This is a genomic window from Hymenobacter sp. BT18 (assembly GCF_012273015.1).
Lineage (GTDB): Bacteria > Bacteroidota > Bacteroidia > Cytophagales > Hymenobacteraceae > Hymenobacter > Hymenobacter lutimineralis.
Map to the genome: position 1 here is coordinate 3750766 of NZ_CP050954.1, position 56971 is coordinate 3807736.

The following is a 56971-nucleotide window of genomic DNA, read 5'->3' on the forward strand; positions in this document are numbered from 1 at the left end:
TGCTGGCTTTCAGCACGGATGAACTGTTTGAGGTGCTGACCAAAGCCGATGAGTGGAGCAGCTTTGACGTGACCCTGGCCCGCCAGCTACTGCGCGAGCGGGGCCACGATGTATCGGCCGACGTGGTGAGGCTGCTGCGCCGCAACCGGCTGCAGGTGCTGGCCCGCCCCGAGGAAAGCCAGCGGGCCTGGATTCTGGCGGGCTATCTGATGGCCTTGCTGGGCGGGCTGCTGGCGGTGTTCATCGGCTGGCACCTCTATTCGCACCAGAAACAGCTGCACGATGGTTCCCAGCGGCCCGCCTTCACCGCCTCCGACCGCCAGCACGGGCGCAATATCCTGGTGCTAGGCTGCATTGGGGCATTGGTGTGGCTTGGCCTGAGCTTGTACGCCGGTTTCTAGCTGCCAACGGGGCTGTGCCGCGGCCCCCGGAAGCAGGCAGCGTACTGGTCGGACCAGTGCCGGGTTAAGAAGCAATATTGCCGGGGCAGCACCGTATAGCGGCCGGGAAGGAAAAAAGGAAACCTGAGTTGAGCCGGCGTAACCGGGGTGGCAGGTACTGTCGTTGGCGTAGCGGCGGGCGTAGCGCTGGAATCTGCTGGAGCAGTGGCGGGGGCAGCTGCTGGCGTCGTCAGCGAGTCCGTTGGGGCGGTAACCGGTGCAGAAACCGGAGCCGCCAGGGAATCGGCTGGTGCGGGCGCCGGGGAAGGAGATGCCAGGGAATCGGACGCTGCAGGGGTGCTAGTTGCCGGGGTGGCAGGCGGCGGTACCGGCTGCTTGAGGGCCGGCGCCACCTTGCTGACCTTGCTCTTGCGGGATTTAGCCGAAGGCCGCCAGTTGGCCCAGCTCAGGGGCGAAACGCCGAAATACACGTTGCTGCCCATCCGGTTTTTACCGCCCAGCAGGGAGCCCAGGTCGTTGGTGCCCAGCAGGAAGATTCCTGCCCGCGCCGATACCCCAAAAGCCGCCGTGCGGTAGTTATTGGTGAGCAGCACGGGCGTAGCCACTTCCAGCCAGCGGGTTTCCAGGCGGGGCGTGACCGAGGCATAGGAGAACGTGCGCATGCCGGGGGCAAAGCGGCCCCGCAGGTTTTGGCGCACGGCCGCGTTGAGGTAAAACTTCCAGCTTAGGTGGTAGTCCACGTCCACGTTCAGGGTGGTGGGCAAGCCCATCCGGAAGCTGGTCTGCTCCTCGTAGCGGTCGGTGCGCAGGATAGCGCGAATCCGCTCCTCCACGTTGTTTTCGTCGATGCCCTCCAGATCAGCCTGGCTGACGCCCAGGTTCGAGGCCGTCACGTCGTAAGCGGCGGCGTTGGTGCGGTAGCGGATGCCACCAATATCGGTCAGGGCCACCGATACGCGGTATTTATACTTGTTGCGCGAAGCGTCGGGCCGCCGCTCGCCCTTTTTGGTGGTGTAGTAGTACGTGGCATGGTCGGGCCGGAACTCGTACACTACCCCCAGGTCGGCGCCCCAGCCACTGCCGGGGCCGGAGCCTTTCGTGAGCCAGCGCCGGGCCGTGTTCAGGTCCAGGTTAGCCAGCTCGCTGGGGTTGGAAAAGCCCGCACCCCCCTCGAAGCGGTGCAGGCGCAGCACCGTGTCGCCGGTAGTGGCGTTATCAGGCAATATCTCGTAGTCGAGCTGGCGGCTTTGTATGTAGGCGGCCCCCAGTCCAATCAGCCGCTTCAGCGTAATTCCGGCTTTCAGAAAGTGGGCTTCGTCGTTGATGACTGTGCGCCCGTAAGTCAGGTTCCACTCCGCAAAGGCGTTCATGTTGAAATTGAACGTATTATCATCGGAGCGGCGCACGCCCTCAAACTCGTTTACGGCATCCTGCAGCAAGGAGGCCGACACGGCATTGCCCTGGAAAGCGGTGCGCACCCGGGTCTGAAACGCCAGGCCGTTGTTGGCATTCAGGCGCACCTGTAGGCCGGGGCCGCGGGCATCGAGGCCCAGCCCCACCAAATGCCGGGGCTTGTCGTTGCGCAGGGTGAGGTACTCGGGGGAAAATTCCAGGCCACTACCCGGGTTTTTCAGCGACCAGGGCCCGGTGTAGGCATACGCCGTGTTGGAGGCCGTGACATCCAGGGAAAAAAGCTGCAGCTGAAACAGGTAGCGGCTGTCGGCCACGGTGGCTGGGTTCCAGAGCACTTCGCCCAGGCCGTGGTAGTTGCCGTGGGCCGGACTGAGCGTGGGCTGACTTAGGGCCGGGGTAGAGAGGGCCAGGCCCAGGATAAGCGTCAGACGGGTAGAAAGTTGCATAGGCAGGTAATAGGAGGGAGGAGCGAAGCAAAAAGGAACAGGCGGCCGGCAAAAAGCCAACCGCCTGGTAGCGTAGTGATTTGCTAGCAGTTTAAGCTTAGCAAGATGCGAGGCCAACTCAGCAGCTACAATACCCGGATGTGGGTATTTTGGCACTGCTGTTTTCTATCAGGACCACCCAGCTTCAGACCACTGCTGGCCGAAGGCAGGCTGCCGGAAAGCAAATCCCCGTAGCCCTGGCCGCCAGCAAACCGGGGCAGAGCTACGGGGATTTACCAGTGTTTTTTGAAGGAAGTAGGTAGCCGATTGGGTTCGGTGCCTTCAGTCCTTACTTGGCTTTGGCGTCCAGCCAGGCGGCGCGGAAGGCCAACTGCTCGGGGGTGGGCTGCTGCCCGGTTTTCTCCGTAAGTACTACCTCCAGCTCCTCATCCTCTTGCAAGGTAACCGGGAGGGTGCGCACCTGTCCCCGGGAGCGTACCTCTACCTGCACCACGTCGCCGGGCTTGTGCTTGCCTAGCAGCTTCTCAAATGCTTTCTGGTCTTTCAGCGCCTTGCCGTCCAGTTTGAGCAGTTGGTCGCCCCGGTCGAGGCCCGCCACATACAGCGGGTCGCCGAGCAGGGTGCCCGAGCCAACGGTGAGCTGATTGTTGACAAACTGCAGGCGGCTGACTCCCAGGCTGGCGCGGCCGGCGTGGGCCTTGCGCACCACCATGCCCGCCGGGGCCAGCAATGCCGTGAAATTGGGCAATGTATGCCCCTGAATGTGCTGACGAAAGAACTGACCGGCAAAGGCAGTATCCCGGGCTGTTTTGCCTAAGATGCGCTGCAGATCTGCCAGGGTGTAGGGCCGGGCCGGTGCGTAGTCGCGCTGGGGCTTGCCGTGCTGCTGCCACACTTCGCGCATGAAAGCATCGAGGTCTGTCTTGAACCGCTGACGTAGCTCCAGGTCCAGGGCCAGGGCGTTGGCTCCACCAATAAGGTAGTAGCTCAAATAGGTATTCGAGCGGTTATTCGGGTCGATGGCGGCGGCGGCATCCACGAAGGGCGCCTGCTGGCTCATGTGCACCGGCGAGAACCGCTTAGCTCCCGGAGCATTCAGCATGGCATTTACCAGCCCCGACAGGTCGTTGGCAGCAAACTGCTCATTGGTGAGGGCACCCGAGCGGCGCATCAGCAGGTCGCCGTAATATTGGGTGAAGCCTTCGGCAAACCAAAGGCAGCTGCTCATGTTGGCCCGGTCGAAGCGGAAAGGCTCCAGGTCGCGCGGGCGGATGCGCTCCACGTTCCAGCCGTGGAAGAACTCGTGCGACACGGTGCTCAGGTTGCCGAGGGCGCCTTCCTTGCTCAGCGGGCGGGCATTGGTAACGGAAGTGGAGTTACGGTGTTCCATCCCGTCGCCGCTGGCTTGGGGCAGGTAGTTGGCCACAAACGTATAGCGGCCGAAGTCGTAGTCGGGCAGCCCGCCGAAGATGGCCGCGGCTTCCTTCACTATCTTCTTGGTTTGGTCGGCGTAGGCATCCAGCTCGGCATCGGTACCAGTGTGCAGCACGGCCAGCTCAATGGTTTTTCCCTGCTCCTGCCAGGAGCGCATCTTCTGCGGGCCCAGGGATGTAGGCGAGTCCATGAGGTATTGCAGGTGCGGAGCGGTGTATACGCCCGCCGTGGCCGTGGGCTGCAGCTGGGTAGCTACCTGCCAGCCGGGCGGCAGGGCAAAGCGCACTTCGGCCGGGCGCTGCTCCAGGCCGTCGGCGTAGGCCAGGGTTGCCGGGATGTTGAGGTGAGCGTGCTGGGCATCAATCCCGGCATAGGTGCCATCGGTCCGGTCGCCGTAGAGCGTGTAGCTGAACTGGACGGTGCCGCCGTGGCCCGTCACCGTCCAGCTGTACGGGTCGGGGTGGGCGAGGGGCAAGGCGCGGCCCTGGGCGTCGGTGGCCCGCACCTCGTAGATGTTCTTGGCAAACTCGTGCAGGGCATAGCGCCCGGGGGAAGAGCGGGCCATGTGCACCTGCAGGGGCTTTTCCGCCGGCAAATCGGTAAAAGTCACCTGTACCTGTGCTTCGTGGTGCACGGCATTGGGGAAGCTCAGCGCGTAGCGCACAGGAGACTGGGCCCGCGCACCCGCCCCAAAAGCCAGTGGCCAGGCAAGCGCCAGCAGAAGAGAAACGGTAGATTTTGGCATAGAGCAGGAAGATAGGGAAGAAGTCGGTAGGGTAAATGTAGCAGACGACCGGCAACCTGCCGCTTACCCGGGCGGCAATCGGGCGGGCAAGTGGGGGCGGTAGTAGCCGGTAGCGGGCCACCCGCCAGCAGGCTGCTGCTGGGGTTGGTTCGGGAAGAGTACAATCCGGCGTTCTGCCGTTCTGCCTGCGGGTTATACGAAGCTACATCGAAGCTACTACGAACCAACAACGAAGCTACTACGCCCGAAGTACGGTTGCCTTCCTTGGGAAAGTGCTATGCGTAGCCTTAGGGCCGCGGGGCCGCCGGCCGCGTACCGGCTTTATGCCGGGTGAAACACCACCGCTTCTACCATACCCCCGTAGCCAGACTGCGCCGGCCCGGCCAACAGGCCCACGCCTGCCAGGGCAGCGCGGATATCGGGGAGCTGCCGCCCGCTGATGCCGGTGGTAAAACCGAAAAACCAGTACATAGCCTTTAGCAGGGCGTGCTGCCACCAGGCGCGGGGCGGGGCAAAATCGGCGACCAGCCACGGCGCCTGCGGTCGGCGTGCCCGGTTTAGCCGCTGAACCAGCTCGTGGAGCCGGGCCGGGGCGAAGAGGTCCAGCAGGAAAAACGTCAGCACGGCATCAAACTGCTCTTGCGGGGCCAGGGCTGCCTCCGTGCCCAGCCGAAACTCTACTTGCCCCATGTGCTGGGGGGCCTGCCGGCGCAGCGTTTCCTGGGCCTGCCGCAGCATTTCGGGCGAGGCTTCCAGGTACAGCACCTGGGCCTGGGGGCGGAGGCGGAGCAGCTCGGGCAGCACCCACCCGGTGCCCCCGCCAACAAGCAAGACGTGCGGGCTCCCCGTAGGCAAGTAAGCCAGGGCCCGCTGCTGGGCCCGCTGCAGACTGCGGCCAAACACCAGCCGGGAGAGTGGGTCGTAGAAAGCCGCCACCCGGTCGAAGCCAGCGTCGTTATAGAAAGGAGAAACAGCCAAAAAATCGAAATATTAAACTGCCTGGAAGCGCCCGGGCGTGGGGCAAGCCAGCACCTCAATGCAGCTTTTCTGCCACGGGGCCGTTAAAGCTACTCACTCCTTTACGCATCCCTGCATTTCTATGACCCACCACCTGCGCCGCCTGCTAGCCGGAGCCGCCCTGTTTCTCACGGAGTTTGCCCTGGTGCTGCTGGTGGGGGTACTGGGCGTAGCCGGGTTTCTCTACATCAGCCGGGAAGTGCTGGACCAGGATGCCGCCCCGTTTGACGAAGCCGCTTTCCGCTGGACGAAGGCCTTCTTTGGGGCCGGGCGGCAGCCGTGGGTGGAGGCCATTACCTTTCTGGCCTCGCGCAACTTCATCGTGCCCGCGTCCCTGGCGCTGATTGCCTGGTTCCTGGTGCTGCGCCGGCACCGCTGGTACACGCTCATGGTGCCGGTTGTGGCGCTGGGCGGCATCTGCCTGAACCTGGTGCTCAAAAACCTCTACCAGCGCCCCCGGCCCCTGCTGCCGCTCACCTCGGCCAGCGGCCTGAGCTTCCCCAGCGGCCACGCCATGATTTCGGCCTGCTTTTACGGCTTGCTCATTTACTTGGTGTACACGCACGTACGGCAGCAGCGTTGGCTGCGCATAGCCCTGATCGGGTTTTTGAGTTTGCTGATTCTGTTGATTGGGGCCACTCGCGTGTATTTGCGGGTGCACTACGCCACCGATGTACTGGCGGGCCTGCTGGCGGGTGGCACCTGGCTGCTCATGGCTATTCCGCTGCTCCGAAGGCTGGAAAAAACGGTCAAAAAACAGTTTAAGCACAGTCCGCAATTAACTGAAAAACAGGCCTAGTAGCGCGCATTCGCAATTTATTTTACGAAAAAAGTAACGCCTGCCTTGACATTCCCGGAATTAGGCGCGTATCTTTGCAACGTCAAAAGGCCAGACCCCTCGGAGTTTAAGCCCAAGACAAAAGCTGCGCTTGTGGCGAAATTGGTAGACGCGCTGTCTTCAGGCGGCAGTTCCGCAAGGTGTGAGAGTTCGAGTCTCTCCGAGCGCACCACGAAAGCCGGCCCTTTTCAGGGCCGGCTTTTTTGTTTGGGCCTTAGTCTGCGGGGCGTCCTGACCTCCCAGGAAAAGGCTGCGTTGAGAAAATACGTATGCGAAACGTTGTTGCCCGTCTGCTGGCCCGCTTAGCTGTTTTTACCACCGAAGCCGCGGTGCTGGGGCTGGTATTTGGGGCGGCCCTGCTCCTGTTTTTCTACCTCACCCGGGTGGTGTTCGTAGAGAAGTCGGCGGCCCTGGATAGCTGGGCTTTTCAGCAGATGGATACCCTACGAGCTGCCTGGCCGGGCCTGACGCCCTTGGCTCGTGGTATCACTCTATTTGCTTCGTTGCCTTTTCTGGTAGCAGCTGGGCTGCTGATTCCTGGAGGGCTGGCCCGGGTCGGCTACCGCCGCGAGGCCTGGGAAGTGCTGCTGGCCGTAGCCGGGTCAGCCTTGTTCAACCAGCTGCTGAAGGTGCATTACCAGCGCGGGCGGCCCCTCTCGGCTCTGCTGCCCCAGCCCGGCCTGAGCTTTCCCAGCGGCCACGCCATGATCGGTATGGCTTTGTACGGGTGCCTGGCCTGGCTGCTCTGGCGCCACGCCCGACGGCCGGGGTGGGCCCTGGTGCTGCTGGGCTGGGCTTTGCTTATTGGCCTCACCCGCATCTACCTGCACGTGCACTACGCTACCGATGTGCTGGCCGGTTTTGCGGCCGGACTAATGTGGCTGGCTTTGCTCCGGTTGGTGCTAGAGTTTAACTTTCACGCGCAGGGCAAGTAAGCCCTTCACACCCTGCAGCTCCTCCAGCTCCAGTTCTTCTACCTCGGGCTCCAGCAGGTTGCGGTCCTGTAGGTAGTCGATATACTCCATGTATTCGGTGGCTTCCCGGGCCTGGCTGTACACCAGGGCCAGGAGGCCCGGCTGGGTGAGCCGCTCCCCGGTGCCCTGCACCGTGGCCTTGTCGATGCGCTTCTTGATGATTTCGTAGCGGATGTTGTAGGCGCCGTCCACGTCAAACTGCCGCTCGTCCTGCCGGAAACGGATGCTGAGCGGCTGCCCGTGCACCAGCACCAGCTGGGTGGTTTCCAGGGGCAGGGGCAGCTGCTTTTTCAGGGCCGCCGTGCGCCGGGTAATTTCCACCATGGCCAGGAGCTGCCACAAGCGCAGGTTTTTCAGGAAAATCAGATCGAAGGGCTTGTTCTCTACCAGGGAGGCCCCCACGTAAATGTTGAACTCTACGCCATCGGTTTTAAAGCGCTGGAAGTAGTGCGGAAACATCTGCTGAGCCTTCTGTTCCTCTTCGTCGAGGTAGTCGCTCACCATATCGTTGAGCATGGTCACGCTCTGCTCAAAGGCTTTGCGCCGCTTGTAGAGAATGCCCAGCTCCGGGTCGATGTTGTTCCAGTACTCGCCAATCACGGGGCGCAGCTCCGGGGTGTTCTGCGCAAGGTACTCGAACAAGGGCTCTACCTGGGTGCGCAGCGAGTCCAGGATGGTGACTTCGTCTCCCGTTACCAGTCCCTGGCGCAGGCGGCGCAGGTTTTTGTTTACGTAGAACTTCAGCTCATCCAGAATGGGCAGGGCCTGGAGTTCGGAGGCTTTTTTCAGGGCCTTGTTGGCCAGGGTAAGGTGCTCAATTAGGTCGCCCTGGATGGCTTCGTTGCGGGCCGTGCTGCTGCCCCGGATGTCGCTGGAGCCGTGCAGGGGGTACACTTCGTGAAAGACAATGTCTTCCATTTCCGCGTTCTTGTTGCCGTCTTCCAGCTGGCTGAGCAGGTTGAGGGCCGCGTCGGTAAAGCGCCACTCCATCGTAGGGTGGATGGCCGTGAATTTTTCCTTCACAATAGCCTGCACCCGCGTCTGAATTTCCTCGGCGTTGCGCTTCACGGCCACCGCAAACAGCGGCACAAACTGATTTACTTTCTCCAGGCAGAACTCGTCCAGGTCGCCCACCTGGGGCGAGCCGAGCTCCAGCAGCCCTACTGTATCGTCGCCATAGGGCAGCAGGGCCAGAATAGCCGAGCGGATGCCCAAGGCCAGAATCTGTTGGCGCAGATCTTCGGGCAGGTCGGCGGTTTCTACGTTTTCCAGCACCAGGGGCTGGCGGTCAATGAGCAGGCGGGCGTAGAGCTGGCGAAAACCGGCGCTGGCTTCCTGCTGCTTGGCCAGCTGCTTGGTAATAAAGCTATGGTTGATTTTGCGGCCAAAGTCCACGAAGGCCCGCTTCTTTTCGTCGTAGGCGGCTATGCCCAGCTGTAAAAACGGCCGCCCAAACAGCACCCGCAGCTTCTCCTGGATCTGCTCTAGCCGGTCGGAGGCTTGCAGCACGTCGCGCTCCAGCAGGTCGTATTTGAGCTCCGAGAGAATTTCCTGGTCGGTGACGTCTACTAAGTGAATGATGTTGAAGCCGCTCAGCTCAAAATGTTCCGGCGGCAGCACTTCCTTCCAGACATCCAGCCGGTGCAGGTTGTGGCTGAGGTATTCGATCTGCTCGGAGGTAAGCTCCGGGGCGGTATCTACTACCTGCACTTCCACAAACGTGGAGTTGAACTCTACTCCGTAGTGCCGGTAAAGGCCAATGCTGTAGTCGGGCACCGTGAAAATAATGGTGCTGTTCAGGGGCAGCTTCACGCCGTAGACCTTGTCCAGAATCAGCATATAGGCCATGCGCGCCATGTAAATTTCCATGGTGGCGGCGTCTACATTCAGCGGCTGCTTCACGCTATGGTTGGCGTTGAGCAGCACCTCGGCAAAACGCGGGGTCTGGTAGAAGCTGTAGCGGGTGAACGGGGGCGTCACGCCGCTGATATCGGTATCAAAGGAGGCTGGCGGAAACACGGCCAGCATCAGCGTTTCCGTCAGGTCGCAGCCGCATTCCAGGTCGCGCAGGTCGGTGATGTTGCCCCGGCTCCAGGCGGCTTGCTCTACCTGCGTCATAATGGCCTTCGCCAGCATGGCCGTGCCTTGGTTGGCATCCTGCTGCCGGCTTTCCCAGTAGCGAATCAGGGGCTCAAAGCTGAGCGAGGTTTTAAACGGAAAAAAACCGGTTGAGGCCGGGCGTTCCAGCGTGGCAGTAGTGGTCATAAACGGGAGTCGAGGCGCGGCGCCAAGGCAAACAAGCTGCGCCAATGGCCGTGCAGCCCTATACGCGAAAAGCGCCGCTTGGGTGGCCTACTTACGGACGAGCTTGATGGGAACGGCGCCGTTATTGGCCGCCGGGTCGACCACATCATAGGGTTGTCCGTCTACCCGCAGGGATTTTTTGCGGTTCTGGTAGCAGGTGCAGCAGCCATCGGCCTCAAAACCGCCGTCAATAACCACATCCGTCAGCTCGTAGCGCTGGGCCGGATTCGCTTTAGGCAGCAGGAGGCTGTAGGTATAGTCGGTCGTCTGGAGCGTGTCGCGGGCCGGGAAAGGCGTGGTACGCTCCAGCAGGAGGGGAGCGGCCAGCGCCTGGCGGCTGCGTACCACTTGCACCGTATCGGCCCGGCGCGGGACTTTCTCGCTGATGGTGCGGCGAATCAGCTGGATGGTGTCCAGCTCCGCCGCCCGAAACCCCTGACCCGTTGCCGCAGAATCGAGGCTGAACTGCAGGTAAAAAGCATCGGCGTGGGCATCCTGACAGTCGCAGGCAGTGCTGCCGCAGCAGGCTCCCAGACCCGCCAGGAGCCCAACCAATAAAGTGCCGAGAGAAAAACGTGGTGCCATCAGGCGTAAAGATAGGGCGCCGGCAGCACGGCGGGGCCCCGCCCGCTAGTTTTTCACGAAGCGCTGGGTTTCGGTGCCGGTGCGCGTAGTGATTTTGACGTAGTAGGTCCCGCGTGCCAGCTCCTGGGTGGGCAGGGGCAAGGCATGTTCCCCTTTCTCCTGCGGTTGCTGCAGCAAGGTGCGCACCACGGTGCCTTGGTTGTTGAGTAGCTCCACCAGCACATTGCCCGGCTTGGGCACGAAGTACTGTACCTTGCTAAGCGGCACTATGGGGTTGGGGAAGATGGTGATAGACCCCGTGGCTTTTGCCTGCTCGGTGACGGCGCCGGCGCGGAGCGTGGGGGCTGCTTTCGGTACCAGCAGCAGAAAGCGCACCGGGGCAAAATATACGTCGGGCTGGATGAGCTCCGGGGCGGGGCGGCCAGAGGCGGCGTGAACCAGAGAGTCGGAGGCATACTTCTGCCGGATAACCCGCAAGTCGGTAGACCACTGTGCCCGCTGAGGCTGCACATCGGAAGCCAGCTGCGCAATAAGCGTTTCGTAGGGTTGGGCCAGCTGGGCCACTTCGCGGAGCAGCAGCTGGCGGGCAGCGCGTAATTCCCGGGCCTGCTGGTGCTGGGCCTCCGTGCGCTGCTTTTCCGGTCCCGGGCGCCGCAGCAGGGTGTGCTGCTCCTGCAGGCGGCGAAGCTGGGTACGGTAATCGGCGAGGCGGGCCTGGTCGGCGGCCGTCAGGTAGGGCTCCAGCTTCAGGCGCTGCTGGCGTACCAGAGGCAGTACCTGCTGGCGCACGTAGGTTCGCGCTTCCCGGTGGCCGGGAGGCTGCGGACGGGGCGCCCCCAGAGAAAGTGAAACAGGAAATACCAACAGCACCGCAAGGCGCGCCAGGGAAGAGAAAAATGGCTTCATAAAGACAGCAACGAACAAACCGACCATGTTGCTATAGAGCCAGCGGACTTCCTGGAGTTTAATGAGGCAAAAGAAAAACCGCTCGGGCAGGTAGCCCAAGCGGTTTTTCTTTTGGTATTCAAGTGGTTTGCCGGTCTGAGGCAGGGCTACTCTTCGTTTGGTTGCGTAGTAGATGCCGCCGCGGGGGGGAGTTCGTAGCCAGCCGCCGTGCCCGATACCTCCATGGGGCCGGTGCTGATAAGCCGGGTGCGCAGGCGGGCAGAGGCACTATCGAGCTGGGGCTTGATTTGGGCCAGAGCCTGCCGCAGGGCTTCGGTATCGGCCAGGCGGGGCGCTGAGGTTTGGGAGTAGCCGTGGTACATGGCCACGCGCACATTAGAGTTGCCCGTGCCCACGTACGAGCCTACCACTTCGCCGTTGGCATCCAGCACCTGAAGCTCGGCGCGCAGGCGCGTGCGAAAATATTCTACGGGAATACCTAGCAGGCTAGGCGTGAGCATTCCCAGCATTTGAATGACGTGAAACCCCTTGCCGGCCCGCGTCAGCTTGGCCTCGGTTACTTGCAGCTTTACGTACCCGAATTTGGCGCTGCTGTCGTTCGACTCCAGCAGGTTTTGCTTGGCCTCCCGCTGAAACAGCTGGATAGGATCTGTCGTGGCCTCGTCCTCGATGCGGTTGAGGGGGCCATTTTCTACTGCTACTTCCAGGGCCGGCAGGCGGGTAGACAGAGCCGAGGGATTGGGCTTAAACATGATTCGGTCGGCCGAGCGGCAGCTGCCCAGAAACAATGCCGGAAAAGCACAAAGCACCATAACGTAGCGTAGTGTCAGCATAAGAGTAGCGGGGAGGGACAGGGTTTAAGATTTCGAAGGTAACATACTGATAGATAAATACGTGCACTCGAAAATAGAATAATAACAATTATTTTTTGTTCTATTCCTTTTTAGCCTGATATTGTTGCTTAAGTTATATTTTTAAACAGCAGCATTCTACAAAATGTAAGGTTTAGGTGGCCAAATCACCTGAATATGTTGTAAAATATAATATAACTATACAAAGAATATTTTGATAATGGCGCTAGGTGGCTTTGAGCATCCTATCAAAGCCTCAAAGTAAGCCCGACCGGTAAGCCCCGGCATGGGCTCCAGGGTTGCTGGCATGCCGGGAGTATGTGAGGCTTGCCAATAAACAAAGCCCCGGCTCTGCAGACAGAACCGGGGCCGACTAGGTGGTACAAATGCTGGATTAGGCTGGGTGCGCCAGGCTGCTGTCGGCTTCGGCCAAATCCAGCACCGGGTCGGAGGCTACGTAGTTATCCACAAACTCCCCTTCCCAACGGGCAATAACCGCCGAGGCCAGACAGTTGCCGATTACGTTTACGGCAGTGCGGGCCATATCCATCAGCGCATCAATGCCCAGGATGATGAACACCGGCCAGTCGGGCAGATTGAACGAGGCCACCGTAGCCAGCAGAATAACCAACGACGCCCGTGGCACGCCCGCTACCCCCTTGCTGGTGAGCATCAGCGTGAACACCATCACCAGCTGCTGCCCAAACGACAGCTCGATGCCGGCTGCCTGGGCCACGAATACGGCCGCCAGGGAAAGGTACAGCGTAGTGCCATCCAGGTTAAAAGAGTAACCCGTAGGCATCACGAAGGCCACCACCCGGCGCGGCACCCCAATACTTTCCATGGCTTCCATGGCCCGAGGTAGGGCAGCCTCCGAGGATGTGGTGGCGAAGGCAATGCTGACGGGCTCCGCAATGGCCTGGATGAAGCGCTTGATGGGAATGCGCGCAATAAGGGCCACCGGCAGCAGCACCAGAATCAGGAAGGCAATGAGGGCCGCGTAGAGCGTGAGCAGCAGCTGCACGGCATTCAGCAGCGGCCCGAAGCCCATTTTGCCCACGGTGTAGGCAATGGCACCACCCACGCCCAGCGGGGCAAAGAACATAACCACGTTGGTGAACTTGAACATCACCTCCGACAAGCTTTCCGACCAATCCAGCATGGCTTGGCGGTGCTTGCCGTGTACCATAGCGAGACCAATGGCGAAGATGATGGCAAATACGACCACCTGCAAAACCTGCCCCTCCGCTACCGACTTGGCAATATTTTCCGGGAAAATGTGGGTGATAATATCGGCCGCCGTTTGCTTGGGCGCCTGGGCAATGACCTCGTTTACGTTGCTATTGGCCCGGGCTGCCGCCAGCACCGCCGGCGACAAACGACCCGCCTTGGTTAGGTTAATAGCGGCCAGCCCGATGAACAAGGCAAACGTAGTGACTATTTCAAAGTAAACCAGGGACTTCACGCCCATCCGGCCTACTTTCTTAAGGTCAGCGTGGCCGGCTATGCCCACGACCAGCGTCGCAAATACCAGGGGCGCAATAATGGTTTTCACCAGCCGCAGGAACACGTCACTGAGCACCTTCAGGCTCTGGGCTTCTTTGGGAAAGTCGGCGCCTACCTCGGCCCCCACGAACATGCTAACCACAATCCAGACCGTGAGGGAGCGGCGCTGCGTGGCGTAGGCTACCATGGCGGCCAGGGCTCCCCAGCGGGCAATGAGCGGCACCACGGGGTCGAGGGCCAGCAGGTGAGCGTTGACGAGTGCGGTAAGAACGGCGGCCAGCACGAGCAGGAGCCCGGCCAACAAAGCATAACGCGAGAACTTCATGCGAAAATCAGGCAGGATAGAAGTGGGAAGTGCTAGCAAAGATAGGTTATTAGGCCGGCGCAGCTTGTGCCGGCATTATTCCTAAGCTTTGAAGCTTGGTAGTGCCGCAACCTCGCCTCCTGCTTACCTTGGCACTTTCCTGCTTATACCCGCCCTATGCTACTCTGGACTATTGAAGCTCGCCCGCTGCCCCTGCGCTATACCTGGAAAATTTCCCGCAATGCCTCGGATGCGAAAGTCAACCTGCTCATTGGAGTACGTAGCCAGGGAGAGCCGCCGCTGGCTGGCTGGGCCGAAGCGGCGCCCAATGTGCGCTACGGTGAAACCCCGGAGCGGCTGCAAGCCGAATTTGCGGCCCTGCAGGGCGCGGGGCTGAGCGAGGTAGGCAGCGAGGAGGAACTGGCAGCCCTGCTGCAGGCTCACCCCGTGGCGCAGGCATTGCGCTTTGCGGTGGAGGCCGCCTACCTCCACCACCAGGCGCTGCGGCTCGGGCAGCCAGTGTGGCAGTACCTGGGCGTGCCGGCCCCGGCAGCGGCGGTGCCCACCGCGTTTTCTTTGCCCATTATGGCGCCCGAAGACGTCGCCTCTTTTCTGCAGCAGCACCAAGCTTCCCGGTTTGCCTTGCTGAAGGTGAAGGTAAACCAGGAAAGTGGCTTGGCTTTGCTGCGGGCCGTAGCGGCCGCCTTGCCCGGCAAGCCGCTTATCGTGGACGGTAACGAAGCCTGGCCCGATGCCGACAACCTACTGCAGTTTCTGGAACAGTGCCAAACAGTAGCGGGGCTGCAGGTACAGGTGCTGGAGCAGCCTCTGCCAGCCGCCTGCGTGCCCGACTATCAGTACCTGCGCCCACGCAGCCCATACCCGCTGTTTGCTGATGAATCCGTGACGCACCACGCCGACTTTGGGGAAATTGCCGGGCAGTTTCACGGGGTAAATATGAAGCTCATGAAAGCCGGCGGCTACCGGCAGGGGGTGGAAATTCTGCGCCAAACGCACGCGCACGGCCTACAAGCTATGGTAGGCTGCATGGTCGAAACGTCGTTGGGCATCTGGTCGGCGGTGCAGGTAAGCGGCCTGGCCCAAGTGCACGACCTGGACGGCTTTCTGGTTATAAAAAAAGACCCCTTCGGCTTCGTGCAGGAAACCCAAGGGGCCGTAGTGGCACAGGCAGCAATGCCGCAAATAGGGAACGGGCTTACTTAAGCTGCTGCAGCTGCTGCTCCAGTTGTTGGATCTGCTGGTCGAGCTGGGCTGTATCGGTGGGGCGCTGGGCATTTACGCTCAGCAAAGAAATCTTTTGGTTGAGCAGCTGAATCTTCTGGGCCATCAGATCCAGGCGGGTGCTCAGCGTGGTCAGGCGGGCGTCAACGTCGGCGGGGGAGGGGGCGGCACCGCGCTCTACATAAGGGTCAAACTTGGCCCCGGGTTCGGCTTTCTGGCCCCGGGCCGCAGCCGCGCTGGCTGGGGTGGCAAACACAATTTCGCCTTTGCTGGTTACGTAGTCGCCTTCCTGAAGGGTCGTGATTTTGCCCCCGGGCAGCTCCACAATGCCGCTTTTGTAATTGACTTTGGTGCCGTTGCCCAGGCGCACGTTCTGCGTGAGCGGGGTGGGACGACCATTCTGCACTAGCACGACGCTGCCGTTTTGCATCAGGAAACGGTCGGAGGCACCCGTGGTAACGGCGCCGGCGGGTTTCGGCGTGGTTTTGGTTTGGGCAGTGGCACTTAGCGAGGCCGTGAGGGCCAGCACAACGAAAGCAGAGGACAGGAAATGGCGCATAGCGGGTTGAAATCAGGAGTATGAGCCTGATACGCAGCCGAAGGTATCAGGGATAAATGGGAACTTGCTTCCGAAAAAATAATCTTCCATTTCAGGAAACGATGTTTGTACATTAAATGTATGTACATATATTTGCAGCGTAATTCCTGGAGAGCATGTCCCAATCCATGAGAATTGAAGACGAAATCAAACAGCCCAACTTTCAAAGCGAATACCAGAAAGCTTACATCAACTTGGTGTACACGGCTGGCTGGCTGCAGCTGCGGCAGGCCGCGGCTTTCAAGGAATTCAACCTGACGCTTCCGCAGTATAACGTGCTGCGTATCCTGCGGGGCCAGCATCCCCGGCCGGCCACCGTGAACCTACTCATTGAGCGCATGCTGGATAAAACCAGCAACGCCTCGCGCATTGTAGACAAGCTGGAGGCCAAGCAGCTGGTAACGCGCCGGGTGTGCCCCAGCAACCGCCGGGCCGTGGACATCTGCATCACGGAGGCGGGGCTGGCACTGCTGGAAACCATGCAGCCCATGGTAGAGCAGCAGGCGCACGGGCTGCGGCAGCTGTCGGACCAGGAGGTTGAGCAGCTCAACTACCTGCTGGATAAACTTCGAGACTAACTTTTTTACGCGTACTTCTTTTCCCTTTTCTTTTTCATAGTCATGAAAAAAATGTTTTTCCCGGCTCTCGTGGCCGCTGTTCTGGCTGCTGCTCCCGCTTTCGCTCAAAAGCCCATGGCCCAGAAAACCACGGCGGGTACCGACAAGGCAGCTGCTACAGTATATAAAGTACAGCCCCAACTGAGCACCATGGGCTGGCTGGCCAAAAAAGTAACCGGCCAGCACAACGGCACGGTGCAGTTTAAGGAAGGCGACGTGCTGGTGCGCGGCAACAAGCTGGTAGGCGGCACGTTCACGGCCGACATGAACTCGCTGAAAGTAGAGGATATCAAAGACGAAGGCACGAACGGCAAGCTGGTAGGTCACCTGCGTTCCGATGACTTCTTCAGCATCGAGAAAAACCCCACGGCTACGTTCAAAATCACCAGCATTGCGCCCATCAAGGCCGATGCCCAGGGTAACAATGCCACCATTACCGGCGACCTGACCATCAAAGGCATTACCAAGCCCGTTACCTTCCCGGCTAAAATCGGGGTGAAAGGCGGTCTGGCTTCCGCCAGCGGCGTGGCCACCATCGACCGTACTGTATACGACATCCGCTACGGCTCCAAGTCGTTCTTCGAAAGCATCGGCGACAAAGCCATTGACAACGAGTTTACGCTGAGCTTCAACGTTATTGCCAAGAAGTAAGTGGCCTGCTGCCTGGCCCGCCCTGAATGGATGATTGGCAGATCAGGTAGTGTAAAAAGCCCCGCTGGTGCAAACCAGTGGGGCTTTTTTGTGCTGCTACTACCGTTAATCCGGCAGCACCAGTTCCCGGGGCAGCTCAAACTTAAGGCTGCGGCTTTTGCTGCGGGCGTGGAGCTGCTGCAAAAAGTCATCTAGCTCGGTCTTGTATTCCAGCCAAAGGTCTTCGTGCAGGTTCTGGAGCACAAGTTGGGTGGTGCGCGCCGCCAGGCGGGCCGTGCCGGTGTAGAAGCCCGCGTACACACTCTCAAACTGGCCGGTGTAGTTCTCGAAGATGTGGCGCAGGGTGTAGAAGTTCAGGTCGATTTCCAAGCGCTTGTCCTTGGTAATGCGGCGGGCCCGGGCTACTTCCTTGGTGGCTTTGCTCAGGGCCTTGGTGAGGCTGCGGTTAAGTAAGCGGCCGGTAGCGCCCACGGCAAACAACTCGTGAATCTGGTCGGAGGCCTGCTCGAACACAGTTTCCGTGGTTACCTCGGGCAGCAACTCGTAGCAGAGTGTGTCGTAAAGCTCGGCGTCGCGGCGCGCGGCCCGCAAAAGCAGCGCTTCTTTTTCTTTGTCCGTAAGGCGCTTGAGGGCGCGTTTGAAATCGGCGGAGGGAACGGGCATTTGCTGAAATTGAAATGCGAAGATGGGAAGTCAGAAGTTGAGTACGGCTGCGGCGCCGATAAAGAAAAGCCGCCGCCAGTTTTTTGGTTGATGCTAAAAAAATTAGTAAATTTAAATCTTTAGCAAAACAGCTTATCTATGGCCCTTCTTACCATCCAGGATGAAACCGCTACCGGCAGCATCCTCAACCAACTGGAGTTGGAAATTGCGCAGGAAACGCTCACAGTACGTGACCTGATTGCCCAGCGCGTACAGCAGGAAGTAGCAGCCTATAACCGCCGGCAGTCGGGGGTGTTCAATGGGCTGGTGCAGCCCACGCAGTCGGAGCGGGTGCTGAACGGCTTTCGGCTGCGCCAGCCTAAACCTATTGACGTCGAAGAGCAGCTCTACAAGGCCTTGGAAGGATTTCAGCAGAACGGCTACTTTGTGCTCGTCAACAACCGGCAAGTAGAAAGCCTCGACGAAGAAGTGTGGGTGGGCACCGGCGCTACGGCCAGCTTCATTAAGCTCACGCCCTTGGTTGGTGGCTGAGATGAGGCCTTTCTGGTCTGACTGGCTGAGCCGCCTACGCGTGTGGGCCAGCCCAAGCTCTTCCACCCACACTTTCTCTGCTATGACCACCAAGGAAAAAAAGTCGTTTGCCAACATTCTGCGTAGCACCAGTCCCGAGGCCTCCGAAATGCGGCCGGTGCTGGAACAGTTCCTTACCGAAATTCAGGACCGCAACCTGGGCTACTGGGAGCTGAAGCTGTCGGACCTATTGGCCTACCAAACGCTGAAAAACCAGGATCCTGCCTACAAAGGGCGACTGGTGCTGGCAACGGTGGAGGCCATGGGCAGTACGGCCAACGAATACGCAACCCGGTACCAGCTGGATGCTTTGCTGCAGGTGCTGCTTCGCTCCACGCTGGCGCTGCCCCCCACCGCCTGGATTAAGCTGTTTCACCTCTACGGGCTCGAAGACAGCTCGAAAACGCTGGGGCAAGTGCTGTCCCTGTTTCCGGTGCTTCTGACGCTGGGCCAACTGGAAAAGCAAGCGAAAAAGCAGCCGCTGGCCGAAGAGCTGCTAACTTATCTAAGCAAGCTGCTAGCAAAATCGGCGGCCTACACGGCTGATGCCGGCGTGGTGAAGCTACGGGCCAAGCTCCAGGAAATACTGCGGCTCAGCGGGGCTGAAGAACTCCCCACGGTGGTATTTGCTGCCGATGACGCCTTTGGCGAAGCCCTGAATGAGTTTGTGCGCGGTCTAAGCGCAGACCCCAACGCCGGGCCGTGGTTACGCCTGTTGCAACTCTGGCAGCAGGCCAGCGGCGGGCAGCCCACGGCTAAGTTTCAGAAGGAAGCCGAGGCTGCCATAGCAGCCATCGGCACCCCCAGCGTGGCCGAGCATTACGAGGTATGGCTGGGGGCTTTAGCCAGGCTGCCGGTGCAGGAGCTCAACCGTACCAACAACTACGCCGGCCAGACTTATACCTATACTGAGTGGCATTTTCTGAGCCAGACCAACCAGGATGCGGTAAAGGGCCTGCTCTGGACCAGCGTATCCGTGCTGAATACCGCCATGCTGCATTTCGTAGCGGATCTGACAGCCAAGTGCTACCGCAAAATTCCGGCAAAGGGTCAGCTGGCACCAAGCCTGGGCAACGCGGGCGTGTGGGTGCTAGCCCAGGGTGGCCTGCCCGGTGTGGCGCAACTTTCGCGCCTCTACGGTGCCGTAAAGCAGCCTAACACGCAGACCCTGATTGGGCGCTACCTCGAAAAGGCTTCGCTGGCGCTGGGCATGACGCCCGCCGAACTGGAAGACATGGCCGTGCCGGACTTCGGGCTGATAGACGGGCGTTCGGAACAAGCCTTCGGCGACTACCAGGTTGTGCTGGTCCTGGTAGGCGGTAAAGCCGAGCTTAACTGGAGTAAAGCCGGGAAGCCGCTGAAATCGGCTCCGGCAGCGCTTAAAAGCACCCACGCCGAAGCGCTGCGTCACCTCAAGCTCACCCAAGTGCAGGCGCAACAGGCATACACCGCCCAGCGGGACCGGCTCGACCGCAGCTACATCAGCGGCCGGCATTTGGCCTGGCCCCGCTTTCGGCGCTATTACCTCGAGCACGGCCTTATGGGCCGGCTAACCCACGCCCTAATCTGGCGCATTCATCACCCCGACGGCTCCTTTCACGATGCGTTGTGGCAAAACAACATCTGGCGCAACGCCCAAGGCCATACCCTGCCTGAACCTGCTGAGGCCGACACCGTCCAGCTCTGGCACCCGGTGCTGGCTACCACCGATGAGGTGCTGGCTTGGCGCAGCTGGCTGGACGAGCAACAGCTGCGCCAGCCCTTCAAGCAGGCGTACCGCGAAGTATACCTGCTGACGCCCCCTGAGGAGCACACCCGCACCTATTCCAACCGCATGGCTGCCCACGTGCTGCGCCAGCACCAATTCAGCGCCCTGGCGCGGGGCCGCGGCTGGACGTACCGCCTGATGGGCGCTTACGACAAAGGCTATGAGTCCGACTCAACCACCCTGGAGCTGCCGGCCCACGGCTTGCAGGCACAGTTCTGGGTGAGCGAAGTCAACGCCGACCAAGCCTGGAACGACGCCGGTATCTGGAACTACGTGAGTACCGACCAGGTGCGCTTTGTAAACCCGCACGGAGCCGTGCCGCTGCCCGAGGTGCCGCCGCTGGTGTTTTCGGAGGTGATGCGCGACGTGGATTTGTTTGTGGGCGTGGCCAGTGTGGGCAATGACCCGCTCTGGCGCGACAATGGTGGTCTGGTGCAGTACCGCAACTATTGGGAAAGCTACAGCTTTGGGGAGCTAAGCGAAGTGGCCAAAACCCGCAAGCTAGCCCTGGAACGGCTGGTGCCGCGCCTGAAAATCGGGCGGGTAAGTGAAATCAAAGACAGTTTCCTGGAAGTGCGCGGCCACCTGCGGACCTACAAAATCCACCTTGGCTCGGGCAATATTCTCATGACCCCCAACGACCAGTACCTGTGCATTGTGCCTGACCGCTCTGCCAAATCAGCTGGTACCGCCGATGTATTCCTGCCTTTTGAGGGCGACGCTGTGCTGTCTATTATTCTCAGCAAAGCCTTACTGCTCATGGACGACGACAAAATCACGGACGAAACAATAGTACGGCAGATTAAGCACCGGTAACGCAAGGCAGTAGTAGATCAGCCCCCAAGCACTAAGGACTCGGCTAAACAGCCGAGTCCTTAGTGCTTGGGGTTTTATTCAACGTTTTGAGATAAGCAGCCCCAGCAGGCGCCATAGCTGCTCATCAAAGTACTGCGTGCTTTTGTTGTAGAGGTGTACCCGGTCCTTGCTACCTATGTTGTGGGCATGACCCGGGTACACGAAATAGTCGAGCTGTATGCCTTTGTCGACGGCAGCTTTCAGGTAGTTGAGGCTGTGCTGCCATACCACCACATCGTCGATGGTACCCTGGATAAGCAGAAGCTTCCCTGTAGCTTATCCAGCCAGCCTACGAAGGCTGGGGCGCGCCAACCTACAAAGGCCGCTGGCAGTGGTTGCAGAGCCAGCTTTTTTACTTCGCCCGTCGGGAAACGATTCGGCTGCTCAAGGGGTTATATACAGTCTGGTTTACCTCCGAAACCCGGCACTATGCCCGATTTTCCGTATTTTTGCCCCATGAACAGCAAACCGCAGATTGAGTACGACGAGGACGTTCTGCTCCTGGAAGAAACCACCGATGTGCGCGACTTGGTGGTGTACAACGACGACGTAAACACCTTCGACCACGTCATCCGGACGCTCATTGACGTGTGCGGCCACGAGCCCGAGCAGGCTGAGCAATGTACGCTACTCATTCACTACAAAGGGCAGTGTACCGTCAAGCACGGCACCTTCGATGAGCTGGTGGGCATGTGCACGGCCATCCACGACCGGGGTATTTCGGCCGACGTTATTTAACTAATGTGCTGATGTGTTGGAATGTGCTGAGGAGCTAATGATTGTTCTTGATTAGCACCTCAGCACATTCCAACACATCAGCACATTATGCACACTAGCACATTCACTGAATGGAATTTCCTTCCAAATTGATAGAAAACGCCGTTGGCGAATTATCGAAGCTGCCGGGCATCGGGAAGAAAACGGCCCTGCGCCTGGCCCTACACCTGCTGAAAGCCGAAACGGACACCACCGCTTCGCTGGCGGAGGCCCTGGCGAAGATGCGCTTCGAAATCCGCTACTGCGACACCTGCCACAACATTTCCGATACGCCGGAGTGCAGCATCTGCGCCAGCAAGTTTCGGGACCAGAGCACCGTGTGCGTGGTCTCGGATATCCGCGACGTTATTGCCATCGAAAACACGGCCCAGTACCAAGGTATGTACCACGTGCTGGGCGGCGTCATCTCGCCCATTGAAGGCATCGGCCCCAGCGACCTGACCATTGACTCCCTGATGGAGCGCGTGACGAAGGAAGGCTCCGAAATCCGGGAAGTCATTCTCGCCATCAGCCCCACCATGGAAGGCGACACCACGGCCTTCTACCTCTCGCGCAAGCTCCGCGACCTGCCCGAGCTGAACGTGAGCACCATTGCCCGCGGCATTCCCATGGGTGGCGAGCTGGAATACGCCGACGAAATTACCCTGGGCCGCTCCATTGTGGAGCGCCAGCGCCAGGCCCGGTAGCTGCCGACTGGCTGCACCTAGCACAAGCCCCGGATGGTTTTACCTTCCGGGGCTTATTGTTTTCAGCCAATACGGCGGCGCAGGTTCGCAATAACAACCCGACTGCTTACCTTTCGCGGCCTATTCTCCTGCCCGTGCCCTCGCTCGTTGTGAAGCTTTCTGTTATTATCGTCAACTATAACGTCTGCTACTTTCTGGAGCAGGCGCTGTTGTCGGTGCGGCGAGCGGTGGAAAAGCTGGGCCAGCCGGTAGAAGTATTTGTGGTCGATAACAACTCCGTGGACGGCTCGGTGGCCATGGTGCGCGCCCGGTTCCCGGAGGTAATACTCATCGAAAACCACGACAACCCCGGCTTCTCGAAAGCCAACAACCAAGCCCTGCGCGTGGCCCGCGGCGAGTATGTGCTGCTGCTCAACCCCGATACGGTGGTGGAGGAGGATACTTTCCGACTGTGCTGCGCGTTTATGGATGCGCACCCACGGGCCGGTGGGCTGGGTGTGAAGATGCTCGACGGGCAGGGCAAATTTCTACCTGAAAGCAAGCGGGGCCTGCCCACGCCCTGGGTGGCTTTCTACAAGATTTTCGGGCTGGCCAAGCTGTTTCCGAAGTCGCGGCGCTTTGGGCGCTACCACCTGGGCTACCTTGATAAAGACCAGACCCACGAAATAGAAGTGCTCAGCGGAGCCTTTATGCTCATGCGCGCCGCTACCCTGGAGCAGGTAGGACTGCTGGACGAGGACTACTTCATGTACGGGGAAGACATTGACCTCTCGTACCGGATTACCCAGGGCGGTTGGCAGAACTTCTACTTCCCCGGCACGCGCATCATTCACTACAAAGGCGAAAGCACCAAGCGCACGAGCGTGAACTACGTGTTCGTGTTCTACCGCGCCATGGTCATCTTTGCCCGCAAGCACTTTGCCCCGGAGCGCGCGGGCATATTTAGCCTGCTCATCAACCTGGCCATCTGGCTGCGGGCGGGGGCGGCCGTAGCTCAGCGTCTGGCTTCTCAGGCCGCTCCCGTGCTGCTCGATGCGGGCCTGCTGTATGGAGGCATGTACTTTCTGAAAACCTACTGGGAGCACAACCACAAGTATGTGCGCGTGCCCTATCCCGAGAAGTACATGCTGGTGGCCGTGCCGGTGTACGTGGCGGTGTGGCTGGTATCCGCGTTTTTCAGTGGGGCCTACGATCAGCCGACCAAGGCCCGGCGCATCGTGCGCGGCGTGTTTCTGGGCACCTTGCTGATTTCGGCCGTCAGTAACTTTCTGGATGCCTGGCGCTTTTCCAAAGCTCTGATTGTGCTTGGGGGCGTGTGGGCGGTGGCGGCGTTGATTCTTCGGCGACTAGCCACCAACTTTCTGCGCTACCGCACCTTCAGCCTCACCACTCAGCAGCCGAAGAACGTGGGCATTGTGGGGTCATTCGAGGAAAGCCAGCGGGTACGCCAGCTGCTGGAACACGCGGCCGTGCCAGTCCGGGTTATCGGGTACATTGAGCCTAACCGGCCCGTTGGTACCGGCAAGGCTTATCGGGCTGGGGTGGAGTACGGCGCGTACGCCGCCTCAGCAGCCTCCGGTACCCGCGCTGCCGCCACGCTCACGGCCCCCGATACGCTGGATGCGCCCGTCGACGACTTGCTGGGGGAGGTGCGGCAGCTCGAAGATATTATTCGCATCTACGGCCTCAACGAGCTAATCTTCTGCGGGCGCGACCTGACGGCCAGCCAGATCATCGGGCTGATGGTGAGCGTGCCTCAGCAGCCCCCGGTGGCTTACAAAATTCTGCCCCAGGATAGCGAGTACATCATTGGCAGTTCCGGTAAAGACTCCCCCGGCGACTATTACGCCCTGGATATTACCCTCAACCTCTTTCGTCCGCAGCAGGTGCGCAACAAGCGGGTGGTAGACTTTGTCTCGAGCCTCGGGTTTCTGGTGTTGGCTCCCTTGCTACTCTGGGGGCAAAAGCACAGAGGGGGCTTTCTGCGCAACTGCCTGCGGGTGCTGAGCGGCTCCCGCACCTGGGTGGGCCTGCGCTACGCCGCGGCCCCGCGCCGCCTGGCCCGCGCCATCCTTTCGCCCGCCGATGCCGTGCAGGCTGCTGCTCCGCTTACCGGGGCCACGCGCCGCCGCCTGGAGCTGCTCTACGCCAAGGACTACGAAACCAGCACCGATATTCGCCTGCTGCTGCGGGGCTTTCGGGAACTGGGCCGGGAGGAGTGAGTGATAAAAGGACGACAAGTGACACGTGACAGAGTAGGGGCTGGCGGCAGACTCAGGCCGCAGGCCGCGTCTGCCCGCCGAAGCATAGAAGCCAGTCTCCTGACTGGCGGCCGCGCCAGCGGCCATCCGGCTCCGCACCATCCAGCCTGTCACCTGTCACCCCGAGTTAGAAACTGTAAAACCACCGAAAGCAAGTACTTGTAGTTCCGGGGGCACTCCGTACATTCCGCCTACTTTTGTGCTGATCCGCTCATTTTCTCTCAATCAACCTTCTAATGTCCGCTGACGCTACTACCCTCGCGCCCCTCGTCTTGTCTGACCGCATCAACTCCATGCAGGAGTCGCAAACCATTGCCATGGCCAAAAAGGCCCGGGCCCTGGCTGCCGAGGGTTTCGATGTTATCAACCTGAGCTTCGGTGAGCCGGATTTCCAGACGCCCCAGTACATCAAGGACGCCGCCAAGGAGGCCCTTGACCAGGGCTACACGCTCTACACGCCCGTACCCGGCTACCTGGAGCTGCGTCAGGCCATCTGCGACAAGCTGCAGCGCGAAAACCACCTCAGCTACAAGCCCGAGAACGTGGTGGTGAGCACGGGAGCCAAGCAGGCCCTGGTGAACGTGGTGATGAGCCTGGTAAATCCCGGCGACGAGGTAATCGTGTTTGCGCCCTACTGGGTGAGCTACGAGGAAATGGTGAAGCTGGCCGAAGGCGTGCCGGTGCCGCTGGTAGGCTCCCTGGAAAATGACTTTAAGGTAACGGCCGCTGAGTTGGAAGCCGCCATCACGCCCCGCACCCGCCTGATCATGTACTCCTCGCCCTGCAACCCCACGGGCTCGGTGTTCAGCCGCGAAGAGCTGGGCGCCATTGCCGAGGTAGTAGCCCGAAACCCGCACGTGCACGTGCTGGCCGACGAGATTTACGAGTACATCAACTTCGTGGGGGAGCACGTGAGCATCGCCCAGTTCGACGACATCAAGGACCGGGTGATTACCGTGAACGGCTTCTCGAAAGGCTACGCCATGACGGGCTGGCGCGTGGGCTACTTGGTGGCCCGCAAGGAAATTGCCAGTGCCTGCGAAAAAATCCAGAGCCAGATTACCTCCGGCACGTGCTCTATTGCTCAGCGGGCGGGCCTGGCGGCGTTGCAAGGCGGCCGTAGCTCCGCCGATGAAATGGTAACGGCCTACCACCGCCGCCGCGACCTGGTGCTGGAGCTGGCCAAAGACATTCCCGGCTTCCGCACGCCCACGCCCAGCGGCGCCTTCTACGTCTTCCCCGATGTGAGCGGCTGCTTCGGCAAATCCACGCCCGAAGGGCAAACTATCAGCTCGGCAGCCGACCTGGCTATGTACCTGCTCAATGACGCCCACGTGGCCGCCGTGGATGGCGGGGCGTTTGGGGCGCCCGCCTGCATCCGCTTCAGCACCGCCGCCGCCGATGACAAGCTGCGCGAAGCCTTCCAGCGTATCAAAAACAGCGTGTCCAAGTTGGCGTAGCTAGCGCAAACCCTTTTTGGAAAGAACGTCATTCCGAGCGCAGGCGAGGAATCTTGCGTGCTGATGTTGAATTACTACTCAAACATCAGCACGCAAGATTCCTCGCCTGCGCTTGACGTCTTACTGGCTGGCTTGCCGTGTACGGCGCTTTGTGGCCGGGCTTCCTACCTTTGCAGTTCTGTACCTGACTTTTCTTTGATGCCTGCTGCTGCGCTGCCCGCTTCCCTGCCCGATTTATTTACTGCATTCAATGGTCTCACGGTGCTTATCGTGGGCGACGTGATGATGGATGCCTACGTGTGGGGCAAGGCTGCGCGCCTCTCGCCCGAAGCCCCCGTGCCCGTGGTGAACGTGAGCCGGCAGGAGCAGCGCCTAGGCGGGGCAGCCAACGTGGCCCTGAATGTGCAAGCCCTGGGCGCAACGCCGCTGCTGTGCGCCGTGGTCGGCCAGGACCAGGGTGGCGACCAGTTGCTGGACCTGCTACACGCCGGTGGCCTATCGGCTGAGGGAATGGTGCGCTCCACGCATCGTCCCACCACCGTGAAGCAGCGCATTCTGGCCCAAGGTCAGCAGCTGCTGCGCATCGACTCGGAAGTGGAAACCGACCTGAACGCTGAGGAAAACGCCGACCTTACCGCCCGCTTCCAGCTGCTGCTGCCTCGTGCCGATGTGGTCATCTTCGAGGACTACGACAAGGGTGTACTCAACGCGGAAAGCATCCGGCAGTTTATTTCCCTGGCCCGTGAGCAAGGTATTCCTACGGTCGTCGACCCCAAGAAGAAAAACTTCCTGGCTTACCAGCATTGCACCTTGTTCAAGCCCAACCTCAAGGAGCTGCGCGAGGGCCTCAAGCTGGATTTCAACGACGCCGACCGGCCCAATTTTGAAGCGGCCGTAGAAAAGCTGCGCGAGGTGCTGCACCCCGAAATAGTGCTGGTCACCTTGTCGGAACGAGGGGTATTCGTGGAAAACGGCGAGCTGACCCGCACGTACATTCCCGCGCATCTGCGCACTATCTCCGATGTTTCGGGCGCCGGCGACACCGTTATTAGCATTGCGGCGCTGTGCGTGGCCCTAGGCCTGCCCGCGCCCGTTACGGCAGCGCTGGCGAACCTGGGTGGCGGCTTGGTGTGCGAGCAGGTAGGCGTAGTGCCCATCGAAAAGCAGCTGCTCCTGGCCGAAGCCCAGGAGAAAGGCCTGAAGCTGCAATAGCTGATGTAGTACTTGCGAGCCGCAATAATCTACGCCCCGAGCAACGCCCTTAGCTCCAAAATGAGCAAAGCCCTTTCCCATACGCAATGGGAAAGGGCTTTGCTGGTAAAAGGGCGTTTCGTACTGCGCAGAGGACGAGTTAAATCTGCCCTTCGCGGGCCAGGGTGCTGAACTCCTTTACAGTTTCGATGAACACCTTCACGTTGTCGGGGTTGGTGTCGGGGTACACGCCGTGGCCCAGGTTGGCAATGTGGCGCTGGGGCCCGAAGCGGCGCAGCATCTGGATGGTGGCGTGCTGCACCTGTTCCGGCGTCCCGTAGAGGGCGCAGGGGTCGAGGTTGCCTTGCAGGGTTTTGCTTTCGCCCACCACGGCACGCACGGTCTGCGGGTCCTCGTTCCAATCCAGCCCGATGGTACGGCAGGGCAGCGTGGCAAACTCGGGCACGGCAAAAAAAGCGCCCTTGGCAAATACCGTTACCGGCACGCCGGGCAGGGCCTCGCAGATTTCGCGGATGTAGCGCGTGCTGAACTCGTGGTAGTGGTGGGGAGGCAGAATACCCGCCCAGGAGTCGAACACCTGAATGAGGTTGGCACCCGCTTCCACCTGCGCCTGCAGGTAGGCAATGGTCGTGGCCGTAATCTTGCGCAGCAGCTCGTGGGCCAGAGCTGGCTCGGTGTAAAGCAGGCGGCGGGCTTTGCTGAAGGTTTTGGAGCCGTGGCCCTCCACCATGTAGGCCAGAATCGTCCAGGGGGCGCCGGCAAAACCGATGAGCGGAACGCGTCCGTTGAGGCCGCGCTTGGTTACGCGGATGGCTTCCAGCACGTAGCCCAGGTGCTCCTCAGGGTCGGCGATGCGCATGCGGGCCACGTCGTGCGCGTTCTGGATGGTTTCGGGAAACAGCGGGCCGCGGGCTTCCACCATCTCATAGGTGAGGCCCATGGCTTCGGGCACCACCAGAATATCAGAGAAGATGATGGCCGCGTCTACATCCAGGGCATCGACGGGCTGAATGGTTACTTCGGCGGCCAACTCGGGCGTTTCGACTAGTTCCTTGAAGCCGCTCAGGCGGCCCCGCAGGGCGCGGTACTGGGGCAGGATGCGGCCCGCCTGGCGCATCAGCCACACGGGGGTACGTTCGGTATCTTCGCCGCGGGCGGCACGGAGCAGGAGGTCGTTCTTCAGCATAATCGGGGCAAAGGTACAAAGGGGGAATGAGTGGGTGAAGGCGCGGTGTTGATGTTCGCGCTTTCGCCCACTCATTCTGCCTTTAATGCGTAAGCCCCGGAAACAACGCCTTGATGGCCGTAGCCAGAAAATTGACCCCAATGGCCAGCGTGATAAAGCCCATAATGCGCGCCAGGGCTGCCATACCCGGACGCCCCAGAAACCGTGTGAGCCGCAGCGACGACATAAGAATGATATAGGCCGCTAGTGCCACTAGCACAAACCCGAGGATGATAAACCCCATATCGAGGTAGGAGAGGTGCCCGGCAAACAGGCCAATGCACACGGCCATGGACCCCGGCCCCGAGAGCATAGGCATGGCCAGCGGGGTAAACGAAATATCGTTTTTATGCATGCTTTCCTCCAATGTGGCGTCCGAAACCTTGGCGCGGTTGCCACCAGGCGTGAGCAGGTCGAAGGCGGAGCGCATGAGCAGAATGCCGCCCGCAATGCGCAGGTGGTGGATGTTGATGCCAAAGAAATTGAGCACGTACTGCCCCGCGAAAAATGACACGGTAAGCACCGCAATCATGTACAGGCAGGCCTTCAGGCCGATGTTGGCGCGCTCCTGGGGCGTGTCGCCCTCCGTGAGCGTGAGGAATACCGGCATGGCCCCGAAGGGGTTCACAACGGAGAACAAGGTAGTGAAGGTGGCGAGCAGGATTTCCATGGGCGGCGCGCGGGAAGCAGGGGCAAGCCAAAGGTACGAGCCTTTGAGAATCAGCAAAGAGGAAAAATGCTATGTTTAAGGAGCCAACCACCGCGCCCACGGCGCGTAGAACCGCGCAAGCAGGTTGAGCTTTCCTATTTCCGTTCTTGTGTCCATGACTACTTTACCCCCCGCGCCCTCGGGCACTGACTCGCCCGCCACGCCCGATGCTACGCCCATTGTGGGCATTATCATGGGTTCCCAATCCGATTTGAAGGTGATGAACGGGGCATCCGAGTTGCTGCGGCAGTTTGGGGTGCCTTTCGAAATGACACTCGTGTCGGCCCACCGCACGCCCCACCGCTTAGTAGAATATGCCGAAACCGCCCGCAAGCGTGGCTTGCGGGTTATCATTGCTGGGGGAGGAGGGGCCGCCCACCTGCCGGGCATGGTAGCCGCCTTCACCACGCTGCCCGTGATTGGGGTACCTATCAACTCCACTACGTCTATTCGTGGGCTCGACTCGGTGCTGTCAATGGTGCAAATGCCGGCGGGGGTGCCCGTGGCTACGGTTTCTATTGATGGGGCCCCCAACGCCGCCGTGCTGGCCACCCAAATTCTGGGCCTGAGCAATGCCCGCCTGGCCGATGTCCTGGAAAAGTACCGAACCTCGCTCAAGGATAAGGTGATGCGCACCATCGACGAGCTGCGTAAAGGCGGGTTCAGCGACGATTGATCCGGCGAAACTCGTCTTTTTCCGGTATGCTAAACCCCGTAACGGGGCTCTAGCGTACAAAACTTCCCACCCCATTCCGCTCCCCGCAGTGCCCGATTTTAGCGCTATGCCTGTTTGGCTGATTATTCTTCACGGTCTGGCGCTGCTGCTCGCAGTGGCCGCCGTGGTGGCTACGTTGCTGCCCTTGCTGCGCCAAACGGCGTGGTGGATTCGCGTGTGCGACTTCCCCCGCCTGCAGATTGTGGGCGTTACGATGTTGGTGCTGGCTACCGGCCTCGTGCTGGGCTGGCACCAGCTGCCCGGCTATTGGGGCCTCACGCTGCTGGGCATGCTGGCCGTTGTCGTGGTCTACCAGCTGATTCGCATCATGCCCTATACCCGCCTGGTGCGCAAGCAGGTGGGCGACAGCACCGCCAAAGCCAGCCAGGGCCACCTGAGCCTGGTGATGATGAACGTATTGCAGTTTAATAAGCAAGGAGCCCGGGCCCTGGCCGTGATTCAGGAAATGGACCCCGATATTATTATGGCCGTGGAAACCGACCAGTGGTGGCTGGACCAGCTGCGGCCCCTGGAGAAAACGCACCCCTACACCTGCCACGAGCCTCTCGACAACACCTACGGCCTGTTGTTTTTCTCGCGCCTGCCCCTGGAAAACTGTCAGATCAAGTACCTGCTCGACGACGATATTCCGTCCATTCACACCTACGTGGACCTGCCCGGCACCAAAACCCGGGTGCGCATCTACGGATTGCACCCCAAACCGCCGGCGCCCCAGGAATCCAAAACCAGCACCAAGCGCGACGCTGAGCTGCTGCTGGTAGGCAAAGAAATTGACCGTCGCGACGAGCCGACCATCGTGTTCGGGGACATGAACGACGTGGCTTGGTCGCACACCTCCGAGCTGTTCCGCCGCATCAGCGGGCTGCTCGACCCGCGCGTGGGCCGCGGCCTGCTGCCCACGTTCCACGCCGACTACCGCCTCATGCGCTGGCCCCTCGACCACGTGTTTGTGTCGCCCCATTTCAAGGTAGATGATATGGAGCGTCTGCCGTACGTGGGCTCCGACCATTTCCCCATCTATATCAAGCTCAGCTACGAACCCGCGCACAAAGTCATTCAGGAAGCAAACGCGGAGGAAGCCGACGCCAGCGACCATGAAGAAGCCCTGGAGAAAATAAAGGAAGGCTTCGAAGAGGAAAACGAGGAGGAAGAAGACGAGGCTACCAATCCCCAGCCCAAGAAAGAGCTGACGACGTAGCCCGCTCGCAGCGCCTGTGCTTTGCTTAGGATGACGCGCGTTATTTCGGCTGAAACGCCCGTATTGCGTGGGCAACTTCCGCTACCTGTGCTGCTGTCATACCGGGCCAGAGCGGAAGGCTAAGGCAGGTGGCGGCCAGCTGTTCGGCAAGAGGGAACTGCCCTTTGGCAAACCCCAGGTGCTGGTAAGCCGGCTGCAGATGCGGGGGCACCGGGTAATGCACCGCCGTGCCGATTCCGTGGGCCGCGAGGTGCTGCTGCAGCGCATCCCGGTGCGGCGTGTGCACTACGAAGAGGTGGTAGACGTGGGAGGAGGTAGCCAACTGCTCGGGCAACTGCAGCCACGGAATACCCGCCAGGTGGTTATTGTACCAGGCGGCCAGCTGCTGGCGCTCCAGAGTCCAGCGGGGTAAGAGAGGGAGTTTTACGCGCAAGATGGCGGCCTGCAGCTCATCTAACCGGGCATTCTGGCCAATGACTTCGTTCTGGTATTTCTGGCGGGAACCGTAATTGCGCAACACGCGCAGCTGCCCGGCCAAGGCAGTGTCGTTGGTGGTAAGGGCGCCGGCGTCGCCGAGGGCGCCGAGGTTCTTGGTGGGGTAGAAGCTGGTGGCGTTCAGGTGCCCAAAAGACCCGGTAAGCTGGCCGTAGCTGGTAGCGCCGTGGGCCTGGGCATTGTCTTCCACCACCCACAAGCCGTGTGCCTGCGCTACCTGCATAATGGCGGCCATATCACAGGCCTGGCCATAAAGATGCACGGGCATAATGGCACGGGTCCGCGGCGTAATGGCGGCGGCCAGCCGCGCCGGGTCAAGGTTGCTGGTAGCCGCGTCGGGTTCTACCGGCACGATGGTGGCGCCCACGTACGATACGGCCAGCCAGGTAGCTACGTACGCGTTGCTGGGTACCAGCACTTCGTCGCCGGGACCGATTCCCAGGGCCAGCAGCGCCAGGTGCAGAGCCGCCAGACCGCTGCTCACGCCCACGCAGTGCGCCGTATGGGTGAAAGCGGCGTACTCTGCCTCAAAGGCCCGCACTTCCTCACCCAGCACATACCACTCCGAGTCGAAGACCCGGGCCATGGCTTCGAGCGTGGCGGCCCGGATCTGTTGGTTCTGGGTAGTGAAGGAAAAAAAAGGAACGGGCATAAGAGGCAGGACCGGGAAACTACAACCGCAAGGTAGTACGCACCGGGCCTACTCTCCGCCTTCGTACAGAAAGGCCATTTGGCGGGTGTTGAGGCTGCTGGGCAAACTCCGCATAGCCACATTGCGCAGCTTTATCAGCAAGGGGTTACTCAGGTGCGCCGCTTTCCCCAGCTGCCACGACTGCTCCACGATGCGCGTGGTGCGGGGGCGGCGGCGCTGGTCGAACTGCTGAAAGGCGGCCGGCAGGTCAGGAGTAGCGTGCAGGCAGCGGGCGAGAGAGGCGGCATCTTCCACGGCCTGGCCCGCGCCCTGGCCCATGTTGGGCGTCGTCGCGTGGGCGGCGTCGCCAATGAGCAGCACCCGGCCAAAGTGAAAGTGCGGCAGGGGCTTCAGGTCCAGAATGTCGCCCCACACCAGCTGCTCATCGGTACTTAAAGCCAGCAGCTGCGGAATGGGCGCGTGGAAGCTCGCAAAGTGCTGTTGCAGGTCGCTCATGCGGAATGCTTTGAAGGGCGCATGATTCGCCTCCGGGCTGTTGATGCAGGCAAACCAGTACACCTGCCCGTTGCCCAACGGCACCATGCCGAAGCGGCCCGTGCGCCCCCAGGTTTCAGTGGTTTCACCCGCTGTAAGGCCCAGGGACGATGCCTGCACCACGCTGCGCCAGCAGGTGTACCCCGCGTAGCGCGGATGACTGCCGGGCAGTAGCTGCAGCCGCACCCGCGACCGGATGCCGTCGGCACCAATAAGGGCGTCGGCCGTCGTCTGGGTGCCGTCCTCGAAATAAGCCGTGACCTGCGCATCGTGCTGCTCAAACCGGGCGAGGCGCTTGCCCAGGTGTACGCAGTCAGCGGGCAGGGCCGCCAGCAGGACTTGCTGCAGCGAAGCCCGATGAATGGCGAGGTTGTCATAGCCCAGCCGATCCGTGAAGGGGCGGGTATCTACCGTGTTGAGGGGTTTCCCATTCTCCTCCAGCAGGCCGATGCCCGTGAGCGGAAAGCCCTGAGCCTGCACGGCCGCGTGGAGCCCCATTTGGGCCAGGGCCCGCATGGCATTGGCCCCCAGCACTACGCCGGCGCCCACCTCCCGTAGGGCCGGCGCCGCTTCAAACACTTGCACTTGGTGTCCTGCTTGTAGCAAGGCTTGGGCTGTGGCCAAGCCTGCAATACCGCCACCGATGATGAGAAAGTTAGCCATAGAAACGCGGATAGTTGGTGCGGCCCAAAGGTAGCGGCGGAATGGTTTCGGCAAAGGCCAGGCGGTGTTATGAACGTCATTTCGAGCTTGCCGAGGAATCTTGCGTGCTGATGTTGCGGTGGTAATTACTACACTAGCGAGATTCCTCGGCAAGCTCGGAATGACGTCCTAGTGTCAGCACGCGAGATGCTTCGCTCCGCTCTGCATGACGTGCTGGAAAACGCCCAGACGCAAAAAGGCCCGGCAGATATTCTGCCGGGCCTTTTTTAACTCAAATCAGCCGATTACTTCTGGCCGTCTACTTCTTCGTAGTCCACGTCGGTCACGTTGTCGTGGCCGGCACCCGATTGGCCGTTGCCGCCGGGCTGCTGACCGGCACCGCCGAAGGGGTTGCCACCTTCGGCGCCGGGCTGACCTGCGGGGCCGCTCTGGGCGTACATTTCCTGCGAGGCAGCCTGCCAAGCCGCGTTGATGGCGGCCATAGCCGTATCAATCTGACCGAGGTCTTTGCTCTCGTGGGCTTTCTTGAGGTCGGCCAGAGCGTTTTCTACGGCCGTTTTGTTGCCGCCGCTCAGCTTGTCGCCGTACTCCTGCAGCTGCTTCTCGGTCTGGAAGATCATCGAGTCGGCCTGGTTGACTTTCTCGATTTTCTCGCGCTCGGCCTTGTCAGCTTCGGCGTTGGCCTGGGCTTCCTGGCGCATGCGCTCAATGTCGGCGTCCGAGAGGCCGGAAGAAGCTTCGATGCGGATTTTCTGCTCTTTGCCGGTGCCTTTATCCTTGGCCGTTACATGCAGAATGCCGTTGGCATCAATGTCGAAGGTTACTTCGATCTGCGGAACGCCGCGGGGTGCTGGCGGAATCGAGTCGAGGTGGAACTTGCCAATGGTGCGGTTCTGCGAAGCCATGGGCCGCTCGCCCTGCAGCACGTGGATTTCCACGGAAGGCTGGTTGTCGGAAGCCGTCGAGAAGGTCTCAGACTTCTTGGTCGGAATCGTGGTGTTCGACTCGATGAGCTTGGTCATCACGCCGCCCATCGTTTCGATACCCAGCGAAAGCGGGGTCACGTCGAGCAGCAACACGTCCTTCACCTCACCGGTGAGTACACCGCCCTGGATGGCCGCGCCCACAGCCACTACTTCGTCGGGGTTTACACCCTTGGAAGGCTTCTTGCCGAAGAACTTCTCCACTTCTTCCTGGATGCGCGGAATACGGGTCGAGCCACCTACCAGAATCACGTCGTTGATGTCGGAAGTGCTCAGGCCAGCATCCTGCAGGGCTTTCTTCACCGGCTCCATCGAGCGACGAATCAGCGAGTCGGCCAACTGCTCAAACTTCGAGCGGCTCAGCTTCACCACCAGGTGCTTGGGGCCCGAGGCCGTAGCGGTGATGTAAGGAAGGTTGATTTCGGTTTCCGTCGAAGAAGACAGCTCTACTTTGGCTTTCTCCGCAGCTTCCTTCAGGCGCTGCAGGGCCATAGCATCCTTGCGCAGGTCGAGGCCTTCGTTTTCAGAAGAGAAAGTTTCCGCAAGGAAGTTGATGATAACCTGGTCGAAGTCGTCGCCGCCGAGGTGGGTGTCACCGTTGGTGCTCAGTACTTCGAATACGCCGTTGTCCAGCTCCAGAATCGAAATATCGAACGTACCACCGCCGAGGTCATACACGGCTACTTTGTGGTTCGAGTGGTCTTTGTCGAGGCCGTAAGCCAGAGCGGCGGCCGTAGGCTCGTTGATAATGCGCTTCACATCGAGGCCGGCAATAGCACCGGCTTCTTTGGTGGCCTGGCGCTGGGCGTCGTTGAAGTAGGCGGGCACCGTAATCACGGCTTCCGTTACGGGCTGGCCGAGGTAATCTTCGGCGGTCTGCTTCATTTTCTGCAGAACCATAGCCGAAATTTCCTGGGGCGTGTACTGCCGGTCGCCGATTTTCACGCCAACCGTGTTGTTGGAGCCGCTGCCCAGGGCGTAGGCCACGTGCTTGGCTTCTTCGGAAACCTCCGAGAAGTTGCGGCCCATAAAACGCTTGATCGACTGAATGGTGTTATGCGGGTTGGTAATGGCCTGACGCTTAGCCGGGTCACCTACTTTACGCTCGCCTTTACCGTTGTCGAGGAAGGCTACAATCGACGGAGTCGTGCGGCGGCCTTCGCTGTTTGGAATCACCACCGGCTCGTTGCCTTCCATTACGGCCACGCAGGAGTTGGTGGTGCCGAGGTCAATACCAATTATTTTTCCCATTGTTCAGGAGTATCGTTAGGGTGTTGAGGTGTCAGGTTCAGGAGCGCCGAAGCACTCACGCCGGGGGAATTACAAGACGCGTACCAGCCCGGTTGAAGCGGGTTTTCCGTGACAGATTGTCATTTCTGCATGTTTGTTGGCTCGAAAACCCGACGGTCTGACTTCTACGGGTGCAAGCGGCTTTGGATACTCTGCCAGGCGGGCATAAGTGGGCGTTGCGTAGAAGCCCGCGCCGTCGCTTGGCTATGCTGAGTGACGGCTACGCTTGAGCGGCTGTGCCGCGAATCCGGCCGCGCCGTTGTTAAAAATGGTTCGAATGGCGCAGAACGCCCCGGCACAGCCGAGCGACGGCGGAAGTGGGATTAAACCGCGACCCGGTCGTTTGTCGGAAAAATTTGGCGTCTGAAGTAGGGAGTAGCATAATCCCACCTAATTTGGGCTAGATTACGCTACTTCATAGCGTACTATGGATGGATTGCCGCTACTTGCAGAGCTGAGGAGTAGCGGCAACCTGAATGTTAGCAGCAATTTGGACACTCACCCTATTTTTAAGCCTTAATGAAAAGAAAAACATATATATCTGTCATGCTAATCCTTGGAGTCTATTACTCAGTAACATTCACTTCCGAGGTAAAAAAAATATAAAATACTAAACGAAATAATAAAAGACGATAGCCTTTACTTCTTAAAAGTTTATAAACAAACCAACAGGATTGCCATTTTTGAAAATAATATGAAGGAGTTTAGTTTGTTTGACAAACTCTATGTTTTTACCCAAAAAATACTACAGTCACAAAATATAAAAGAAGATAAAATTGAATACTATGCACATAATCCAGATACAAAACATTCTACAGAAATAGTTGACAGTTGTGACAGAAAACTTGATTTTGTATATAAGATTTCACTCCCCATTGTTTCATCAGACAACAAAACAGCAATAATAAATATCAATGAAGATTGCAACTGCGGATTGGGTGGATATTGGGGAACATTTGTATTTCGAAAAGAGAATGGCAAATGGAAATTAGTGCAAACATATAACTATATAATTAGCTAAAATGCTGCCAGCAAGAGTATTTGCAAAAGTAGGGCTGGACATTGTAACATCAATTATGTCCAAGCATCAACATCGGTTCGGGCTCGACGTTCAACTTTAGTTCATAACTTCAACAACATATTTTCAAATGAGCATTTGTATCGGGCTGGACAATCAATGAATTTCCAGCCTTCGCAAATACCTGCTCGTTACTTAAATGATAGTATAAGTAATTCTTGAAACTGGAATTGATCAAATGCCAAACGCACCCGAATCCAGCTGGATTCGGGTGCGTTGTGCTAAGTGCAGTTGGAATTCGGTGCGTTTCAGTTATTCCGTCACCACTACTTCCTGATACTGCCGCGCCTTACCCGGCAGCGTCTTGTGCTTCTCCTTACCCAGGGCGGCGGCGGGCTCGGGTACCCAGTGGTGCAGGCCGCCGGCGCGCTCATCGTTGAAGGTGACGGGAATATCGTCGGCGGCGGTGCGCTCTTTCCAGGTTTGGTGCTGAGTGCCGTCGTCGCGCCGCTCCATGGTGATGCACTGCTCCACGGGGCACACCAGGGAGCAGAGGTTGCAGCCCACGCAGTTCTCGTCGATGATTTCGGGAATGCGCGTGCCCGCGTTGAGCTTGATGGCCTGGTGGGCGCCGTCCTCGCAGGCCGTGTAGCACAGCTGGCAGCCGATGCACTTATCGGGGTTGATGTGGGCGGTGACTTTGTACTTGAGGTTGAGGTCTTCCCAGTGCTTCACGTTGGGCAGGGCCCGGCCCACCATGTCGTCAATGGTACGAAAGCCTTTTTCGCTCATGTACTGCTCCAGCCCGCTGGTCATTTCCCGGATGATGCCGAAGCCGTAGTGCATGGCCGCCGTGCACACCTGCACCGAGGAGGCCCCCAGCAGAATGTGCTCCACCGCGTCGCGCCAGGTTTCGATGCCGCCGATGCCGGAAATGGGCAGGCGCACGTCGGGGTGCTGGGCGCAGTTTTTCACCATGTTCAGGGCAATGGGTTTCACGGCCGGCCCGCAGTAGCCGCCGTTGCTGCCCTTGCCATCCACAATCGGGTAGGGGGCAAACAAGTCCAGGTCCACGCCCACAATGCTCTGGATGGTGTTGATCAGCGAAATGGCGTTGGCGCCCCCGCGTCGCGCGGCCATAGCGGGCTCAGTAATGTCACTGATATTGGGCGTGAGCTTCACGATAACCGGGATGCGCGCCACTTCCATTACCCACTCCACAATAGTCTGCAGCACCTCGGGCTCTTGGCCCACAGCCGAGCCCATGCCTCGCTCGCACATGCCGTGGGGGCAGCCGAAGTTCAGCTCGATGCCGTCGGAGCCCGCGTTTTCCGCGTCGCGCACGATGTCGTGCCACTCTTGGCGGCTTTGCACCATGAGGGAGGCTATAACGGCGTGGTGCGGGAAACGCTTCTTCACTTCCTCAATCTCACGCAGGTTATCGGCTAGGGGGCGGTCCGAAATCAGCTCGATGTTGTTGAAGCCCATCATGCGCTTGTCGCGGTAGTCCACGCTGCCGTAGCGGCTCGATACGTTCACCACGGGCACGCCCAGGGTTTTCCACACGGCCCCGCCCCAGCCCGCGTCGAAGGCCTTCATCACCTGGTACCCCGAGTTGGTGGGCGGCGCCGAAGCCAGCCAGAATGGATTGGGCGACTTAATACCGGCAAAGTTTATGGAGAGGTCGGGCATGGGAAGTAGAGTTAAAAACGGCTGTCATCCTGAGCGAAGTGAAGGACCTTATCACGCTAGAAAGGCAGGTGTGTAAGGTCCTTCGCTTCGCTCAGGATGACAGGTGGGATTTTGTCAGATACTGATGAATGCCGTGGGCGGCGGCTTTGGCTTCGGCGGCGGCATTTACCACCTCTGCGCCGCCGTTGGCCGCGTCACCCGAGGCGAAGTAGCGGGGGTTGGTCGTTTGGCCGGTGTTGGGGTTGAAGACGATGCGGCCTTTGCCATCTACCTGCAGCTCAGGGATGAGGCTGAGGAAGCTGGTTTGCTTGGCCTGGCCGGTGGCTTTTATCACCATGTCGCAGGCCTCCACGAACTCCGAGCCCGGTACGGTTTGCACCTGCCCGTTGAGGGTGGCGGTGCGCACGAACTTCACGCCCTCCACCTTGCCGTTGCCCACGATTTCCAGCGGGGCCACGTTGAAAAGTCCCTGCACACCCACGCCTTTGGCCAGGTCGTACTCAAACTCGTAGGCTCCCATTTCTTCTTTGCCGCGGCGGTAGGCCAGCACCACTTTTTCCGCGCCCAGCCGCGCCGACTCCGAGGCGGCGTCCATGGCCGTATTGCCGCCGCCCAGCACAATTACCTTGCGGCCTACGGTGGTTTGCTCTTGCCGGATGCGCAATTGCTCGATAAACTCCACCGCGCCCACGCAGTTTTCCCGGTCTTCACCCGGTAAACCCAGTGACGACGTGTGCCCCAAGCCGATGCCCAGGAAGATAACGTCGTATGCCTGTTCCAGCTTTTCCAGGTCGGGGCGTGTACTGATGGCATGGTTGTAGTGCACCCGAAAGCCAAACTGCGCTTCCAGGTACGCCATTTCAGCCAGCGTTTCCTCGTTGGTGATTTTGTAGGGTGCTACTCCATAAAGCGTCAGGCCCGAAGGCTTACTTTTCGCCTCGAACACCTCTACCTCGTGGCCCAGCTTGCGCAGCTCGCAGGCGCAGGAAATGCCCGCTGGCCCGGCTCCAATCACCGCTACGCGAAACCCGGTAGGCGCGCCCGGCTGAAACAAGTGCTTGCCCTGGTCGATGACCTGGCGCGTGGCGTGGCTCTGCAGCCGCCCGATTTCGATGGGCTTGGCTCCGGTAGCCGTGTACACGCAGGAGCCTTCGCAGAGCACCTCCGTGGGGCACACCTTGCCGCAGGCATTGCCGAAGTAATTGGCCTCGTAAATAGTGCGGGCTGCGCCGGTGGCATTGCCGGAGTTGATCTGCCGAATGAATAGCGGAATATCAATACCGGAAGGACAGGCCTTGATGCAGGGCGCATCAAAGCAGAACAGGCAGCGGGAGCTTTCCAGCAGGGCCTCCGAGTTGCTCATCAGCGGCTTAAGCTGGGCAAAATTCTCGGCGAATTCCTGCTCGGTCGTGGGAGTAGCGTATTCGGCCATTTGGGGGAGTTTCGGGTTAGGAGTTTGGAGTTTCGGGTTAGGCTGTGTGGACAATAGAGCTGTTAGCTGCTCTGTCTGGTTTTTTGCTGGCCGTCCGCACAGCCTGGAAGAAGGCAGGAATTTTGGGCGTAAAACAGGCAGGAAGCCAACTCGGAACCCAAAACTCCAAACCCGAAACCCTTACAGCTCCACCAGTTTCTCGTAGGTTTCGGGGCGCCGGTCGCGGAAGAACTGCCAGGTAGCGCGCACTTCGTCTATCATGTCGAGGTCAAACTCACTGACCAGCAGCTCGTCCTTGTACTCGTCGGCCTGGGCAATGATCTGGCCGCGCGGGTCCACGAAGTAGGACGTACCGTAGAAGCGGCCCAGGTTCCAGGGCTTTTCCTCGCCCACGCGGTTGATGCAGCCCATGAAGTAGCCGTTGGCGGCAGCGTGAGCGGGCTGCTCCAGCTTCCAGAGGTACTGGGAGAGGCCGGCAACCGTGGCCGAGGGGTTATACACGATTTCCGCCCCGTTGAGGCCCAGCACGCGGGCGCCGTCGGGGAAGTGCCGGTCGTAGCAGATGTACACGCCTACCTTGGCGTACTTGGTCTGAAACACCGGGTAGCCCAGGTTGCCGGGCTTGAAGAAGAACTTCTCCCAGAAGCCCGAAGTGTGCGGAATGTGGTTTTTGCGGTATTTGCCCAGGTACGTGCCGTCGGCGTCAATCACGGCGGCGGTGTTGTAGAGGAAGCCCGCCGCCTCCCGCTCGTACACCGGCACAATGATGACCATGTTATACTTCTTGGCGTACTCGGCCATGCGCTCCGTGGTGGGGCCGGGCACCGACTCGGCGGAGGCGTACCAGGCTTTGTCCTGGCCGGGACAGAAGTAGGGCGTGTTGAAGATTTCCTGCAGACAGAGAATCTGCACGCCCTGGCGGCCGGCTTCCTCAATCAGCGGAATATGCTTCTGCACCATGGCTTCCTTGATTTCCTCGATGCTGCCTTCGCCTTCCGTCATCGGCAAACTCATCTGAATCAGGCCGGATTTAACAATTCTGGGCATATACTTTGGGTTTCGGGTTTAGAGTTTTGGGTTTCGAGTTGTTGCCATTAATAAGGTCTCATCAAGCGGGTTTGTATCGTTCACCCCTAACTGTGGTGGCATTGAGGTATTTTTGTAATCCCTTGATAAGGCGTGATATTTCATCAGTTTGGGCCGTGAGCATCTCAAATTCAGCGTGGGTCAAGTACTGTTGGTCAAAGGCTCGGTATAGCTGAGAACGAACCTCACCGGCCGAGCCCTTAGCAATGCCCAGAAACTGCAGAAATTCACCCCGGCCGCCCCGATCGAAGCCCTCCGCAATATTGTCCATCACCGAACCTGCTGCCCGGCGCAGTTGGTCGCGCAGGGCAAAATCCCACGCCAGCTCACCTTTTTTGGATATCCCATAAATGGCTTTTGCCATTTCCCGAGCTTTCCGCCAAGCTTCCAGCTCCTCGAAACATTGGATGGTAGCCATAATTCTTTCAGTTTTGAGTTTCGGGTTTAAAGTTTTGGGTTTGAAGTCCGATTCAACTCGAAACGCTAAACCCGAAACTCAAAACTGAACCCGCCCGCGACGAATGAAGCGGCCGTATCCTTTAGAAACCCTTGTTTCGCCTGCATCTACGGCTACCTGGCCGCGTAGCAACACCGTGTCGATTTTGCCGGTTAGCTCCCAGCCTTCGTAGCCGGAGTAGTCGCAGTTCATGTGGTGGGTTTCGGCCGAGATGGTGTGCTTTTTTCGGGGGTCGATGAGGATAAGGTCGGCGTCGGCGCCGATGCTGATGGTGCCTTTGCGCGGAAACATGCCGAAGATTTTGGCGGCGTTGGTGCTGGTTACTTCCACGAACTTTTGCGGGCTGATGCGGCCCTTCATCACACCCTCGGAAAACAGCAGCTCCATGCGGTGCTCAATGGCCGGGTGCCCATTCGGAATCTTCGAAAAGTCGTCGGCGCCCATTTTCTTCTGCTCCCACATAAACGGGCAGTGGTCGGTGCCTACCACCTGCACCAGCCCCTGGTTGATGCCGGCCCAGAGCGTGGTCTGGTCCTTTTTCTCCCGCAGCGGCGGCGACATTACCCACTTGGCCCCCTCAAAGTCGTCCCCATAGAGTGAGGCATCCAGCAGCAGATATTGGATGCAGGTTTCTACGAACACCCGCTGGTTGCGCTCCGTAGCCCGGCGCACTTGGTTGAGCGCACCCTCGCAGGTAAGGTGCACGATGTAGCTATTCACCCCGGTGTAGTTGGCAATGTCGGCGAAGCGGCCCGAGGCTTCCGCCTCGGTTACTTCGGGCTGGGAAAGGTAGTGGTAGCGGGGCGTGAGCTTGCCTGCGGCCCGGTGTTGGGCAATGAGCGTGTCAATCATGTCGCCGTTGGTGGCGTGAGCCGTGACGAGGCCGCCGTGCTTTTTCACTTCCTGCATCAGCCCTACCATCTGCGCGTCGTCAATCATGAGTGCGCCCTTGTAGGCCATGAAGGTCTTGAAGGACGTGATGCCCTCGGCCACCATGTCCTTGATTTCCTCCTTGGTGCTGGGGTTGAAGTCCGTCACGGCCATGTGGAAGGAGTAGTCGCCCACGGCCGTGCCGGTGGCGCGCCCTTGCCATTCGGTGAGGGCTTCGCGCAGGCTGTGGCCCTGCTTCTGCAGCACAAAGTCGATAACCGTGGTGGTGCCGCCGTGTAGGGCAGCGCGGGTGCCGGTTTCGTGCGTATCGGAGCTGAACGTGCCCATGAATGGCATGTCCAAGTGCACGTGTGGGTCGATGCCGCCGGGCATCACCAGCTTGCCGGTAGCATCGATTATCTCGTCGGCCTGCACGGGCAGGTTTTTGCCGATGGCCACAATGGTTTCGCCCTCCACCAGAATGTCGCACACACTGTCGGAGTCGGCGGTTATCACGCGACCATTCCGGATAAGCAAAGACGCCATGCCGTAGAAGAAAAGGGGAGTGGTTTAAAAAGAAAATGTACCGCTTCGGCTTCGGAAAAGCAAATAAGCCGCGCCAGGCTTTCGTAGAAAAAGCCTTAAAGGACAACGAAATAGAAAGAAGGCGCTACGCCGGAAGCAGCCTCGGCAGGCAGCAGGCCCTGGTACTCGGATTACTGCACGTACTCGTCGGCCACGGCAATGGCCTGTGAGATGATGTCCAGCCCTTCGTCGAGCTCCTCCTTGGTTATGCTCAGCGGGGGCGCTACGAAAATGTAGTTCCAGCGCACGAAGGTGTACATGCCTAGTTCCTTGATTTTGGCCGCCACTTTGTTCATGATTTCCATCTGTTGCGGGGCCGCGTTCCAGGGTGCCATGGGCTCTTTGGTCTGACGGTTTTTCACCAGTTCAATGCAGCCAAACAAGCCCGTGTTGCGCCAGTCGCCGATGCTGGGGTGCTGGCCCATCAGGTCGCACATGCGCGCGTCGAGGTGCTTGCCCAGCGTGACGGTATTTTCGAGCAGATTATCTTGCTCGTAGATGTCCAGTACGGCCACGGCGGCGGCGCAGGAAACGGGGTGGGCCGAGTAGGTGAGGCCCAGGGGCAGGGGCTTGTCGTCGAAGGATTTGGCTATGGCTTCATCCACCATCACCGCGCCCAGGGGCAGGTAGCCGGCCGTGATACCCTTGGCCATGCACATTAAATCCACCTTCACGCCGTGGTGGTCGGAGCCAAACCACTTGCCCGTGCGCCCAAAGCCGCTCATTACCTCATCGGCCACCAGCAGGATGCCGTACTTGTCGCAGATGGCGCGCACCCGCTGCCAGTAGGTAGGCGGGTACTTAATGCAGCCCGACGTGCCCGACTCGCCTTCCAGAATGATGGCGGCCACGCTGCCCGGGTTTTCATACTGAATGATGCGCTCCATGGCCGCCGCGGCCCGCTCGGCGCACTCTTCCGGCGTGCTGCTGTACCAGGGGCAGCGGTAGAAATACGGGTTTTCGACGTGCACCACGCCCGGCATGGCTTGGGAGTCGACGGCGAACTTGCGCGGGTCGCCGCCAGCGCTGATGGCTCCGTACGAAGCCCCGTGAAACGACTGGTACAGCGTGACAATCTTGTGGCGGCCGGTGTACACGCGGGCCAGCTTGATGGCGTTTTCAATGGCCTCGGCCCCGCCCAAGGTGAAGAAGGCCTTGGTCAGGTTGGCTGGCGTAATTTCCGCCAGTTTCCGTCCCAAATCACCGCGGGCCTTGGTAATCATGCCGGGATATACGTAGCTCAACTCCCGCATCTGGGCTGCTACGGCCTCGGTCACGCGCTGGTCGCCGTGCCCGATGTTCACGTTCATCAGCTGGGAGGAAAAGTCGATGTAGCGTTTGCCGTCCCGGTCCCACAGATACACCCCTTCGGCCCGCTCGGCGCTTATGGGGCTCAGCCCCGCCTGCTTCGACCAGGAAAAGAGCGTGTGGTCGAGGTTATCCTGCAGGATTTGGTGCTTATCGGTGTCGAAGGTGGTTTCCATGGTTAAGCTGTTAGCTGATAGCTATTCGCTAACAGCTGGTTTATGGTGAATGATTCGCCCTTGGCTAACGGCTGTCAGCCAATAGCTAACAGCATATACAACTCAACTCATCCAGTTCACCCGCGACTCGGGGTTCCACTTGGTGGTGGTTTTCTTGAGCTGGGTCCAGAACTCGATGGAGCTTTTGCCGGTGATGTCGCAGGCTCCAAACTTCGACTCGTTCCAGCCGCCGAAGGAGAACGGCTCCCGCGGCACGGGCACCCCGATGTTCACGCCAATCATCCCGGCGTTGGCGTGGTCCATCACGTAGCGGGCCGAGCTGCCGCTGCTGGTAAATACGGCGGCGGCGTTGCCGTAGGGGTTAGCATTTTCGATGGCCAGGGCCTCGTCCAGGGTGTTGGTGCGCAGGATAGCCAGCACTGGTCCGAATACTTCTTCCTGGGCAATGCGCATAGCGGGCGTCACGTAGTCTACTACCGTGGGGCCTACGTAGTAACCGTCTTCGTGGCCTTCCACGCGGGCGTTGCGGCCGTCGAGCAGGACTTTGGCGCCGGCGGCTTCGGCTTCGGTAATGTGCTTTTCAATACGCTCTTTGGCTTCCTTGCTGATCACGGAGCCCAGGTTTTGGCCGGGCACGATCTTGCGGGCTTCCTCCACAATCTTGGCCACGATATCGTCTACGGCGCCTACGCCCACCATGGTTGAGCCCGCCATGCAGCGCTGTCCCGCGCAGCCCGACATGGACGCGGCCACGTTGGAGGCCGTCATATCGGGGTGGGCATCGGGCAGTACCATCAGATGGTTTTTGGCCCCGCCCAGCGCCACGCAGCGCTTCAAATTCGAAGTAGCGCGGATATACACAACCTTGGCAATCTTGGTAGACCCCACAAACGACACGGCCTGGATAGCCGGATGGTCGCAGATGGCTTCCACAATTTCCCGGTCGCCGTGCACGATGTTGAGCACCCCGTCGGGCAGGCCGGCTTCCTTGAGCAGCTCGGCAATGCGGCCCGCACTCAGCGGCACCACTTCCGAGGGTTTTAGAATCATGGTGTTGCCGAGTACCAGCGCGTTCGGGATGGTCCAGTGGGGCACCATGTTGGGGAAGTTGAAGGGGGCAATGCTGGCCACCACGCCCAGGGGCTTGCGCTCCACCCGGGCTTCCACGCCCTTGCTTACTTCCAGAAACTCGCCCTGAATCAGCTGGGGCATGGAGCAGGCAAACTCGGTTAGCTCAATGGCCTTTTCTACCTCAGCGCGGGCTTCGTCGTAGGTTTTGCCGTTTTCCTCGCGCACCAGCTCGGCCAGGGCCTGCATGTCGCGCTCCAGCAGGGTTTTGTAGCGGTAGAAAATCTGCACCCGCTCTTTAATGGGCGTCGCCGACCACGCTGGGTAAGCCGCCTGGGCGGCCTGCACGGCAGCGTCAAGAGCAGCAGGGCCGCTTAAGGGTACGGTAGAGATGACAGCTCCCGTAAGCGGGCTGTACACATCCAAGGATACCGGCGTTGTGTTCTCCACAAAACGGCCGCCTACATAGTTGCGGATAGCTGGGTATTTTACAGTTTCTACTTCCATATGCCGGTGCTAGTATGTTTCCGCAAGTAATGGGTTTTTACAAAACCTCCTACTGCTGCCAAAATTTAATTTTTCTACCCTACAGCTGTTGGGGTTGCTGTAAGCCACGGAAATAGATCATAGCAGTTGCCTGCGTCCGAACTGTGGCAGTAAGATGTGGTCTGTATTTGGTGCTGTTTTTGGGCTGACGTGTCAATGCTGAAGCCAAAGCTGGGATTGTATAAAATGCTATTTAGCTAATGCTGGGAGCTGGCGAGTTCATTACTGCTCAATTTAAGAAATTGAGTACAGGGTTGCGGTTGGTCGAGGTCTAGCTCTGAAGCTCATCAATATAACAAAATATAGAATATTTATAACCAATAAGTTATTCCTGTACGTACCATAGTCAGGCACCGTGACCGGTCGCAAACCATGTTGTACCAGCCTTACTGATGCATATGAAAAGCAAGAATGAGCACCTCGAAAAAAAGCAAAGTGACTTTGGTGGCCAAGTAGGCGGCGTAAGCGGGCAGCAGCCCGGACCGCATGAAGGACCCGTGCCAGGCGGGGCCGATAACACGCGCGGCGAAAACGTGCCCAGCCGTGAGGGCCACAGCGGCGGGGCAAAAAAAGGCAAGTTAGACCCTAACCTCAAGAGCCCGCAAGGCTCCCACGCCGCTCCCTCAGATGAGCGCGGGGCTGATAGCTCAGACAAGGAGTTTCGCAACAGCCAGCCCAACGACAGCACCTCCCAAGGTTCCGGAAGCGTAGATGGGGCCAACAAAAAGCGGAAGTAGTCCTAAGCGCCAAGAACTTTTTGCGCTTTCCCAATTCCTTAAATTCACCGGCCCGGCCCCTGCCCTCAATCTAGGCGGAGGCCGGGCCGTTGTTGCGAAGAAACAGGCTACTGGCTCAAGTCAGCCGTCAGGAAGGTTTGAATGCGTTGCTGCCACAGCGCGGGATGCTTCACCCAGTAGGGCTCGTGGCCGGAACCGGCAAAGTCCTGACGCTGCTTGGGGCCGCGCAGATGCTGGAAAATAGCATCGGTTTCGGCCCGCGTGACGCGTGGGTCGGCTTCGCCCCACATCAATAGAGTAGGCGTGCTGATGCGCGTAGCAAACTGGGTAGCATCCAGATCAAACGCCCAGAAACCATTCTGCACGCCGCCCCAGAACACCAGCAGGTTGGCTAAGGGGAAGGCCGGGACGCGCAGGGCCGTAAATCGGTTGCGTGCCGTCTGCAGCATGCTGCCGTAGGGGCATTCTACAATGTTGGCTGTCGGTTGCACGCCTAGCTCACTTTCGGCCCGCAAGATGGCCTCGGCACCCATGCTCACGCCGTAGAGCACAATGCGCTGGCCCGGTTGCTGACGCTGCAGCCACTGGAACACGGCACGCACGTCCTCGGCCTCACGGTAGCCCACGGTGCACCGGTTACCCTCGGAGCCACCATTGCCGGCAAAGTCGGTAAGCAAAATGGAGTAGCCAAGCTGGCGGAAATAGGCGGCTTCCGTGAGCTGCGCCGATTTGTTGCTGGTATAGCCGTGAAACAACGCCACCGTGCCGCGCGCTCCGGGCACCGGCGCGTACCAGGCTTCGAGGCGGCCATTGGGGCCCGGCAGGAGCACCGTTTGGTAAGGAAATGTCGGAGTAGCGTAGTTGACGGGTTTGGGGTTAGCCACGCCGGTCAGCAGTACGGCCAGCTTGCGCCAGCCCGTAAGCCGCTCGGGGTGACCGGTGCGGGCCCCGTTTCCGTGGAGAAGTGCGTAAAGCGCCACGCGTGGAAAAAGGCCACGGCGTTCAGGCCAAGCAAGGCCAGTACCCCCGCCAGCAGCCCGATTTTTGTGCGCCGCCGCATGGTTACCGGCCGCGTTTTCCCGCTGAGCGGCCAGTGCCCGGCTTAGGTGCGGCGCCCGGTTTGCTGGCAGTGCCGGGCCGACCGGCTGCACGACCCTTAGCGTGCTTGCCGGCCGCTCTGCTGGTTCCGGCAGCGGCGGGCTTGCGGCCACTGCTTGCGGCTGGGCCTGCTTTTCGGCCGGCGGCTTTCAAGGCTTTGGTGGAAGGGGGGACGCCCCCCGGCCAGAATTCTACTCCTTTCCCGGGCGTTTTGAAGGTGCCGGCTGCCGCGGTCTGGGCCGCCATATCCTCGCGCAGGGCCTGTACCTCAGCCGTCGTCAGTTCACGCCACTGGCCAGGCTGTAGCTTCTCCACGTTCAAATCAGCAATGCTGACGCGCACGAGGCGCAGGGTGGGGAAGCCGACGGCCGCCGTCATTTTGCGCACCTGCCGGTTCATGCCCTGCGAAATGCGAATCTGCACCCAGCTGGTGGGGATGTTGGCCCGGAAGCGAACGGGCTTGCTTCGTTCCCAGAGCACGGGGGCTTCGGGTAGCAATTCTACCTCGGCCGGGGAGGTGTAGCCGGTTTTCAGGTCTACGCCGCGCCGCAGGTTTTCCAGGGCCGCCTCGGTAGGTATGCCCTCTACCTGCGCCCAGTAGGTTTTGGGCACTTTAAACCGCGGCTCCGACAGGCGGTGCTGGAGCTGCTTGTCGTCGGTGAGCAGCACCAGGCCTTCGGAGTCGAAGTCGAGGCGGCCGACGGGGTAGATGTTGGGAATCTGCACGAAATCCTTGAGCGTCTGCCGGCCGGTTTCGTCGGTAAACTGCGTGAGGACTTCGTAGGGTTTGTTGAGCAGGACGTAGCGCATGGCGCAAAGGTACCAAGGGATAAGCCAACCCACCGCGGCTTATTCTTCTCCCGGACCAGCAGCAGAAAGCAGCGGCCCGCGCAGTGGATTTTGCTTTCGGTTTTCCGGATGCTGTAAAACCCGAAAGCAAAATCCACTACGCAATTGCTTCACCTTTTTAACATTCTTTAAAAAGGTAAAGCAAAATCCACCACGCAGTTGCTTTACGTTTTTGACACACTCCAAAAACGTAAAGCAGCTGCGTGGTGGGAAACCGGGCTGGACGACGGTGCCCCGGGGACAGGTTAGTCCGGCTTCGCGGCTACCGGCTTATATTCCGCCAGAGTACTTGCGGGCTGCCCATTCGGCCGTTACCAGGGCCAGGAGCAGGAAAAAGAGCCATTTCAGGTTGATGAGCTCCTTTAAGTCTTCCTGCTCGTAGATGACGGGCTTGTAATTGGCCTTTAGGATATCCTGCCCAAGCTGGGCAAACTGCTGCGGATAATAGAGGCGCGAGCCGCTCCGGCGGGCCAGCTGGTGCAGCAGGTTGTGGTCGGCGCGGGCATCCAGGGCTTCGAGCTGCTGCTTCTGTACCAGCAGCTCCCCGGCATCCTGCTGGGGCTGGCCACCCAGGGTGGCGCGGGCCTGGTAGCGGTAGAGGCCCCCGGCCAGTGGGCCGAGGTGCAGCGGGGCGCCATCCTCAGTAGGGACAAAGCGGAAGGTGCGCGTCTGTTTTTGCTCGTCGGTGAGCGTGAGTATGACGGGCTGACCGTACACCCGCTCAAATACCGCGTTGTAGGTTTCCGCGCCCAGGGTCACGTCGTCCTGGGTGGTGAAGTCGTCCTGGGTGGGGTACACATCGAGGCGCTTTTTGTTGGCATTCTGGGTGAGCAGCTGCAGCGTGCGGATGATCAGCCGGTCGTAGGCTTCGGGGCGGGCATCGTGCTCCACGGCTTCCTGCAGACGCCACTGCCAGCTGCCATCGGTGAGCAGCGTGGCCTGTTTTTGCTGGGGCGAGCCGCCAAAGACCAGCAAGGGACGTTGTGTTTTCAGGCGGCCTACCTGCTGCCAAAGCGCCGCTTCGGCTGCTCCGCTCAAGCTAAACTGCCCGAAGGGCACCGGCGCGGGCGGGTATTCCGCAAAGCGGCGCAAAGCGTCTTCCTCAAAGGTGAAGCGGGCAAAGGCTGGGTTCGGAACGGGGGTTACCTCATCGGTCTGGCCGCCGCGTGGCTGCACCGTAAGCCCGGTTTGCAGGCGGTTGTAGGCTGCCAGGTCCGACTGCGCGCCCAGCACGAACAGGGTCGGCACGCGGCGGTTGCGCACTTGGGCCAGCAGCTCTCCTCCCAGGTTTCCCTGGGCGGGCAGCTGGTGCAGAATGGCCACGTCGTAGGTGGGGGCGGGCAGCCCGCCAATGCCGGGCAGGTACGTGATTAGCTCGAAGTTATTGTTCTGGAGAATGGCCGCCCGCAGGGCCTTCAGGTCGGGGTGGGGGGCGGCGCCGGCCAACAGCACCCGCAGCTTGCCCTTCACCACGTCGATGTAAGCCGTTTTTTGGTTATTGAGGGAGGTGAACTCCCCGGGCTGCCGCTCAATCAGTACTTCGTAGCGGCGTTTGCCGGGCGCGGGCGCGGTGAGCAGAAACGTGGTTTTGGTCCTTCGGCCATTCGCTGGCAGCGTTACCCGGCGGGTTTGCAGCACCCGGCCGTTTTCGCGCACCTGCACCGTGGCGGGGCTGCCCCCAAAGCCTTCGTAGCCGATTTCAACTTCCAGCGGGAAGCGGTTGCCGCTGAAGGCGACGCGGTTGTAGGTGAGATTGGATAGGCTAAGGTCTTTCTTGGGCAGGGTGTCGCCCACGCCCACGGCGTAAACCGGGAAACGATACTCCGAATATACCGGCGAGCGGCCTTGGTTGACGATACCATCCGAGACCAGGACCACGCCCGCCAGATTGCGCCCGTCGTAGGCGTCGCCGACAGTGGAGAGCAGTCCGTCGAGGTTAGACGTAGCGGCCGTGAAGCGCAGCGAATCGGGGGAGCTAAGGTGGGTGGGCTGGCTGAGGGGGCGCGTTTCTACCCGAAAGCCGCGCTCCGTAAGGGTTTGGGTAAGCTGCTGCAAGCCCCGGGTAGCCTGGGAAAGCACTGCGCCCGGCGTAAACAGCCCCACCGACTGCGAGTCATCCACGGCCAGCACCACAGTGGGCTTTTCGGTGGTGGTGGTGGTGGTTTTGAGGAAGGGTGAGAGGAGCAGGAAGCACAGAAAGCTTACGACGGCAAAGCGGATAAAGGCTAGGACGTAGTTTAGCGGCCGGCCCCAGGGCGCTTTGGCCGAGTACAGCAGGACGGCATAGCCCGCGCCTACCAGCAGGCACACCAAGATAAACCAGGGAGAAGCAGAGAAGATCAACAGCGGAAGGGAATAGCGGCTGCACCAAGAACCCCAAGCAGCGCCGTAGGGTTGCGCAGGCGAGCAGAACAGGGTGGGAGCGAAGGTAGCAAGATGGCGGCGGACAAGCAGGTAAAAAAGAATTGCTTACTTAGGTCACTTGTTTATTAGCGCCCTTAGCGCAGCTTATCCTTGTCGTATGCCTCACTATCTTACTACTGCCCTGGTAGCGTTGGGCCTGACTGCCTCCGCTGTTTCTGTCACCAGCCAGCCAGCTGTCGGAGCTGTGGCTGCTGCGCCGGCTTCGGCGTTGTATCAGCAGGCCCGAACAGCGGCCCGGCAGAACAATGTGCCGGCCGCCCTGCGGCTCCTGAAACGCGCTGTGGCCACCGGCTACTACTCCCCCGAAACGTTGCAGGAAGAGCCTGATTTCGCCGGGCTGAGGACCCTGTCTGCCTGGCCCCGAGTGCTGGCGCAGGCCCGCACCCGCCAGCAGCGCCACGAAGCCCAATTCGACCAGCCCTTACTCGCCCTCATCCGGCAAATCGGCCACCAGGACCAGCAGTTCCGGCGCGTAGCCGCCGAGGCCGACCGCACCTACGGCCCCGACTCTCCGCAGCTGCGGGCCGCTATGCAGCAGCAAAGCACGCTAGATAGCCGTCTGATCCGGCAGGTCGACAGCCTAATTACCGTCCACGGCTACCCAGGCAAATCGTTGGTGGGCGAGTATCAGCAGTCGGTAGCCTTTCTCGTGATTCAGCACAACCCCGACGAGAAGTACCTGCCTCTGCTTACCGCCGCCGCCGACAAGGGCGAGCTTCGCTGGTCGTCGCTGGCCTTGCTGATTGACCGGTTAAGAGTTGAGAAAGGCGAAAAGCAGCTGTACGGCTCCCAGCTCGGTCCCGCCGTCAACGGCCAATATCAGCTCCAGCCTATTGAGGATGAGCCGAACGTGAACACCCGGCGGGCCAAGATCGGGATGGAGCCGCTGGAGGATTACCTGAAGCGTTGGTCTATTTCCTACCAAGTACCCACGGCCAGCCTCAACCCCAACCCGCTGACCCTCTACGTGGCGCCGCGCCCAGTTGTGGAAGAGGAAAAGTCGCCGGTAGAGCTGATTGGCGGCTACGAGGCGCTGTACGCGCAGCTCCAATATCCGGCCGCGGCCCGGCAGCAGCATATTACAGGGCGCGTCACGCTGGAACTGCGCATCGACAAGCAAGGTATTCCCCAGGATGTGACGGTGGTAAAAAGCCTGGGCGGCGGCTGCGACGAAGAAGCCCTGCGCGTCATGCGGGCCGCCCGCTTCCTAAACCACGCTGGCGAAGACCACGAAATCCGGGTTAGTTTGCCGTTTCCTTATGAGAAGGAGAAATAATGAAGTTTTTACAGCTGTTAACTAGGGTGTTCTCGTGGGCTTTGCTGGGAACAGCTTGCCTATATAGCGTAGCATTTTGCAGCGGGGCGTCGGCGTGGAGTATGGATGATAATACCTACTCTAAAGCGGATTTACTAGCACATTACCGCGCCCATCAGCCTCAAATAAGTTCACTGCTAGCGTATTATGATTCCTTGGTTCCTCACAGCCAGCACATCGAAATAGAATTTGAAGAGGGCAGTATAACCCGGCTAGGGTACGGGGCTTCTGGCATCAACTATAAACACTACTCTATTGGAATGCATACACGTGCTACGCTGGATTCAGTAGTACGAAGCTTCGGCTGGAGGCCAGAACAGGTACGAAAGCTCGCGGAAAAACTAAAGCAAGCAGGATGTATTTCTATTCGCAACGGTGAGCCGGCGCAGATAGGGTTCCAGCGTAGTGGCATGAGCCGCTATAGCTACCACGTTTTTAGTTGTTCCTTATCGGATAGTCTGAGAAAAGAATACCAAGGCGTGTGGCTATATCGTTTCGTCTACGATAAGGTCGCTTTGGAAAAGGGAGGCGGCATAACGCAGATGAACCGCTTTCTGGGAAGAAGATGAATAATGCGCGCTTATAAGATGAAGACCTTTCGGTGGCTGGCATATCCGTTGCTGCTTGTTTTAGGCGTTTGCATGGGCTTGTTGGCGACGGCCTATCTTTGGACCCGTAGCGGCCAGCTGCTTGTACCTGGAGAAATAGTGGTGCAGCCTCCACCACAGAATGCTACCTGGTGCTTTCCCAATGCCAGCCTGCGCGGGGCAGTTGCAGTTAGAGCCGCTTTACAGGGCAAGCTACACGCTACCGCCTCTTTCCGCCAGGCGGATAGTTCATTGGTGGCAGCTACAGTTCGCCAGCTAAATAATAGCGCCCACCATGTGTATACGCTGACGCTGCTACGCACCGGAAGAGCACATTATGAGATTTTATCGCAGGGGGATTATGGTGAAACGATGGCCACGGAAGAAGGTACTTTCCAGCTGCATCGGATTCCGATGCGTTACCACGAGAAATACGACAGCCTAGTCCGAGCCCATTTTAATCGATAGATCCAACTACTGGAAGCTGCCCGAGCAACCCGCGGCAGCTTCGGATAGCCGTTACCGCTCCACCACCGTCACCAGCTCCGGGCTTTTCAGCATCTGCACAGGCGAAATCACCCGCTCATCCAAGGGGAGCCGGCGGCCGTACCGCTCGCGTAGTTTGGCTTGTACGGCGGGGTGGGAGAGGTCGAAGTCCCGCAGGCGCTGGAGCTGCCCGATTTCGCGCCCGGTAGCCTGCTGGTACATCTTCCAGAGTAGCTCGGAGCAGTAGATTCGTTCATCGGACCAGCCGAAGTACTGATCGTAGTTTCTGCCGCGATACTGCTGGCCGGCACGTTTGAGGCGGCGCAGGACGGTGGGCGTAAGCACCTGCTCGGCGTCGCGCAGACGCTTCACCACGAAATGCTCGCCTTGGCCGCGCGTAATCCACTTTTCCAGGGGCGTGATGCCTACTGGCTGCACGGCCTCCAGCACCTGCCACTCGCCGCCCTGCCGAAACAGCATCCCGCAGTGGCTGTACGGGGAGTGAGTGGCCAGTTGAATAGCCCGGCTCTGCGCCGACTGCGACGTGTGGAAAATCAAATCACCCTGATGCAGCTTCAAGGATATAAACAGGGTAGTGTACTCGGCCCGCCGCTCTCGTTTTGAGGAGCCCGGGCCGTGCTTCCGGCGCGGGAAGGCCCAGACGGCCAACACCAGCAGCAGAACAGCGAGGATAATGGAAACCGGACGGCGCATGCGGATAATACGAGGAAATAGGGGGTATAGAAAGAACGTCATGCTGAGCCTGGGCGAAGCATCTCTACCGCTGCATCAGAAATTTGCTCTCTGATGGTAGCACGTAAGACGCCTCGGCTAGGCTCAGCATGACGTTCGGGAAAGGCGTACTGATACGGCTAAGCCGCGACTACGTCAGCATGCCGCCGTCTACCTGCAGCACTTGGCCGCTGATGTAGCTGCTGTCGTCGGAGGCCAGGAAGGCGGTGGCTTTGGCCACGTCCTCAGGAGTGCCGCCGCGGCGCAGCGGAATAGCCTTGCGCCACTCGTCTACCACCTTCTGGTCGAGTTCCCCGGTCATTTCCGTTTCAATAAAACCCGGAGCAATGGCGTTGCAGCGGATGTTGCGGGAACCCAGCTCCAGCGCCACCGATTTGGTGAAACCGATAATACCAGCCTTAGAAGCAGCGTAGTTGCTCTGGCCCGCGTTGCCCTTGATGCCTACCACCGAGGTCATGTTCACGATGGAACCAGCTTTGGCGCGCATCATGGGCTTGGTAGCCGCCTTGGTGAGGTTGAACACCGATTTCAGGTTCACGGCTAGTACCTGGTCCCACTGCTGCTCACTCATGCGCATGAGCAGGCCATCCTGCGTGATGCCAGCGTTGTTGACCAGAATATCCAGCTTGCCGAACTCAGCCACTACATCTTCTACCAGCTTTTCGGCCTGGGCATAGTCGGAAGCGTCGGAGCGGAAGCCTTTCACCTTGGTGCCGTGGGCGCCTAGCTCTGTTTCCAGCTGCTGGCCTTTCTCCACGCTGGAGAGGTAGGTGAAAGCCACCTGCGCGCCCAGTTGGGCAAAATGCACCGCAATGGCGCGGCCAATTCCTTTGGAAGCGCCCGTAATGAGGGCCACTTTTCCTTCGAGCGTTTTTGTCATGTGGCGAAGGTAGCCGAAGCGTAGGAACGGGCCAACTTCCGGCACCGGCAAACATGGTCTGGGCTAGTTTTTGGCGTATTTGCGCAGGCTTTTCGCAGCAGCGGGATTCAGCTTCACGGCCTTTTCCAGGTCGCGGCGGGCCTCCTTGGGCTTATAGAGCGAGGCGTAGCTGATGCCGCGGTACTCATAAGCGTCGGCGTAGAGGGAATCAACGGCCAGGGCGCGGGTGAAGTCGGGAATAGCGCCCCGGTAGTTGGCCATCTGCAAGCGGGCCACACCGCGGCTGAAAAAGGCCTCCTTGTCGTTGGGGTTGTAGCGCAGGGATTTCGAGAAGTCCGCAATGGCGGGCGTGTACTGGTCGAGGCGCAGGCGGGTGAGGCCCCGGTTGAAGTAGGCCTCTGCGTTGGTGGGCTCCAGCTTGAGTACGGCATTATAGTCGGCCATGGCCAGCGTGTAGTTTTTTAGCTGACTGTGGGCCTTAGCGCGGCGCAGCAAGGCCTTGGAGTCCTTCGGCATTGTTTTCAGCCGTATGTCCGCCGATTTCACCTGGGCTTTGTAGTCGGCGGCGGTAAGGCGCTTTTCGGCGGGTGCAGCCGAAGCTGCGGTCGGCGGAGCGGTTGCTTCGGGAGCGGGGGTAACAGCAGCGGTGGTAGCGTCGGCTGCCGGTGCTGGTGCAGCCGTTACAGGCGCTGCCGTAGTAGGCAACGCGCGGTTATTGGGGTTCTCCGTTTCGGAGGTGGTGGCGCACTGCGTAGTAAAGGCTAGCAGGCTCACGGCCAGGCCCAGGCGGCGTAAAGTGGTTTGCATATTCGTAGTAGAGAAGGAGCTATTCGCAGAAAATGAAAGAGTTGTGCCTTGTACGGGTACATTCGAGAAATAGCTGCTCTCTGGTGGCCTAACGAACAGTTCAGGTCAGCATCCGAAACCCTGTACCTTCGCTGGCAGAACTGGCAGCTATGAGCGAAGTAGATATCTGTATTTTGGGAGCCGGGCCGGGGGGCGCTACGGCAGCACTGCACCTGGCCAAGGCCGGCCACCGCTGCCTGCTGCTGGACCGCGCCGCCTTCCCCCGCGACAAAGTCTGCGGCGACGCCCTTAGCGGTAAGGTCATCAGCGAGCTGCGCCGCATTGGGGAGGACCTGCCCGCCCGCCTGGCCGCCGAGCCCCAGCAGCTGCCAAGCTGGGGAATTGACTTCTACGCGCCGAATGGGCAGCGCCTGGCCGTCCCGTTCAAGCCCCACTACAACCCGGCCACCGACCGCCCCGCCGGCCACATCAGCAAGCGCATCGACTTCGACAACTTTCTGGTGGAGCAGGTGCGCCAGCAGCCCCTCATCGACTTCCGCGAAAACACCGACGTGGCCCGCCAGCAGCGCCTGCCCGATGGGCGCTGGCAGCTGCTGGCCGCCGATGACACGGCCCTGGCCACTGCCCGCGTGCTGCTGGTGGCCAACGGGGCCCAGTCGGCTTTTGCCCGGCAGATTGGGGGACACCAGCTGGAGCCCGACCACCATTGCGCGGGCCTGCGCGCCTACTACGAGGGCGTAGCGGGGCTGCACCCCGACAACTTCATCGAGCTGCACTTTATCAAGGAGTTTCTGCCGGGCTACCTCTGGGTATTTCCGCTGCCCAATGGGCAGGCCAACGTGGGCGTGGGCATGCTGTCGGCGGCCGTAGCCAAGAAAAAGGTGAAGCTGCGGGAGCGGCTGGATGAAATCCTGGCTACTCACCCGGCCCTGAAAGACCGGTTTGCCCAGGCCCGCCGGCTGGGGCCGGTGCGGGGCTTCGGGTTGCCGCTGGGTTCCCGGCGCCGGCCCCTCTCCGGGGAAGGCTACCTGCTGCTGGGCGACGCGGGCTCCCTGATTGACCCTTTCAGCGGGGAAGGCATCAGCCACGCCATGGTTTCGGGCCGCCACGCCGCCGACTGGGCCGGCCGGGCTCTGGCCGCCCAGGATTTCTCAGCCTCTTTTCTGCGGGGCTACGATAAGGCCGTGTACAACCGCCTCTGGCAGGAGCTGCGCCTGAGCCGGGCCAT

The 56971-nt window shown here is 59.9% G+C and carries 49 protein-coding genes and 1 tRNA gene (2 of these 50 running past the window's edge); 21 read left to right on the plus strand and 29 right to left on the minus strand.

Annotated elements, in window-relative coordinates:
• On the plus strand, positions 1-401 hold the 3' portion of the coding sequence (locus HER32_RS16130; RefSeq protein ID WP_168682602.1) for a hypothetical protein. Its footprint begins 253 nt before the window's first position; only the last 401 of its 654 coding nucleotides appear in the window; the start codon falls outside the window, past its left edge; its stop codon occupies positions 399-401.
• On the opposite strand, the gene HER32_RS16135 is transcribed toward HER32_RS16130, so the two are convergent.
• From HER32_RS16135 to HER32_RS16145, 3 genes are all read right to left on the minus strand, one after another.
• The gene (locus tag HER32_RS16135) at positions 398-2260 is read right to left on the minus strand and encodes a DUF5723 family protein (protein ID WP_168682603.1); all 1863 of its coding nucleotides are present in this window, start codon (positions 2258-2260) and stop codon (positions 398-400) included. The genes HER32_RS16130 and HER32_RS16135 overlap by 4 nt on opposite strands.
• 328 nt (positions 2261-2588) lie before the next feature.
• Positions 2589-4439 (minus strand): M61 family metallopeptidase, encoded by a 1851-nt coding sequence (locus tag HER32_RS16140; RefSeq protein WP_149072417.1) that lies wholly within the window; start codon positions 4437-4439, stop codon positions 2589-2591.
• A gap of 321 nt (positions 4440-4760) precedes the next feature.
• A complete protein-coding gene (locus HER32_RS16145) occupies positions 4761-5417 on the minus strand; it encodes a class I SAM-dependent methyltransferase (RefSeq protein ID WP_168682604.1) in 657 nt (218 codons plus the stop codon).
• Between the two features lie 121 nt (positions 5418-5538).
• Here HER32_RS16145 and HER32_RS16150 point away from each other — a divergent pair, with 121 nt between their 5' ends.
• The 3 genes from HER32_RS16150 (at position 5539) to HER32_RS16160 (ending at position 7229) form a co-directional block, all read left to right on the plus strand.
• Entirely contained in the window at positions 5539-6255 is a 717-nt protein-coding gene (locus HER32_RS16150; protein ID WP_168682605.1) for a phosphatase PAP2 family protein, read from the plus strand.
• Positions 6256-6381: 126 nt separating this feature from the next.
• Positions 6382-6466: transfer RNA gene (locus HER32_RS16155), tRNA-Leu, on the plus strand.
• A gap of 97 nt (positions 6467-6563) precedes the next feature.
• Positions 6564-7229, plus strand: coding sequence for a phosphatase PAP2 family protein (locus HER32_RS16160; RefSeq protein ID WP_168682606.1), 666 nt, complete (start codon positions 6564-6566; stop codon positions 7227-7229).
• On the opposite strand, the gene HER32_RS16165 is transcribed toward HER32_RS16160, so the two are convergent.
• The 5 genes from HER32_RS16165 to HER32_RS16185 all read right to left on the minus strand — a co-directional run bounded on the left by HER32_RS16165 (position 7197) and on the right by HER32_RS16185 (position 13745).
• Entirely contained in the window at positions 7197-9533 is a 2337-nt protein-coding gene (locus HER32_RS16165) for a GAF domain-containing protein (RefSeq protein ID WP_149072421.1), read from the minus strand. The two genes, HER32_RS16160 and HER32_RS16165, sit on opposite strands and share 33 nt — an antisense overlap.
• 87 nt (positions 9534-9620) lie before the next feature.
• The gene (locus tag HER32_RS16170) at positions 9621-10157 is read right to left on the minus strand and encodes a hypothetical protein (protein ID WP_149072422.1); all 537 of its coding nucleotides are present in this window, start codon (positions 10155-10157) and stop codon (positions 9621-9623) included.
• Positions 10158-10202: 45 nt separating this feature from the next.
• A complete protein-coding gene (locus tag HER32_RS16175) occupies positions 10203-11063 on the minus strand; it encodes a T9SS type A sorting domain-containing protein (RefSeq protein WP_168682607.1) in 861 nt (286 codons plus the stop codon).
• Positions 11064-11209: 146 nt separating this feature from the next.
• Positions 11210-11896 (minus strand): hypothetical protein, encoded by a 687-nt coding sequence (locus tag HER32_RS16180; RefSeq protein WP_168682608.1) that lies wholly within the window; start codon positions 11894-11896, stop codon positions 11210-11212.
• Positions 11897-12308: 412 nt separating this feature from the next.
• Positions 12309-13745: a dicarboxylate/amino acid:cation symporter gene (locus HER32_RS16185; RefSeq protein WP_168682609.1), complete on the minus strand. Its 1437-nt coding sequence runs from the start codon at positions 13743-13745 to the stop codon at positions 12309-12311.
• 156 nt (positions 13746-13901) lie between these two features.
• On the opposite strand from HER32_RS16185, the gene HER32_RS16190 reads away from it, so the two are divergent.
• Positions 13902-14948, plus strand: coding sequence for an enolase C-terminal domain-like protein (locus tag HER32_RS16190; RefSeq protein ID WP_168682610.1), 1047 nt, complete (start codon positions 13902-13904; stop codon positions 14946-14948).
• On the opposite strand, the gene HER32_RS16195 is transcribed toward HER32_RS16190, so the two are convergent.
• A complete protein-coding gene (locus tag HER32_RS16195) occupies positions 14941-15525 on the minus strand; it encodes a DUF6799 domain-containing protein (protein WP_168682611.1) in 585 nt (194 codons plus the stop codon). The two genes, HER32_RS16190 and HER32_RS16195, sit on opposite strands and share 8 nt — an antisense overlap.
• A 167-nt stretch (positions 15526-15692) precedes the next feature.
• On the opposite strand from HER32_RS16195, the gene HER32_RS16200 reads away from it, so the two are divergent.
• On the plus strand, positions 15693-16142 hold the full coding sequence (locus HER32_RS16200) for a MarR family winged helix-turn-helix transcriptional regulator (RefSeq protein WP_149072468.1): 450 nt from the start codon (positions 15693-15695) through the stop codon (positions 16140-16142).
• A 42-nt stretch (positions 16143-16184) separates the two neighbouring features.
• Positions 16185-16832: a YceI family protein gene (locus HER32_RS16205; protein ID WP_168682612.1), complete on the plus strand. Its 648-nt coding sequence runs from the start codon at positions 16185-16187 to the stop codon at positions 16830-16832.
• Positions 16833-16937: 105 nt separating this feature from the next.
• Here the strand turns inward: HER32_RS16205 and HER32_RS16210 are convergent, their stop codons facing one another.
• Positions 16938-17495, minus strand: a complete 558-nt coding sequence (locus HER32_RS16210) for a hypothetical protein (RefSeq protein WP_168682613.1) — start codon at positions 17493-17495, stop codon at positions 16938-16940.
• 138 nt (positions 17496-17633) lie between these two features.
• On the opposite strand from HER32_RS16210, the gene HER32_RS16215 reads away from it, so the two are divergent.
• Positions 17634-18026 carry a hypothetical protein gene (locus HER32_RS16215; RefSeq protein ID WP_149072430.1) on the plus strand — a complete coding sequence of 131 codons (393 nt, stop codon included), beginning with the start codon at positions 17634-17636 and terminating at the stop codon, positions 18024-18026.
• Between the two features lie 82 nt (positions 18027-18108).
• Positions 18109-20649: a DUF4132 domain-containing protein gene (locus HER32_RS16220; RefSeq protein ID WP_168682614.1), complete on the plus strand. Its 2541-nt coding sequence runs from the start codon at positions 18109-18111 to the stop codon at positions 20647-20649.
• A 78-nt stretch (positions 20650-20727) separates the two neighbouring features.
• Here HER32_RS16220 and HER32_RS16225 read toward each other — a convergent pair whose 3' ends face one another.
• Positions 20728-20922 carry a S9 family peptidase gene (locus HER32_RS16225; RefSeq protein WP_232066287.1) on the minus strand — a complete coding sequence of 65 codons (195 nt, stop codon included), beginning with the start codon at positions 20920-20922 and terminating at the stop codon, positions 20728-20730.
• Between the two features lie 222 nt (positions 20923-21144).
• On the opposite strand from HER32_RS16225, the gene HER32_RS16230 reads away from it, so the two are divergent.
• The 5 genes from HER32_RS16230 to HER32_RS16250 all read left to right on the plus strand — a co-directional run bounded on the left by HER32_RS16230 (position 21145) and on the right by HER32_RS16250 (position 27084).
• Positions 21145-21426, plus strand: coding sequence for an ATP-dependent Clp protease adaptor ClpS (locus tag HER32_RS16230; protein ID WP_168682615.1), 282 nt, complete (start codon positions 21145-21147; stop codon positions 21424-21426).
• A 110-nt stretch (positions 21427-21536) separates the two neighbouring features.
• Positions 21537-22151 carry a recombination mediator RecR gene (gene recR, locus HER32_RS16235; RefSeq protein ID WP_168682616.1) on the plus strand — a complete coding sequence of 205 codons (615 nt, stop codon included), beginning with the start codon at positions 21537-21539 and terminating at the stop codon, positions 22149-22151.
• Between the two features lie 134 nt (positions 22152-22285).
• Positions 22286-24373 carry a glycosyltransferase family 2 protein gene (locus HER32_RS16240; protein WP_197748845.1) on the plus strand — a complete coding sequence of 696 codons (2088 nt, stop codon included), beginning with the start codon at positions 22286-22288 and terminating at the stop codon, positions 24371-24373.
• Positions 24374-24648: 275 nt separating this feature from the next.
• The gene (locus HER32_RS16245; RefSeq protein WP_168682617.1) at positions 24649-25872 is read left to right on the plus strand and encodes a pyridoxal phosphate-dependent aminotransferase; all 1224 of its coding nucleotides are present in this window, start codon (positions 24649-24651) and stop codon (positions 25870-25872) included.
• 198 nt (positions 25873-26070) lie between these two features.
• On the plus strand, positions 26071-27084 hold the full coding sequence (locus HER32_RS16250; RefSeq protein ID WP_168683312.1) for a bifunctional heptose 7-phosphate kinase/heptose 1-phosphate adenyltransferase: 1014 nt from the start codon (positions 26071-26073) through the stop codon (positions 27082-27084).
• Between the two features lie 139 nt (positions 27085-27223).
• Here HER32_RS16250 and hemE read toward each other — a convergent pair whose 3' ends face one another.
• Entirely contained in the window at positions 27224-28273 is a 1050-nt protein-coding gene (gene hemE / locus HER32_RS16255) for a uroporphyrinogen decarboxylase (protein ID WP_149072470.1), read from the minus strand.
• Between the two features lie 79 nt (positions 28274-28352).
• On the minus strand, positions 28353-28979 hold the full coding sequence (locus tag HER32_RS16260) for a MarC family protein (protein WP_149072436.1): 627 nt from the start codon (positions 28977-28979) through the stop codon (positions 28353-28355).
• A gap of 154 nt (positions 28980-29133) precedes the next feature.
• On the opposite strand from HER32_RS16260, the gene purE reads away from it, so the two are divergent.
• Both purE and HER32_RS16270 read left to right on the plus strand, forming a co-directional pair.
• A complete protein-coding gene (gene purE / locus HER32_RS16265; RefSeq protein ID WP_149072437.1) occupies positions 29134-29694 on the plus strand; it encodes a 5-(carboxyamino)imidazole ribonucleotide mutase in 561 nt (186 codons plus the stop codon).
• A gap of 106 nt (positions 29695-29800) precedes the next feature.
• Entirely contained in the window at positions 29801-30952 is a 1152-nt protein-coding gene (locus HER32_RS16270; protein WP_168682618.1) for an endonuclease/exonuclease/phosphatase family protein, read from the plus strand.
• Between the two features lie 40 nt (positions 30953-30992).
• Here HER32_RS16270 and HER32_RS16275 read toward each other — a convergent pair whose 3' ends face one another.
• The 3 genes from HER32_RS16275 to dnaK form a co-directional block, all read right to left on the minus strand.
• Positions 30993-32099, minus strand: coding sequence for a DegT/DnrJ/EryC1/StrS family aminotransferase (locus HER32_RS16275; RefSeq protein ID WP_168682619.1), 1107 nt, complete (start codon positions 32097-32099; stop codon positions 30993-30995).
• Positions 32100-32147: 48 nt separating this feature from the next.
• Complete coding sequence (locus HER32_RS16280; RefSeq protein ID WP_317169642.1) at positions 32148-33449, minus strand: FAD-dependent monooxygenase; 1302 nt, start codon at positions 33447-33449, stop codon at positions 32148-32150.
• 131 nt (positions 33450-33580) lie between these two features.
• The gene (dnaK, locus tag HER32_RS16285; protein WP_149072441.1) at positions 33581-35530 is read right to left on the minus strand and encodes a molecular chaperone DnaK; all 1950 of its coding nucleotides are present in this window, start codon (positions 35528-35530) and stop codon (positions 33581-33583) included.
• Between the two features lie 733 nt (positions 35531-36263).
• Between dnaK and HER32_RS16290 the strand changes: the two genes are divergently transcribed.
• On the plus strand, positions 36264-36590 hold the full coding sequence (locus HER32_RS16290; protein WP_149072442.1) for a hypothetical protein: 327 nt from the start codon (positions 36264-36266) through the stop codon (positions 36588-36590).
• 309 nt (positions 36591-36899) lie between these two features.
• Here the strand turns inward: HER32_RS16290 and preA are convergent, their stop codons facing one another.
• The 7 genes from preA to HER32_RS16325 all read right to left on the minus strand — a co-directional run bounded on the left by preA (position 36900) and on the right by HER32_RS16325 (position 45768).
• Positions 36900-38279, minus strand: coding sequence for an NAD-dependent dihydropyrimidine dehydrogenase subunit PreA (gene preA / locus HER32_RS16295; protein WP_168682621.1), 1380 nt, complete (start codon positions 38277-38279; stop codon positions 36900-36902).
• 91 nt (positions 38280-38370) lie between these two features.
• Positions 38371-39711 carry an FAD-dependent oxidoreductase gene (locus HER32_RS16300; protein ID WP_168682622.1) on the minus strand — a complete coding sequence of 447 codons (1341 nt, stop codon included), beginning with the start codon at positions 39709-39711 and terminating at the stop codon, positions 38371-38373.
• Positions 39712-39891: 180 nt separating this feature from the next.
• Positions 39892-40758 (minus strand): nitrilase-related carbon-nitrogen hydrolase, encoded by an 867-nt coding sequence (locus HER32_RS16305; RefSeq protein ID WP_232066288.1) that lies wholly within the window; start codon positions 40756-40758, stop codon positions 39892-39894.
• A 61-nt stretch (positions 40759-40819) separates the two neighbouring features.
• Positions 40820-41215 (minus strand): four helix bundle protein, encoded by a 396-nt coding sequence (locus HER32_RS16310; protein WP_168682623.1) that lies wholly within the window; start codon positions 41213-41215, stop codon positions 40820-40822.
• 78 nt (positions 41216-41293) lie between these two features.
• Positions 41294-42670 (minus strand): dihydropyrimidinase, encoded by a 1377-nt coding sequence (gene hydA, locus HER32_RS16315; RefSeq protein ID WP_168682624.1) that lies wholly within the window; start codon positions 42668-42670, stop codon positions 41294-41296.
• Positions 42671-42840: 170 nt separating this feature from the next.
• Positions 42841-44193, minus strand: coding sequence for an aminotransferase class III-fold pyridoxal phosphate-dependent enzyme (locus HER32_RS16320; protein WP_168682625.1), 1353 nt, complete (start codon positions 44191-44193; stop codon positions 42841-42843).
• Positions 44194-44295: 102 nt separating this feature from the next.
• On the minus strand, positions 44296-45768 hold the full coding sequence (locus tag HER32_RS16325) for a CoA-acylating methylmalonate-semialdehyde dehydrogenase (protein ID WP_168682626.1): 1473 nt from the start codon (positions 45766-45768) through the stop codon (positions 44296-44298).
• A gap of 437 nt (positions 45769-46205) precedes the next feature.
• Here HER32_RS16325 and HER32_RS16330 point away from each other — a divergent pair, with 437 nt between their 5' ends.
• A complete protein-coding gene (locus tag HER32_RS16330) occupies positions 46206-46544 on the plus strand; it encodes a hypothetical protein (RefSeq protein ID WP_197748846.1) in 339 nt (112 codons plus the stop codon).
• A 107-nt stretch (positions 46545-46651) separates the two neighbouring features.
• On the opposite strand, the gene HER32_RS16335 is transcribed toward HER32_RS16330, so the two are convergent.
• The 3 genes from HER32_RS16335 to HER32_RS16345 all read right to left on the minus strand — a co-directional run bounded on the left by HER32_RS16335 (position 46652) and on the right by HER32_RS16345 (position 50834).
• The gene (locus HER32_RS16335) at positions 46652-47524 is read right to left on the minus strand and encodes an alpha/beta hydrolase (protein WP_168682627.1); all 873 of its coding nucleotides are present in this window, start codon (positions 47522-47524) and stop codon (positions 46652-46654) included.
• A gap of 82 nt (positions 47525-47606) precedes the next feature.
• Positions 47607-48452, minus strand: a complete 846-nt coding sequence (locus HER32_RS16340) for a pseudouridine synthase (RefSeq protein ID WP_168682628.1) — start codon at positions 48450-48452, stop codon at positions 47607-47609.
• Between the two features lie 309 nt (positions 48453-48761).
• Positions 48762-50834, minus strand: coding sequence for a vWA domain-containing protein (locus HER32_RS16345; RefSeq protein ID WP_232066289.1), 2073 nt, complete (start codon positions 50832-50834; stop codon positions 48762-48764).
• 178 nt (positions 50835-51012) lie between these two features.
• Between HER32_RS16345 and HER32_RS16350 the strand changes: the two genes are divergently transcribed.
• Together HER32_RS16350 and HER32_RS16355 are read left to right on the plus strand one after the other, a co-directional pair.
• A complete protein-coding gene (locus HER32_RS16350; protein ID WP_168682629.1) occupies positions 51013-52191 on the plus strand; it encodes an energy transducer TonB in 1179 nt (392 codons plus the stop codon).
• A 611-nt stretch (positions 52192-52802) separates the two neighbouring features.
• Positions 52803-53285: a hypothetical protein gene (locus HER32_RS16355; RefSeq protein WP_168682630.1), complete on the plus strand. Its 483-nt coding sequence runs from the start codon at positions 52803-52805 to the stop codon at positions 53283-53285.
• A gap of 51 nt (positions 53286-53336) precedes the next feature.
• Here the strand turns inward: HER32_RS16355 and HER32_RS16360 are convergent, their stop codons facing one another.
• The 3 genes from HER32_RS16360 to HER32_RS16370 all read right to left on the minus strand — a co-directional run bounded on the left by HER32_RS16360 (position 53337) and on the right by HER32_RS16370 (position 55743).
• Positions 53337-54017, minus strand: a complete 681-nt coding sequence (locus HER32_RS16360; protein WP_168682631.1) for a YiiX family permuted papain-like enzyme — start codon at positions 54015-54017, stop codon at positions 53337-53339.
• 169 nt (positions 54018-54186) lie between these two features.
• Positions 54187-54936 (minus strand): 3-oxoacyl-[acyl-carrier-protein] reductase, encoded by a 750-nt coding sequence (fabG, locus tag HER32_RS16365; protein WP_149072453.1) that lies wholly within the window; start codon positions 54934-54936, stop codon positions 54187-54189.
• A gap of 63 nt (positions 54937-54999) precedes the next feature.
• Positions 55000-55743 carry a tetratricopeptide repeat protein gene (locus HER32_RS16370; protein ID WP_168682632.1) on the minus strand — a complete coding sequence of 248 codons (744 nt, stop codon included), beginning with the start codon at positions 55741-55743 and terminating at the stop codon, positions 55000-55002.
• 149 nt (positions 55744-55892) lie between these two features.
• Between HER32_RS16370 and HER32_RS16375 the strand changes: the two genes are divergently transcribed.
• A protein-coding gene (locus HER32_RS16375; protein WP_168682633.1) for a geranylgeranyl reductase family protein crosses the window boundary here: on the plus strand, positions 55893-56971 show its 5' portion. 163 nt of this gene lie beyond the right edge of the window; 1079 of the gene's 1242 nt are visible here — the first part of the coding sequence; it begins with the start codon at positions 55893-55895; the stop codon falls past the right edge of the window.

Excerpts from the sequence above, each read along its gene's own strand:
- HER32_RS16150 (WP_168682605.1), top strand. The coding sequence starts at position 5,539 with ATGACCCACCACCTGCGCCGCCTGCTAGCCGGAGCCGCCCTGTTTCTC.
- HER32_RS16350 (WP_168682629.1), top strand. The coding sequence starts at position 51,013 with ATGCCTCACTATCTTACTACTGCCCTGGTAGCGTTGGGCCTGACTGCC.
- HER32_RS16275 (WP_168682619.1), bottom strand. The coding sequence starts at position 32,099 with ATGCCCGTTCCTTTTTTTTCCTTCACTACCCAGAACCAACAGATCCGG.
- HER32_RS16330 (WP_197748846.1), top strand. The coding sequence starts at position 46,206 with ATGAAAAGCAAGAATGAGCACCTCGAAAAAAAGCAAAGTGACTTTGGT.
- dnaK (WP_149072441.1), bottom strand. The coding sequence starts at position 35,530 with ATGGGAAAAATAATTGGTATTGACCTCGGCACCACCAACTCCTGCGTG.
- HER32_RS16180 (WP_168682608.1), bottom strand. The coding sequence starts at position 11,896 with ATGCTGACACTACGCTACGTTATGGTGCTTTGTGCTTTTCCGGCATTG.
- HER32_RS16160 (WP_168682606.1), top strand. The coding sequence starts at position 6,564 with ATGCGAAACGTTGTTGCCCGTCTGCTGGCCCGCTTAGCTGTTTTTACC.
- purE (WP_149072437.1), top strand. The coding sequence starts at position 29,134 with ATGACTACTTTACCCCCCGCGCCCTCGGGCACTGACTCGCCCGCCACG.
- HER32_RS16175 (WP_168682607.1), bottom strand. The coding sequence starts at position 11,063 with ATGAAGCCATTTTTCTCTTCCCTGGCGCGCCTTGCGGTGCTGTTGGTA.
- HER32_RS16270 (WP_168682618.1), top strand. The coding sequence starts at position 29,801 with ATGCCTGTTTGGCTGATTATTCTTCACGGTCTGGCGCTGCTGCTCGCA.
- HER32_RS16305 (WP_232066288.1), bottom strand. The coding sequence starts at position 40,758 with ATGCCCAGAATTGTTAAATCCGGCCTGATTCAGATGAGTTTGCCGATG.
- HER32_RS16360 (WP_168682631.1), bottom strand. The coding sequence starts at position 54,017 with ATGCGCCGTCCGGTTTCCATTATCCTCGCTGTTCTGCTGCTGGTGTTG.
- HER32_RS16200 (WP_149072468.1), top strand. The coding sequence starts at position 15,693 with ATGAGAATTGAAGACGAAATCAAACAGCCCAACTTTCAAAGCGAATAC.
- fabG (WP_149072453.1), bottom strand. The coding sequence starts at position 54,936 with ATGACAAAAACGCTCGAAGGAAAAGTGGCCCTCATTACGGGCGCTTCC.
- HER32_RS16195 (WP_168682611.1), bottom strand. The coding sequence starts at position 15,525 with ATGCGCCATTTCCTGTCCTCTGCTTTCGTTGTGCTGGCCCTCACGGCC.
- preA (WP_168682621.1), bottom strand. The coding sequence starts at position 38,279 with ATGCCCGACCTCTCCATAAACTTTGCCGGTATTAAGTCGCCCAATCCA.
- recR (WP_168682616.1), top strand. The coding sequence starts at position 21,537 with ATGGAATTTCCTTCCAAATTGATAGAAAACGCCGTTGGCGAATTATCG.
- HER32_RS16340 (WP_168682628.1), bottom strand. The coding sequence starts at position 48,452 with ATGCGCTACGTCCTGCTCAACAAACCCTACGAAGTCCTCACGCAGTTT.
- HER32_RS16250 (WP_168683312.1), top strand. The coding sequence starts at position 26,071 with ATGCCTGCTGCTGCGCTGCCCGCTTCCCTGCCCGATTTATTTACTGCA.
- HER32_RS16185 (WP_168682609.1), bottom strand. The coding sequence starts at position 13,745 with ATGAAGTTCTCGCGTTATGCTTTGTTGGCCGGGCTCCTGCTCGTGCTG.
- HER32_RS16370 (WP_168682632.1), bottom strand. The coding sequence starts at position 55,743 with ATGCAAACCACTTTACGCCGCCTGGGCCTGGCCGTGAGCCTGCTAGCC.
- HER32_RS16355 (WP_168682630.1), top strand. The coding sequence starts at position 52,803 with ATGCGCGCTTATAAGATGAAGACCTTTCGGTGGCTGGCATATCCGTTG.
- HER32_RS16320 (WP_168682625.1), bottom strand. The coding sequence starts at position 44,193 with ATGGAAACCACCTTCGACACCGATAAGCACCAAATCCTGCAGGATAAC.
- HER32_RS16190 (WP_168682610.1), top strand. The coding sequence starts at position 13,902 with ATGCTACTCTGGACTATTGAAGCTCGCCCGCTGCCCCTGCGCTATACC.
- HER32_RS16220 (WP_168682614.1), top strand. The coding sequence starts at position 18,109 with ATGACCACCAAGGAAAAAAAGTCGTTTGCCAACATTCTGCGTAGCACC.
- HER32_RS16230 (WP_168682615.1), top strand. The coding sequence starts at position 21,145 with ATGAACAGCAAACCGCAGATTGAGTACGACGAGGACGTTCTGCTCCTG.
- HER32_RS16310 (WP_168682623.1), bottom strand. The coding sequence starts at position 41,215 with ATGGCTACCATCCAATGTTTCGAGGAGCTGGAAGCTTGGCGGAAAGCT.
- HER32_RS16260 (WP_149072436.1), bottom strand. The coding sequence starts at position 28,979 with ATGGAAATCCTGCTCGCCACCTTCACTACCTTGTTCTCCGTTGTGAAC.
- HER32_RS16325 (WP_168682626.1), bottom strand. The coding sequence starts at position 45,768 with ATGGAAGTAGAAACTGTAAAATACCCAGCTATCCGCAACTATGTAGGC.
- HER32_RS16210 (WP_168682613.1), bottom strand. The coding sequence starts at position 17,495 with ATGCCCGTTCCCTCCGCCGATTTCAAACGCGCCCTCAAGCGCCTTACG.
- HER32_RS16165 (WP_149072421.1), bottom strand. The coding sequence starts at position 9,533 with ATGACCACTACTGCCACGCTGGAACGCCCGGCCTCAACCGGTTTTTTT.
- HER32_RS16300 (WP_168682622.1), bottom strand. The coding sequence starts at position 39,711 with ATGGCCGAATACGCTACTCCCACGACCGAGCAGGAATTCGCCGAGAAT.
- HER32_RS16170 (WP_149072422.1), bottom strand. The coding sequence starts at position 10,157 with ATGGCACCACGTTTTTCTCTCGGCACTTTATTGGTTGGGCTCCTGGCG.
- HER32_RS16245 (WP_168682617.1), top strand. The coding sequence starts at position 24,649 with ATGTCCGCTGACGCTACTACCCTCGCGCCCCTCGTCTTGTCTGACCGC.
- HER32_RS16290 (WP_149072442.1), top strand. The coding sequence starts at position 36,264 with ATGAAGGAGTTTAGTTTGTTTGACAAACTCTATGTTTTTACCCAAAAA.
- HER32_RS16135 (WP_168682603.1), bottom strand. The coding sequence starts at position 2,260 with ATGCAACTTTCTACCCGTCTGACGCTTATCCTGGGCCTGGCCCTCTCT.
- HER32_RS16140 (WP_149072417.1), bottom strand. The coding sequence starts at position 4,439 with ATGCCAAAATCTACCGTTTCTCTTCTGCTGGCGCTTGCCTGGCCACTG.
- hydA (WP_168682624.1), bottom strand. The coding sequence starts at position 42,670 with ATGGCGTCTTTGCTTATCCGGAATGGTCGCGTGATAACCGCCGACTCC.
- HER32_RS16205 (WP_168682612.1), top strand. The coding sequence starts at position 16,185 with ATGAAAAAAATGTTTTTCCCGGCTCTCGTGGCCGCTGTTCTGGCTGCT.
- HER32_RS16215 (WP_149072430.1), top strand. The coding sequence starts at position 17,634 with ATGGCCCTTCTTACCATCCAGGATGAAACCGCTACCGGCAGCATCCTC.